We start from the raw sequence: 57,671 nt of genomic DNA on the forward strand, positions 1-57,671 counted from the left end.
TCAACCCTGAATTGAGAATTTAGCTAAAGTTAAAACTTAGCTTACGCGGCATTGAAGAATATTTATTTGCACTCTATGTAATTGCTCTCTTAGCATACACTTAATATTGCCAAGTTGGCTACCCATAACATTAACTACAACAATAGCTTGCGATCAATAGGGAAAAATTCGCTCGCCGCATTAATTAATGACTGTGCGGTTAGTGCCTTGACGCCATAAACATGAGTTTTTATGCCGTCGCGTAACATGACTTTTTTCAGCAACAAATCAAAATCACCATCACCTGAAAGTAATATAACGATATCCACTTCGGCTGCTGCCTCCATAACATCAATGGCGATGCCGACATCCCAATCACCTTTTGCAGAGCCGTCGCGACGCTGAATAAAAGGTTTGAGTTTTACATCAAAGCCGATATGTTTTAAGGCTTTTTGAAATTTATGCTGTTGGTCGTCACTGCGTTGTATCGCATAAGCATTTGCCAAGACAATATCACCTTGTTGGCTAATTTCTTGCCAAAACGCGCGATAATTAAATTGCTGTTGAAAGGTATCTCGTGTGGTGTAATAAATATTTTGTACATCAACAAATATGGCAATTTTCGGTAATTGATCGCTATTTTGCATAAAAAATCCTCTTTGCTAAATGAAGCTATATTTTGACTTCATTTCAATAAATTCGTTATATTTCATTATGGTACTTGGTTTGAGCACTTTTAGCAGTTAATTGTTAGCTGCTAAGAACGAGCATCGCAAGCCAAAATTTAGTCTTAGTTTTAGTATAAGAGATAACTTTTAAGCTAAGTGTTATAATAAATGATCAAATAAAGTTGAGTAAACAAGATGTTAGCCATTCGTAAATTATTTTATTTATTACTACGTTTACCGATAAAGTTATTCGTGCATTGCAAAGTGGTTGCCGATGAAATAATTAATCTAGGTCAATTAACCACTGAGCAACCGGTATTTTATGTACTACGTCATCAATCGGCCAGCGATGTTTTATCGTTACGTACCGCTTGTAAAAAAGCCAATCTGCCTGACCCATTAGAACCAGTGCATGTTGATGGTCAAATCTTGTCACGTGTGCTGTTTTTGGAAAAACCTACAGCATTATTTTATTGGCGCACATCAACAAAAACTACGGCAATAGCGCAAGGGTTTGAATTGCTTAATGCTCATGCTAATAATGAAAAACTAGACGCGTTACTTATTCCAGCCAATGTAATTTGGGGACGTACTCCGACAAAAGAAAAAAACAATACTAATGTAGGTGCACTGTTAGCCGATCAAGAATCTCCCAACTGGTTACGCAAATTTTTCATTGTTTTATTTTTAGGCCGCCATACCTTGGTGCGCTTTAGTGCCGCTATTTCATTTCGCCATATGGCCGATAAGCACGGTAGTGATGAAGTCAGTGCGCGAAAATTAATGCGTATTGCACGTTTTCATTTTCATCGACAAATTATTGCGGCCACAGGGCCCAGACTGATGCATCGTCAACAAATGTTCGCTAACTTAATCGTCAATCCCGCGATAAAACGCGTGATCAGTGAAGAAGCAAAAAATAAAAATATCACTGAAGCACAAGCTAAAAAGCAAGCATTAGCAATAATGGATGAAATTGCTGGTGATTATCGCGATGTGACGGTACGTTTTGGCGAGCGCATGCTGGGTTGGTTATGGAATCGCCTTTATAGCGGTATCGAGGTTAATAAAGCTGAGCGCTTGCGCAATTTAGCGCAAGAAGGGCATGAAATTATCTACGTACCCTGTCATCGCAGCCATATGGATTATTTGCTACTTACTTATGTGATTTTTCAACAAGGCTTAGTCACGCCACGCATCGCTGCTGGCATTAATTTAAATTTTTGGCCAGCGGGGCCTATTTTTAGAAAAGCCGGCGCTTTTTTTATTCGTCGTAGCTTTAAGGGTAATCGTCTTTATTCCACTATTTTTCGTGAATATTTAGGTTTACTTTTTGAACGCGGCTATCCGGTTAAATATTATTCTGAAGGTGGACGTAGCCGAACAGGTCGATTACTGTCACCAAAAACCGGTATGCTCGCCATGACCATTCAAAGTATGCTACGTGGTATTGACCGACCATTAACCTTAGTGCCGGTTTATCTTGGTTATGAACACGTGATGGAAGTGGGCACTTATCATAAAGAATTGAGTGGTAGCCAAAAGAAGGGTGAGTCGATATTTGGCGTGATTAAAGCGATACGAAATTTGCGTAACTATGGTAAAGGTTACGTTAACTTTGGTGAGCCGATTAATGTGAATCAGTTTCTAAATAATCAGGTACCTGATTGGAAACAAGCCATTGACCCCATTGACCCACAAAAACCTAAATGGCTAAACCCCAGTGTTAACTTGTTAGCACAGCAAGTTATGACTTCAATCAATAAATGCGCGGCGTTAAATGGGGTTGCTTTAGTATCACTGATTTTACATGCAACAGAAAATAAAGCCTTATCTAAAGCTGAGTTAATCAGCCAACTTGATTTTTTCATGGCCATGCAACGTTTTGCGCCATACCATGTTGAATTAACCATACCAGATGACAGCGGTGCAGCATTGTTAGAGCACGTAATTTTGCTCAATAAAGTGACGGTAAACCAAGACAGCTTTGGTGAAATTATTTCTTTAACTGACAGTGCAATCTTGGAGCTACGTTACTATCGCAACAATATTTTGCACACCTTTATATTGCCATCACTGGTTTGTCGTTTACTAGAGCGCAACACAAAAATTAGTCAAGACAGTTTACTTGACCAAGTTCAGCGTTTAATAGAATTATTAAAAACAGATTTATTTTTATGGCAATCAGCCGATGACGTTGCGCAACAAGTTGAAGCTGTTTGTCAGTTTCTGGCACAAGAGGGCATTGCAAAACAAAGCAAAGCCGGTGCTTGGTCATTAAGCCGTGGCGATGAAACTCGGGCTAAAATACGTTTAATAGCAGAATGTGTTAATGAAACTATGCAACGCGTTGCCATTATTACCTCACTCCTTAGTCAATTAGCACCCATTAAAAAGCTTGAGTTAAATGAAAAAGTGGTGGCTATTGCTCAACGTTTATCAGTATTAAACAATATCAATGCGCCTGAATTTATTGATAAAAAAGCGCAAGCAACATTAATTACCGCGATGAAAAATCAAGGCTATATCGTGTTAGATAACGACGATAAGTTAGTTGATAGCAGTACGCTAGGCTTGTTAAAAAGCTCAGTGAGTAATTTAGTTGATATCGAGGTGCTACAAAGTATCGTCCGCTAGTACTATTTGCTAGTACGAGCGGCTGTATTGCTTTTTACGACCGTTCGTTGTGTTAACAGCAAGCTGATAGGCATCATTAATCGGGAAAGGTGACAGTGGCGCTGCTGTTGCTGTTTTAGGCTAACGGTTAAAGACGCTAATACAACCGATGCTCTAGTTGATGGCATATCCTAATAGGCGGTGTGCTGTCGCTTGTAATCGTTTTAAGGGCCTTGACTGTGAAGAAGCATCTTGTGTCTGCTTTTTTTGGCTGTGGATTTTCCATGCGCGGAACATAAGCACCTAAAGCGACTATTTCACTCTGGCATGGATTGTTAGCCTGCTTAGTTTTATTTAAACACCTTTCTTGATTATTTTTCACCCTAGTAGCCAAAGCTGGCCATCTACCATCTACCATTAGCTGTTGCTACTTTATATAAGCGGGCTATTAGCATTAAGCTGATTGAGTTTTAGCCCTTGCTTGTAATCATTTATTGGGCTTTTTGCACTGAGCAAGGAAAAGTTTATATTGAACTTTCTCGCTATTACCTTTGCCTTACTGAGATAAGGTTGGCTATTAATATCGACCTTAGCTTCATTTTGGCTAATGTAGCCAGGATAAATTTTCTCCTGCAGTTGATTTTTTGTGCAGAACTGTCATATGTTTATTTTGAACAGCTAATTGTTTAGTGATTATAGCCGATCAAAATGAAGCTATATATTGGGGTGGTGAGTAAAAAAAACACTCAAAAAGGCTAAAGTCAGCCTCATGACCACAACTTGAATAGACGAAAATGTAGCCAAAATATGACTTGGCTGGCTGAGCATTACTTTTATTACCCCTAAATTATATTAGTAGAAAATGACTTAAAATGAGACGATTTATAGTGAATGAAATCCTTGTGGAAATATAATGGTTTTCTTTGCAGTAAAGCTAACTTTTAACTATATATTCAGCATAAAGAGTATCTTATAAAAAAATAAAATAGCTAACGTGCTGTGGTAAAATTAAATTTAAAGACTTTGGAGGGCAAATGTAAATAGTTTTTAATATCAATTTAGCACTATTTATATGCAAATAATTAGAATATAAATTCATATTAGAGTTGACTCAGAGCCATTTTACATATAATTTTCCCGGCCGCTTTAAATAATGATTTTCATTAATGACATATCGTCTCATAAAGACTCAGTAGAAGTTTTGCGATAGATGTTCAAGAAATTCAAAGTAATATTCTGAAGGACCAGTAGCGCACACTTTGAGCATTAAAAATAGATGACTTAATTAGCAAAGATAATTTCGCTAATAGCAATCGCTTGATGAAATAGGAATGAGCAATGAATGATATGAGTAAAAAACCCCAAGGCCTTTATCGTGCCGAGTTTGAACATGACAGTTGTGGCATTGGCTTTGTTGCCAACCTAAAGGGTAAAAAATCTCACGATATTATTGACAATGCACTCACTATGTTGAGCTGCATGGAACATCGTGGTGGTACAGGTTTTGACGTGAAAAGCGGTGACGGTGCCGGTATTCTTATTCAAATACCTCATGATTTTTTAAGCGCAGAAGTTGCAAGCTTAGGTTTTACCTTACCCGATGCTGGAGATTACGGCGTCGGCATGATTTTCTTTCCGCGCTCAAAAGCGCAAAGTGACGCGTGTAAAAGCATATTAAACCAAAATATTACTGACTTGGGCTTAACCTTGATAGGTTATCGTGATGTCCCAGGTGACAACTCTATGTTAGGCGCTGCGGCACTTGACAGCGAGCCGAACATAGAACAAGTGTTTATTGCCAAGCCAGAAAAACTAACAGCACAAGAATTTGAGCGTAAGTTGTTTGTTTTGCGCAAATACACCTCACATAAAATTAATGCCACTATTGCCGAAGAACGTGACGAGTTTTATGTTACGTCAATGTCGTCAACTAAAATTGTCTATAAAGGCCAGTTTACCACGCAGCAAGTTCGCCAATATTATCTTGATCTGCAAGACGAGCGAACTATCTCTGGTATGGCGATGTTCCACTCACGTTTCTCAACCAACACTTTTCCTGCTTGGCGTCGTGCGCAACCGTTTCGTTATATCGCCCATAATGGTGAAATTAATACCGTACGCGGTAACATTAACTGGATGAATGCCCGTGAAGCATTGTTTAGTTCAGTTAATTTTAGCCCTGCTGAATTGAAAATGTTAACGCCGATTTGTAATAACGATAACTCTGACTCTGCCAATCTTGATATGGCCATTGAGTTATTGGTGCTAAGTGGACGTTCGCTAGCGCAAGTCATGATGATGATGGTGCCAGAAGCATGGCAAACTCAAACAGATATGGATGCGACCAAACGCGCATTTTATGAGTATTATGCTTGTATTATGGAGCCGTGGGATGGCCCAGCGTCGTTATCGTTTACCGATGGCAATGTTATTGGCGCCACGCTAGATCGTAACGGTTTACGTCCTTCGCGTTACTTGTTAACTGACGATGGCACTTTAATTATGGGTTCTGAAACCGGTACCTTGTGTGTTGATCAATCCACCGTGGTTGAAAAAGGTCGTTTGCAACCGGGTAAAATATTCATTGCTGACTTAAAGCAAGGTCGCATCATCAGTGATGACGAAGTAAAGCAAGAAGTCAGCTCAGCACAGCCTTATGGTCAGTGGATAGCAGAAAATAAAATTGAGTTAGATCAATTGCCGGTATCAGCGGCTTCTATTGCCCAGCCGCCATTAGCAGAATTGCGTAAAATCCAAAAAGCCTTTGGTTATACCAGTGAAGATCTTAATTTAATACTGGCCGGCATGGTGGGTACGTCGAAAGAGCCATTAGGCGCGATGGGCACAGATACGCCATTAGCCGTACTGTCACATCGTCCACAGCAATTATCACATTATTTTAAGCAGTTGTTTGCTCAGGTGACTAACCCACCTATAGATCCGATTCGTGAAGAGTTAGTGATGTCATTGCGTGGTTATATCGGTAAGTCACTTAACTTACTAGAAGAAACCGCCGCGCATTGTCATAAAGTTGAAATTGAGCAACCGGTACTGACCAACGAGCAATTACGAAAGTTACAGCATATTGATAATGATCATCTGCAATCAAAAACTATTAGTATTACTTTTAAAGCGAGTGGTAAAGCTGGCGCACTTAAAAAGGCACTGGATCGGATTTGTTTATACGCCAAAAATGCGGTTGAAGACGGCTATGCCATCTTAATATTAAGTGACCGTGAAGTTGACAGTGATCATGTCGCTATTCCATCGGTATTAGCAACCGCGGCTGTGCATCATTATTTAATTCGTGAAGATTTACGCTCTTACGCTGACATTATTCTTGAATCTGCTGATATTCGCGAGACGCACCATTTTGCCACTGTTATTGGTTATGGCGCCGCAGCGGTAAACCCCTATTTAGCACTAGAAAGTATGTATGGTTTACGTGATGAAGGCGTACTTGATAGTCAATTATCAAATGCGCAAATCACCGACAAATATACTAAAGCCGTTGGTAGTGGTTTATTGAAAACCTTCTCTAAGATGGGTATTTCAACATTACAGTCGTATTTAGGCGCGCAAGTTTTTGAAGCCTTGGGTATTAACGCTGAAGTTGTTGATAAGTATTTTACGGGTACTGTCAGTCGAATCGAAGGCTTAAGCCTAGATCAAATTGCTCAAGAAGCGCTATTACGCCATCGTGAAGGTTTCCCTGAAGCGAGTCGTATTGCCATTGAAAACTTATTGCCAACCGGTGGTGAATACTCGTGGCGTCATGATGGCGAACGTCATCTATTTAGCCCAACGGTTATTCGTTTACTGCAGCATTCAACCGCCAGTAACGATACTAATCAATTTAAGCAATACACCAAAACAGTTGATGATCAGAGTAAAGAAGCTTTTACCTTACGTGGTTTACTTGAATTTAGTAGTGATCGCGCTTCAATTCCATTAAGTGAAGTTGAACCGATTGGCAACATTTTCAAACGTTTTGCCTCTGGCGCTATGTCATTTGGTTCAATCTCGTGGGAAGCACACACCACATTAGCCATTGCGATGAACCGTATTGGTGGTAAGAGCAACAGCGGTGAAGGTGGTGAAGACCCCATTCGTTTTACGCCGTTAGAAAATGGCGACTCGATGAATTCGCGCATCAAGCAAGTTGCTTCGGGTCGTTTTGGCGTGACCAGTCATTATTTGGCTAACGCTGACGAGTTACAAATTAAAATGGCGCAGGGCGCTAAACCGGGTGAGGGTGGTCAGTTACCTGGTGATAAAGTTGATGCTTGGATTGGTAAAACACGTGGTTCAACACCCGGTGTTGGCTTGATTTCACCGCCACCACATCACGATATTTATTCTATTGAAGATTTATCGCAGCTTATATTCGATCTTAAAAATGCTAACCGCGATGCCCGTGTTAACGTTAAATTAGTCTCTGAAGCCGGTGTGGGTACGGTCGCATCAGGTGTGGCCAAAGCTTATGCTGATGTGGTACTGATTGCCGGTCACGATGGCGGCACCGGTGCTTCACCATTGAGTTCAATTAAACATACCGGTTTGCCGTGGGAACTTGGTTTGGCTGAAACCCATCAAACCTTGGTACGTAATAAACTGCGTAGCCGAATTACCGTACAAACAGATGGTCAACTTAAAACACCGCGCGATTTAGCGATTGCAACCTTGCTTGGTGCAGAAGAGTACGGCATGGCAACTACTGCGTTAGTGGTTGAAGGTTGTATCATGATGCGCAAGTGTCATTTAAATACTTGTCCTGTTGGCGTAGCAACACAAGATCCAGGCTTGCGAGAGCGCTTTACCGGTCGTGCTGACATTTTAGTGAATTTCTTTACCATGATGGCGGAAGGCTTACGTGAAATCATGGCTGAGTTAGGTTTTAGAAGTATTGAGGAAATGGTTGGTCAGACTCAGTGTCTTAAGCAACTTGAAAACGTTGACCATTGGAAATACAAAGGTGTTGATTTAACGCCGTTATTGCACAAAGTAGAGTGCGATAAGAACGAAACACTTTATCAATCAATTAATCAGAAACATCTGATTGACGATATTATTGATCGCAAGATGATAAAAGATGCGCAAGCCGCGCTTGATTCATCGCAAAGCGTTTCTCTTGAATATGATGTTATCAATACCGATAGAACGATTGGCGCGATGATTTCTAATGAAATCTCTAAAAAATATCATGCTGAAGGTTTACCAGAAAACACCATTAAGGTGAAGTTCAACGGTTCAGCGGGTCAAAGTTTTGGTTGTTTCTCAGCTAAAGGCCTGCATTTTGAACTGGAAGGCGATGCCAATGATTACTTTGGTAAAGGTCTGTCGGGTGCAAACCTGGTGGTATACCCAAGCAAACAAGCCAAATTTTTAGCCAGTGAAAACATCCTAATTGGTAACGTTGCCTTCTTTGGTGCAACCTCAGGTACTGCTTTTATACGTGGTATTGCGGGCGAACGTTTCTGTGTGCGTAACTCAGGCGCTACCGCGGTTGTTGAAGGTGTTGGTGATCACGGTTGTGAATACATGACGGGCGGTAAAGCCGTCATCCTAGGCACAACGGGTCGTAACTTTGCCGCGGGTATGTCGGGCGGTATCGCTTATGTACTTGATAAGAACAATGACTTTGCCCCTAAATGCAACATGGAAATGGTGGCATTAGAAACGGTTGATACCGAGGCTGAAAGTCTCGAATTAAAAGCCTTAATTACTCAGCATTTTGACGCTACTGGCTCAGATGTTGCCAGTGACTTATTGAGCGATTGGAACAACAACGTTAAGCGTTTCGTGAAAGTTATGCCAGTTGATTACAAGCGTATGCAAGGCTACATGAATGACGTACGTGAAAGCGGTAAGTTCGAGTCAGAATATGACGTAGCCGTTCAAGCATTCGATATCCATTTAAACAACATAGCTAGCGCAAAAGCTTAAGCTGCCAAGGAGAATATATTATGGGAAATCCAACAGGATTTATCAACGTAGGTCGTGCCTTGCCAACTGAACGCGATCCAAGCGAGCGTTTAATTGATTGGCTTGAAGTCTATGAAGAAATACCACTGGCTGATGTTGAGCAGCAAGCTTCTCGTTGTATGGATTGTGGTGTGCCATTTTGTCAGTCAGCGAAATCAGAGTTTGCTCCGGTAGTGGCCGGCTGTCCGGTAAACAACATTATTCCTGAATGGAATGACTTAATTTACCGAGGACGTTGGAAAGACGCCATCGATTTATTGCATAAAACCAATAACTTCCCTGAGTTTACTGGCCGAGTATGTCCTGCACCTTGTGAGGGTGCTTGTGTACTGGGTATCAATGCTGACCCAGTAGCCATTAAGCTGCATGAAAAAGAAATTATTGATCATGCCTTTAAAGAAGGTTGGGTCGTTGCCCAGCCGCCATCAGCGCGTACTGGTAAAAATGTCGCTGTTATTGGCTCAGGCCCTGCTGGGCTTGCTGCTGCGGCGCAGCTCAATAAAGCGGGTCATATGGTTACTGTCTATGAGCGCGCTGATCGTATTGGTGGTTTGCTGATGTACGGCATCCCCAATATGAAGTTGCAAAAAGAACTCGTGCAACGTCGTGTTGATATTTTAGCTGAAGAAGGCATAGTGTTTGTCACTAATACCGAAGTGGGTACAGACATTAGTGCAGAACAACTTGAAAGCGATTTTGACTCTGTTGTGCTATGTGTTGGTGCAACTGTACCGCGTGATTTACCGGTTGAAGGTCGTGAACTTAAGGGTGTTCATTTTGCCATGGACTTCTTGAAAGCTAATACTAAAAGTTTACTCGACAGCGAACATAAAGATGGCCAGTACATTAATGCTCAAGGCAAAAATGTGGTGGTTATTGGTGGTGGTGATACAGGTACTGATTGTATTGGCACCTCATTACGTCATCAATGCCAAAACGCTATTCAACTAGAAATTATGCCATGTCCTCCAGGGCAACGTAGTGCAGAAAATCCTTGGCCAGAATGGCCAAAACGTTTGTTGGTTGATTATGGTCAAAAAGAAGCGATTGCCGTTCAAGGTCAAGACCCTCGTCAATATTTAGTGATGACTAAAAAAATTGAAAGTGACGACCAAGGTCATGTTAAAGCGGTTCATACGGTTCATATCACTTGGCAGCGCAATGACAAAGGCCAAATGTTTCCACAAGAAGTGGCGGGCAGTGAAAAAGTTATTCCAGCTGACATCGTACTCATCGCCATGGGCTTCATGGGCCCTGAAGGTGGCTTAATTGAGCAGTTCGGCCTTGAGCAAGACAATCGCTCTAACATAGCGGCAGAATACGATAAATTTGCTACTAGCAAGCCAGGCGTGTTTGCTGCCGGTGATGGTCGCCGTGGTCAAAGTTTAATTGTTTGGGCTATTGATGAAGGTCGTCGTTGCGCTCGTGAAGTAGACACTTACTTAATGGGCAGTAGCTACTTACCTTAAGGTAACACTGACAAACGCTTTGAGGGTAAAGCGATTAATGATTAAAAAAGTCCTAGCGTTTTTATAACGCTAGGACTTTTTTATGTGCAGGAGCGGCGCATAACAGGATGTAGGGTATAGCGAGCATAGGCAAAGCTACTTAACAATCTTATAAATACTCCACCATCACACCAATAAAGACAATTAAACCGACATAATGATTATTTAAAAAGGCTTGAAAGCAACGGTCGCGGTCACGGCCAGCAATTAAAATTTGTTGATAGCAGAAAAAGCCTGCAGAAATCACTAACGACAACTGAAAAGGCCAACCAAAGGCTAAAATATCACCAACGGTAAATAATAAGCCTAAGGTCATTAATTGTAAAAATAAGATAATACGTTTATCACGTTCAGCAAAGACGATCGCTGTCGATTTTACGCCAATTCTTAAATCATCATCACGATCGACCATGGCGTACATAGTGTCGTATGCGGTAGTCCATAAAACGTTGGCGGTAAATAAAAGCCAAGCGGTAACCGGTATTTGACCTTGCTCTTGGGCAAAAGCCATAATTATGCCCCAACTAAAGGCTGCGCCTAACACTAGTTGTGGAAAATGAGTTATACGTTTCATAAACGGATAACTGGCCGCTAATATAACCGCTACAACAGAGAGCATAATGGTGTAGTTACTTAAAGTTAATACCAAGGCAAAAGCCAGTAGAATGAAGGTGGCAAACAACTGTAAGGCTTCATTACTCGACAAAGCGCCAGTGACTAACGGCCGATTTTGCGTACGTTTAACGGCACCATCAATTTTTTGGTCGGCATAATCATTAATAATACAACCAGCGCTGCGCATAAAAAAAACACCTAGGCTAAACACTACTAGCATATGCAATGACGGCCAACCATCAGAAGCAATCCATAAGGCCCAGTAAGTTGGCCAAAGCAACAAGTAAGTGCCAATGGGCTTATCTATACGGGTAATTTGTGTGATAGCACTTAGTTTTTTCTTCAAGTTACTCAAAGCAATACTCTTTTATTTTTGATAGGCAATGGCATTAGGTAAAAATATTTCTGCCACCATTAAGGGTTTATCATCAAGTACAAAAACTGAACGACGGCCCCAAAGGGTTTGTGGCGTGTTTTTTAAGGCTAAATAATTGGCAAGATTAGCGACACTAGAGTCTTGGTCAAACACCGCCACTTGAATTTTTTTGCGCCGTAAATCGGGATGGTTAAATAATACCTGCCCTAAAGACTGCGTACCCAAATGCGCTAATTCTTGTTGAGCACCAGTTAAAGAGCTTAAAGGCAATAAACTTCGGGCGAATACTTGGGGAATATCGTCACAATACAATAATACTTCGCGAACCAGCACCTGCTCGCCCGCGGTAATATCATCATTGGCTTCAACCGCATCACAGGCTTGTATGCATTGGCCTAACACTTCGACACGAAATGGTTGACCATGGCATTTTAGTCGTGCGGTTAATGAACTAGGATCGAGTAACCAATCGCGTAAGCTAATGGGCAGGGTAAAGTTTTCTGGTGGCTGCCAGTTTGCGACCATTTGCACAGGAAATAATGAATGCTCTGTTGTCATACTTGAAAACTATTTAACGAAAAACGACGTATGATAGCGTTTAGCATGACAAAAATATAGTGTACTCCCCGTATTGCATAACGCTTACTTACCATACTGACTTACGCCCGTAGATATTAGCGACTTTAGGCCAGTACTATTAATTAGGTATTAATTAGGTATCAGTTTGATATCAGTCAGATAAGCGTCAGATCAAAAAATCGCTAAATAACTCAACGCATGATCAAAATTCAGGTTATCATTTAGTCGCAATCAACCTATTTACTGTTTGCTATAAATAGTTAATTTATTAATCAATTTGAGTTTTAGTGTATGAAAATATCCATTTTTTTAATCTTAGTACTGCTCAGTTCGTCTTTTGCCAAAGCTACTGACTATGCTTACTTTGGCTTCGAACCTTCGATAGTGACTAATTACGTGGCCGTTAAGAAAAAAATGGGCTATGTTCGCCTAACGGTAGAGTTGATGATTGAAGACTCGGTAAATTATACGATTGTTGAGCATCATGCACCCTTGCTACGTGATGCCATTATTAATATTCTTGGTCAACAACCCGAGTCAAAAATAAAATCAATCAATGGTCGCCATGAAATACAGCGTTTGTGTGAAGAGAAAGTTAAACAATTATTAGCAGAAGAAACAGGTAAGCCATTAATTAAAAAATTGTTATTCACTCAATGGTTAGATAACTAAAGGCTACTCAATCAACTAGCCATCATGAATGCTCAGAGTGTCTGATGAAAACACATGCACAGCTATTTCACTCACTGTGTGAGCTATGGCTTAAAATAAGTGACAACTTCGATATTTATTTAATCATTACTCACACGAGTGATTAAATAAATACCTACCTTTCGCGATGTCCCTACATATAAAGCCAATCAACTAATGAATGCAGCAGGTATTACTCATATCAGCTAGTGTGTTTTTTATCTTGTAAAACGTGAATATAAGCCAGTAGACAACCACTGAGCAAACCTAATAAATGTGCGGTGTTCGCGACATTAATCGGCATTAAGCTGGTATAACCTAATAATAACCAAAACAGCATAAAGCCAATAATGGCTTTAGGCAGTGATAGCCCTTTTTCTGGCTGCAACCAACCCAGCCACCATACATAGCCAACCAATGCATATACTACGCCCGATAAACCACCAAAGTTAGGTCCATCAACAAAAAATTGCCCAACATTAGACACCAGTGCAGAAATAATCAGTAACTTGACTAAGCTAGCTTTTCCCATCACTTGTTCAACCGAACCACCCAATTGCCACCACCACATAGTATTAAAAATAAGATGTAACCATGAGAAGTGAAAGAAAGCGGGCCCAATTAACCGATGAGGTGCTTGTAATACCGCATCAAAGCTTAGTTGTGGGTAGAATTGTAAATAATGAAATATTGTATTGCCCCAGCCAAAATTACTGGCAAGAAAAACCAACCAACATAAGATGAAAACCACTGAGGTTACCATACCAGCATGAGCAAAAAACTGAGTTTTAAAACTGCTCAATAAAGCTGGAGAACTTGAGTTAACCTCTGTCACATGACTATTTTGCCAAGCGGCTTGCTGATATTTAGCTTGGTAAGGCTCAGCGATAAATTGCTCAAACTCTTGTTGAGCAAAATCATATTTATCAGCTTGGCAATAGATAACAAAACCTGCCTCTTCATTTTGCACCTGCGCCTGAACATCAACTGTGTTCAGGTAGTTGCAAAACAGTAAGGCAATATTGTGTTGGGTGACTTTTACCAGGGGCCTTAGCGCTTGTGGCAACATTAGCGAGCAACAGCATCCGGATGTTGCAACTGCCAATCAGTAAAACCGCCATCCAAAGAATAAACCTCGGTAAAGTCTTGGCTGATCAGAAACTGCGCCGCTTGTTGACTTGAAATACCGTGATAACAACACACCACTACAGGGGCGTCAAAATCAGCAGTACGCAAAAATTCAGCTAAACTGTCATTACTTAAATGTATCGCGTTAGGGATATGGCCCGATTGAAACGAAGCTGGATCACGAATATCCACCACCACATGTGTATCACTTGCTAACGTTTGATGCAGTTCACTGATTTGCATATGTTTAAAAACTTCTTCGCTACTTGCCATTATTTTTCCCAGTTTAAAATTACTTTTCCTGATTGCCCTGAACGCATGATATCAAAACCTTGCTGAAAATCATCAATATTAAAGTGATGAGTGATCATTGGTGATAAATCTAGGCCTGATTGAATTAAAGTGGCCATTTTATACCAAGTTTCAAACATCTCACGACCATAAATGCCTTTGATGGTTAAGCCTTTAAAAATAACCTGACTCCAGTCAATTGCCATATCCTGTCCAGGAATACCTAACATAGCAATTTTACCACCATTATTCATGTTGTCTAACATATCGATGAACGCCATCGGTACCCCTGACATTTCCATACCCACATCAAAGCCTTCAGTCATACCTAAATCGTTCATCACATCAGTCAGTTTTTCTTTAGTGACATTAACCGCACGAGAAGCACCCATTTTACGCGCTAAGTCTAAACGGTATTCATTAACGTCTGTGATCACTACATGACGCGCACCAACATGCTTTGCCACCGCTGCTGCCATAATACCAATAGGGCCAGCACCGGTGATTAACACATCTTCGCCCACTAAATCAAACGACAGTGCGGTATGAACCGCATTACCAAAGGGGTCAAAAATAGCCGCTAAGTCATCTGAAATTTCATCAGGTAATTTAAAGGCGTTAAAGGCGGGCAGTACTAAATATTCGGCAAAAGAACCTGAACGATTTACGCCAACACCAACCGTATTGCGACATAAGTGTGTGCGACCTGCGCGGCAGTTGCGACAATGCCCACAAGTGATATGGCCTTCACCAGAAACGCGGTCACCTACGGCAAAACCACGTACTTCTTGACCCATGCCAACCACTTCACCGGCATATTCGTGGCCAACAACCATAGGGACAGGAATAGTTTTTTGTGCCCATTCATCCCAGTTATAAATATGAATGTCGGTACCGCAAATAGCGGTTTTTTTAATTTTGATCAGCAGATCGTTATGACCCACTTCCGGTATAGGTGAGTCTGTCATCCAAATACCAGGTTCAGACTTTAATTTCGCTAATGACTTCATGTTTAACCCTCAATCACTTTCATTTCTTTACCAATGCGCACAAAGGCTTCAATGGCTTTATCTAATTCAGCTCTGGTATGAGCAGCAGAAATTTGTGTACGAATACGCGCTTGGCCTTTAGGGACGACAGGAAAAGAGAAGCCAATAACATAAATGCCTTCAGCTAATAATCGATCAGCCATAGCGCTAGCTACTTTGGCATCACCTAGCATAACCGGAATAATAGCGTGATCAGCACCGGCACAGGTAAAACCGGCGGCTTCCATTTGGCTTCTAAAGTAGGCAGCGTTGTCTTTTAATGTTTTGCGTAATTCGCCACCTTCGGCTAATAAATCAATGACAGTAATTGAGGCATTAACAATCGCAGGGGCTAATGAGTTAGAAAATAAGTAGGGGCGTGAACGTTGACGTAACCATTCAACCACTTCTTTTTTCGCCGCAGTGTAGCCACCTGATGCGCCACCCATGGCTTTACCTAAAGTACCGGTAATAATATCAACACGACCCATAACATCGCAGTATTCATGGCTGCCACGGCCTTGTTCACCAACAAAACCTACTGCATGTGAGTCATCAACCATGACCATGGCGTTGTATTTGTCAGCTAAATCACAAACCGCTTTAAGATTGGCAATAACGCCGTCCATCGAAAATACCCCGTCGGTAGCAATTAACTTAAAACGGGCGCCGGCGGCATCAGCCTCAATTAAACGCGCTTCAAGTTCAGCGACGTCATTATTGGCATAACGAAAGCGTTTTGCTTTACATAAACGTACACCGTCAATGATCGAGGCATGGTTAAGTGAATCACTAATAATAGCGTCTTCAGGCCCTAACAAGGTTTCAAACAAACCGGCGTTAGCGTCAAAACATGAAGAATACAAAATAGTATCTTCCATACCTAAAAAGGTACTTAATTTTTGCTCTAAGGTTTTATGAATGTCTTGTGTGCCACAAATAAAACGCACTGAAGCCATACCAAAACCGTGCTCATCTAAACCTTGTTTAGCGGCGGCAATTAATGCGGGATGATTTGCTAAGCCTAAATAGTTGTTAGCACAAAAATTCACGACAGCTTCGCCGGTGTTAACCGCCATTTGTGGTTGTTGCGCCGTCGTTATTACTCGTTCAGCTTTATATAAACCGTCTTCTTTTACTTGGTTTATTTGCGCGGTTAAATGGGCATAAAAATTATGGGTGCTAGCAGAATCGGTCACATTAATTCCTTAAAAAATAAAAGTCTTTCAATGGTGGTATTATCCGCCCTGACCATGACATAAAAAAGTGACAATACTTAATAATTTGCCTTTTTTTATAGTCAAATTGACATATAACTATGTCAAAGTGTAATATTATGGCTGTTTTCTTGCTTTCTGCCATTTTAGGAATGCCCATTGTTAACTGAAAAAGATGAAGAATTACTGTCAATATTACGGCTCAATGCTCGGGCCAGTGTGTCTGACATAGCCAGAGCAACCGGTGTTTCAAGAACGGCGATACAAAACCGACTGAATAAGCTTGAAAATAATCATGTTATTGAAGCCTATAGTGTCGTTTTAGGCCGTGAATATACCAGCCAATTAATTACTTCTAATGTGTCATTAAAAGTAAACCCCAATTTGCGAAAAACTATCTGCTTAGCCTTGCGAAAAGTTCACCAAATCAGTCATATATACTCCATTAGTGGTGAATACGATTTATTAGTGTCAATACAAGCGAGTACCTTAGAGAAGCTAAATGAAGTACTCAACATGGTTTGTTCACTTGAAGGCGTAGCCAGAACTAATTCATCCATTATTCTTGATACTATTTTTAAACGTTAATATCTGCTTATACACGAGATTAATATCAGCCCATACCCGAGATTAAAGTGAAAGTTCAGCAGTCGCTAGGTATACTGTGCAACATTGATTTTCAGATTTTTGAGCTAGTTAAGTGCGTTTTACTCTCGCTTTAGTTTTATACCGATTATTATTTCTTATCTTAACACCGCTACTTTTGCTGGTATTATTGTTGCGCTCGCTAAGTCATCAAGCTTATCGACAACGCTTACCTGAACGTTTGGGTATGCTGGCAAAAAAATTTCAGCCCAACGGCATTATTGTTCATGCTGCCAGTGTGGGTGAGGTTATCGCCTTACAACCTTTTATCTCCCAACTGCTGAGCAACTACCCTCAAGTGCCCATCACAGTCACTACTTTTACCCCCACAGGCTCAGCACAAGTGCAAAAATTATTTGCTGATAAAGTGCAACATTGTTATTTGCCGCTAGACAATATTTTTTCTACCGCTTTATTTTTAAAACGCTTAAAGCCCAAAGCGATGATTTTTATGGAAACTGAATTATGGCCAAATTTAATCACTCAGTGCGCAAATCATGATATCAAACTGATGTTAGTCAACGGCCGATTATCCGACAAATCCATGCGCAGCTATAAAAAAATTGCTTGGTTGATCACCCCAACTATTCGCTGTTTTGACAAAATATTAACTCAAAGCCAAGTCAACCAAGATAACTATTTGGCGATGGGGGCAAACAGGGCAAGGTGCGCGTTATCAGGTAACTTAAAATTTGATATCTCGTTAAATCATGATGTAGCGACCAAACAACAAGCGTTAAGCACCTTATTGGTAGACCCGCGTAAAATTTGGTTAATAGCCAGCACACATCCCGGTGACGAAATACTGGTATTAAAGGCCTTTGAGCAAGTAAAGCAGCAAGACAGTAACGCCTTACTGATTATTGTGCCACGACACCCTGAGCGCTTTGAACAAGTCGTTAAACTCGCAGCAGACGCTGGTAATCAAGTGCTCAGACGCAGCGAAAAACAGCCGGTAACACTCAATACTAATGTGTGGGTTATTGATACCTTAGGTGAACTACTCGCCGCATGCGCACTAGCTAACGTAGTGACCATGGGGGGCAGCTTTAGTGATATAGGCGGTCATAACCCATTAGAGCCGGCATTATTTCAAAAGCCAGTCATTGTTGGCCCAAATATGAGTAACTTTAAAGAGATTTTAGCGCAACTGATTTCAGCACAAGGCATAGTGCAACTTAATGAAAACAAAGCTATGGCGCAAGCGTTAGCGCAAGAAGTCATACGCTTGCTGGTTGACGAAACTAGCGCACAAACACTGGGCCGAAATAGCTATAAAGTCGTGCAGGCAAATCAAGGCGCAACGGCGCAGTCTTTAAGTGCACTGCAAACCTTACTAACATCATAAATGCTTGGGTCAATCTTAGTCTTAACTTCAGTAGCTTCAGCGTTAAGGCTAAGAGCGTGGCTTAATATAAAGCCTAACCCCTAAAACAGTGAGCGAAATCAACAAGAGTAGGCCGAATATACCTAACACTTGATTTATGCCTTTGAACGGTGTCCATTGCAAATAATGTACTTGGTACAGTAAGTTAATTAATTCGGTGTCTTGCCCCGTTTGGTTTAATTTCAGGGTCTGCCAATCAAGCGTTACCTTCACGCCTGTGCTGGTTTGTGCCGATAAACCATCAACACGTACAATGTCGCCATAGCGCGCCTTATTGTCGCTAAAGGCATCATTTAACAGGGCTTTAAATTGTAAGTTTGTTGGCGCTGGTTTATCGAGTAGTGATACTGGGTCCAAATGCTCAACTTTATGGCTAGATTTCACCAACAGATGAGCCCCTAAAATAGTGTTAACTAACCTCACTTCCTGCCAGTTTTTCTTTGGAGTAACGCTCAACACTTCACTCAAAGGGTGACGTTTTACTGATAATTGTTCATAAGCCCCCTGATAGCCGGGTTTAATGAAAAATACTAATCCGGTTAGTGTCCAACCCAACATAGGTAATACTAAAGTCAGGCCAATGATCTTGTGTAGCTTTCTACTTTTCATCTCTATATTCTTGTTTTTATTGGTGCTTGGTTATTAGTTTTTGGTTATTAGTTTTTGGTTATTAGTTATAGGTTTAGCAGGGTGACTAACAGGCTAGCCGGACTGATTAATCATTATGCTTTAGTCCGCGCTTGTGCTACTTCCTGTAATAACACAGGTATTGAAAAATCTGCTTGTTTATCTAAAGCTAACGGAATTAACCACTGTAAATTTGGAATAATATTGCTTGGCAATTCAGTGAGTTTAATAATATGTACGGGCTCTTGCTCAATGGTTTTAGCACTAAAAGCCAGATCAGAATGTGCAAAATAAACATCGACATCATAGCAATGGGGCCGGTATATTTTTGCATAACAGGTCCAATCGGCTTTGTGGGTTGTAACGCCAGTTTCCTCAATAAATTCTCTGACCATGGCATCAACTGATAACTCATTAGCTTCAATTTTCCCGCCAACACCATTAAATAAACCACACTGCCATGGCGGATTTTTTTTCTGGATTAACACCAGATGACTCGCGTCTTGAGAGAACAAAAAGCCGGTAACATATTTTTTCATAGCTAGACCTAAATGCTGGCTTAGAGCAACTCTGGATAGTTATCATGCATAAGGCGATCAATGGTTTTCTTTACTTGAGTAATGCTGATTTGCATCATTAAATCTTTACCTTTAGCACGGGTACCCCAAGGTATTTCTTCAACGCTTTGTTTATATTGTAACTTTATTGCTGCAGCATAAGCACTGACAACATACTGTGGATATAAGTAAGGACCTGTGCGTTTGGGATTACTGTGAGCATATAAACCTACCACCGGTGTTTCAACCGTCACCGCCATATGAGCTGGGCCAGTATCGGGTGCCACCACAAGGTGAGCAATTTTTAATACCGCTAACAACTGTTTTAGGCTAGTTTGACCGACCAAATTCTGTATTTCATTTTCACCCTGGCTAAAGTTACTGCGACTAATGATTGCCTCGGCCAGTAACTTCTCCATTGTGGTTGGGCCGCCACATATCACCACTTTAAAACCACAAAGGCTTAAGTGCTCGGCTATTTGCGAGTAGCCTTCAGTATGCCAATTACGTTCGGCTTTACTGGCGGCAGGGCAAATCACGGCAATGGGTTTGCCGGCAGTATTCGCGGCACTGAGCTTTTCACTGGCCCATAACTGAATGTCATCTGTTAACGGCATTTGCCATAAGGGGGCAGTAACTTCCAAACCTAGGGCTTTGGCAAAGCCCATAAAACCGTCTAGCACATGAGGCTGATTTTGCGGCGCTATTTTTTTATTGGTGAATAGCCATTGACCTTCTTTTGCGCGTTGGCGATCAAAGCCAATTTTAACCTTGGCTGAAATACATAGGCTGGCAATACTAGCGCGCAGTGCTACTTGCATATGCAACAAAACATCAAATTTATGGCCTTTAAGGGTTTGCCTTAAGTCGCGATAGCCTTTTAGGCCGGCACGTTTATCAAAAATAACAAACTCAACGCCAACCATATCCTGTAATAAGCTCGCTTCAATTTTGCCTATGACCCAAGTGATTTGGGTTTCTGGCCATTGTCGCTGAATATTTTGTACCATAGCCACCGCATGACATACGTCACCAATGGCAGATAATCGCAATAAACATAAATTTTTCGGAGCAGATAATTGACCCAGCATAAAGGATTCACCACAATAGGAGCATAAATATAATATAGGCCTATTATCTTGAACCAGCCCGCAATTGTAAAACCTTGTCTTGAAAAATTTTTTCAGCAAGGCCATGTTTATTGTCGATACGACAGTGATGAAGTTAGCACTTTTATACCTGAAATGCTTAATAGTGATTATTGGCAAGCAAAAAATAGTGTCGTGGGCAGTGCTCAAGGTCGAGGCACTACTTGGTTTATTGCCACTGAAAACGCTATGGGTACGGTGCAAAACTGGGTGTTGCGTCATTACTATCGTGGCGGTTTAATTGGCAAAGTCATTAAGGATCAATATTTATATACCGGCATGGAAAATACGCGTGCGGCTCGCGAGTTTGCCTTGCTCAAATCCATGCGGGCATTAGGCTTACCTGCGCCAAAACCTATTGCTTTTCGGGTGATTAAAAATGGCTTGTTTTATCGCGCTGATTTATTGTCATCACGGATTGAAAATGCCAGTGATTTGGTCGGCTTGCTCAGTAAGCATGCAATCAATGACTTGCTTTGGCAACAAATAGGCAAGGTAATAAAGGCTTTTCATCAGCAAGGTATTTATCATCATGACTTAAATGCTCATAACATTTTAGTTGATGACAATAATCAGGTTTGGTTAATCGATTTTGACCAAGGTGAACAGCGCAAGCAGCAGACTAAATGGCCAGCAGAAAATATGGCTAGACTACTGAGATCTTTTCGCAAAGAAAATAACAAGATAACGAATTTTCAATGGTGTGAAAAAAATTGGCAAGCGTTATTAAACGGCTACCAGTCTTAAGATTTAACCTATGGCTATAACCGGGGTGTGCTGGTAGTTTGAGTTATTACTAACTGAAAGTATTTTGAGTAAGTACTTTCAATGTCATTCAATGCTTAGGTATTACTTATACAGTAGTTAAGTGAGCTCTAGCAGTAGTTAAGCGACCTTTAAGCTATCTTGGCAACGTTGACGGTACATAGCACGAGCTTCTAAAAATTCATCTTTAGCTTCATCGCTAATGTAAGGCTGAATTATGACTAATATTTTCAATACCCCTTGATAGAATACCGCGTCGTTCATTTCATTATCATTATTTTGTGTTTGATAAAAACTGAGCCAAAAAGTGTTCACTAAACGTAAAATACTGACAATGTCAGGCAGGTCTTCATCTAAAAAATCCATCATGTTTGCGTTACGCAGCGACAGTAACAATTCACTTACGCGTTGTGCAATAAAGCCTTGTACTTCAACATATTTATCGTGCAATAAAGGATTTTTTGCTAGTAGTACCGGTAAATTACTATAAAAGAAACGAAACTTCATCATCGCCAGAAACACCACATCCATATACAAAATAATGGCATCAAGTGGTTTTACATCAGGGTTTACTTCCGGCATGGTTTCTATTAAAAGGTTGCGCGCATACTCTTCATAGATCGAAAGTATAATGTCTTCTTTATTGCGAAAGTGGTAATACAGATTACCAGGGCTAATACCAAGATCAGCGGCAATGTGATTGGTGGTAACATTACGCTCACCTTGTTCATTAAATAAGACAATGCTGGCTTGAATTATTTTATCCCGAGTTTTCATGGACACTACTTCTTGTATTGGTTGTCAAATATTTTTCCATCATACTATCAAAATCAGCGAAAATTAAAGCATTTCGAGTAAATACTTTAAGTAAGCTTAATGTTGACACCTGTTAGATTTGGCTGCATCTTAGCTTACAGTGAAAAAAACCTAAACAAAAGGAAAAATAAAAATGCTTAATAATTGGCACACTCTAATAAAAAATAAAGCAATTGATCAGGTTTCTACTTTGCTTGCTGACGACGTCACCCTGTTTTCACCTGTTATCCATACACCTATCCAAGAAAAAAAAATGGTCAGCATGTACTTAACGGCGGCCTTTCATACATTTCTAAATGGTACATTCAATTACGATCGAGAGTTTTCAGGCGATAATTCAGCGGTATTAGAGTTTTCGTTAAACATCAATGGTATCGACATCAATGGTATCGACATCAATGGTATTGATATGATCACATGGAATGAACAAGGAAAAATTACTGAATTCAAAGTAATGATCCGCCCTTACAAAGCGTTAAATATGATTAATGATCAAATGACGGCCATGTTAGCTAAGCTGAAACAATAGGGCGGTGTTTAAATTATTTGATTGCTTTGAAATTAGTGGCTTCAACAATTACAATAGATTTTTACTCATTTGAAAATAGCTAAAATTATGTCAGTTAAAGCGATTTATCCAGGTACCTTTGATCCTGTCACCAACGGTCACACCGATTTAATAGAACGAGCAAGCCGCTTATTCAGTGAGGTTGTTGTTGGTATTGCCGCTAGCCCGAGTAAACAGCCACATTTTGATTTAGCCGAACGGGTTGCTTTACTTGAAGCCGTCACCAAACATTTACCGAACGTTACTATCGCAGGCTTTAGTGGTTTATTGATAAATTTTGCTAAAGAGCATCAAGCAAAGGTGCTAATTCGTGGTTTACGTGCGGTTTCTGATTTTGACTACGAATTTCAGTTAGCCAATATGAATCGACGTTTAGCCCCGGACTTAGAGTCGGTATTCTTAACGCCAGCGGAAAGAAATTCTTTTATATCTTCAACGTTAGTTAAGGAAGTGGCGTTGCACAATGGTGATGTCAGCGAGTTTGTTCATCCGATTGTAAAACAAGCACTTGATAGCAGTATGCGAAAAAAGACAAAAAAATAAGCACAATATGGCGCTCTGTTGTTTATTGTCATGGTGGCAAATGAACAACAGTCGCTTATTTACCACTTTTGAGCTTAATATACTGAGTAATAGCTTAAAGTCACAAGTAGCAGATTAAAAAGGCATTATGCTTATCTTGTCAGTAACGGGCGCAGGTAACAGGGGAAGTACAAGTAAAAGTGGAAATGAAAGGGTAATAAAAGCCAGATTTTCTCTTAATAAATATAAATAAGCGAGTACGTATTACGCACTCGCTTATTTAACCTTACGCTGGATAAGTGTTTCATATATTTAAAATTTAAATATATGAATTAACTTTATACTCAATAACGACGTTATATCGAAATTAGGTCATTGGCTTATCCTTAGCTCAGGTTGCTTATGTGCTAGCGCTTAAACAGCAACTACTTTATTAGCACATGGACCTTTTTGACCTTGGCCAACTTCAAACTCAACAGCTTGGCCGTCGGCCAATGTTGCGTATTCACCACCAGATTGGATCTCTGAATGATGAACAAATAAATCTTTGCTGCCATCTTCTGGAGTAATAAAGCCGAAACCTTTATCTGCATTAAACCACTTAACTATACCTTTGCTCATATTATTCTCTTTGTCTTCGGTGAAAAATATAATTCTGACTTGCTATCACCATTACAAATCAGAACTTAAAATTATTTGCGCTATTTTAGCAAAAAACAGTTTACGTTTTAACGTAGCTTACCATTTTTATTTTTAGTGTTAGCGACCTTTCGCGCTATAGCAAGTAACTCAGATGAAATATCATCGCTACCCGCTTTTATTAACTTGCTGACATCACCCGAAGAAAATAGCGAACCACGCTCAGACTTTACGCCTAACGAACGCACAAAATCTTTTGTTTTACCGGTACTACATGTCGCAATATATTGAAAAATAATTTGCTCATTAAAGCTTTGAGGCTCTGCTTGTAAGGTAGCAATTTCATCGTTAATTGCTTTAACTTCTAACGTTAAGTTTTCAATTAATTCGGCAATATTTTCATAAGATTTCATTAAGTTATTTAACCTGATATTTGAATAAGAGTTCTGTAAACAACTAAAAACCTGTCATATGTATTGATTTATAATCCCAATAATGAAATTTTAGCGCTTTTCAGGCATTTTATAAAGTAATAGGCTTTAATACTAATAAAACAACACCGATAGGCGTTAAAAGTGCCTTAATAGGCAATTCATTTATCGACAGCTCAAGTGATTTATCTCTTACCGGATTATCTGAATTTATTCATGGCGTTCACTTTACAAGCGATAAAATACTTTTGTTAACAGTATAAGTGCCAAAATCAGTATAACCATACTGTGCAAAACACTATTGTACAGTGAATGAAAGTGAGTAAATAGCTTTTGAATGCCAATACTTTATGAAACAGTTCATTTTTTGTAAAGTATTGCTAGCCACACACGCTTTTATCATGAGTGAATTCAATCACGTTGGTATTAATTTTCTTTTAAATCCAAACGATTAGCTCGGTTTATTGGCTCAAGATTACAGAAATCTGCTCTGGGCAGCATTATACGTGTTTATTTACTTGGCAATGTTATTTAACATTATCGCAATGATTACCCTAGTAAAAGCAGCAAAAGGCATTGCATAAGCAAAAAATCATGGTTAACGTATGGTTAAAAATGGTGATACCTGACCGTCGTGGAATTAACCCTTGATAATATTTGATGTTTTACTGTTAATCGCTATGGCGTTTATTGCCATATCGTTGATATACAGCACTATAAAAGTGGGTATATCCCCGATGCCAAGCTCAAAAAAGGCCTATAAGGCCATGCTAGCATTAGCGGATGAAACGGGTACTGGCCCTATTGTGGATTTTGGTAGTGGCTGGGGCAACTTTGTGATACCTATGGCCAAGCATAATCCCCAAAGGCAAGTTATTGGCTATGAATTGTCTTTACTGCCGTGGCTTAGCTCAACATTACTTAAAAAAATAGGGCGTTTAAATAATCTCACCTTGTATCGGCAAAATTTTTATCAGGTAAACTTACCCGCCTCAGCAGTTATTGTTTGTTATTTATATCCGCAGGCTATGCACAAAATCAAGCATGTAATACTGGCCAAACAACCCAATGTTGACTTTTTGATCAGCAATAATTTTGCTTTGCCATCATGCCAGCCTGAAAAAATAATACGGCTTGATGATTTCTATAAATCACCGGTTTACTTGTATAAAATTGCTAAATAAAAGCTTAATTTACCGCCTTTAATTTACCGCCTTTAATTTACAGACTTTAGTTCATGGCTCTAGCTCAATAATAAAGATGAGGCCGCCACTACCATTGTCATGCTGTCTTAAGATTAGTGAGTCCTGAACTTTTTGTAATCCGTTACGGGTTAGCGCTTTTGCTTTTAACCACTTTTTTCTTAACGGCAAGCTGCTTTGTGGTAGTTTTTGCTTTTGCTTTCAGTTTTTTATTCTGTACATTTTTAGGGGTGTTTTCTGGTAAAACTTGGCATTGTGGGCAAAACACTGAGCTGCGATTAGATTGACGAATTTCTTCTAATACGGTTTGGCAGCCATCACATTGCTGACCGGCACGGCCATAAACAAAAAGTTTTTGGGCAAAATAACCTGGTTTACCGTCTGCCTGTGTAAAGTCTTTTAAAGTGGTGCCACCGAGTGCAATTGCCGCAGCGAGTACCCGCTTAATAATATCGGTTAATTCATTAAACTTCGCTTCACTGATGCTATTCACTAGCGTAGCAGGATGAATACTGGCGATAAATAGTGCTTCATTGGCATAAATATTACCAACGCCTACCACAACATGATTATCCATTAAGAAGGTTTTAACCGGCACTTTTCGGTTACCGGCTTTGGCAAATAAATGCCCATAAGCAAAGTCATCTGTTAGTGGCTCTGGCCCTAATTTGGTCAATAAGCCTTGCAAGTCATGATGTTCAGGAAACCATAATACAGCACCAAAACGGCGCGGATCATTTAATCTCAACATTTTGTCGTTCGCAAATAATAGCTCAAAATGGTCATGCTTTATCGCAGGCGTGTCGTGCTCAAGAATGCGTACTGACCCCGACATGCCTAAATGTAATAACAAAGTGCCGCTAGAAAACCTCAGCAATAAATATTTAGATCGACGCTCTATTTTTTCTAAGGTTTGCCCAACAACACTATGCACTTCATCAGGAATAGGCCAGCGTAATTTGGCATTGCGAACCACCACGTGGGCCACTTCCTGCCCTGAAATATGGGGCGTAATACCTAAACGACAAACTTCAACTTCTGGTAACTCTGGCATAATACTTTTATATCTCTGAATTTTAGCTATTTAATAATAAATCGGGAGGGGGGAGGAAATTTTAAATACAAGTTATAGTATTCAGCGGTATCAACCCCAGAACACCTTGCGACAAGTATTATAGCATGGCTTAAAGCGGGCCTTTTTAATTTAAAAAGGGAATTTAGTTTTAGCATTGCGCTATTGTTAATCGCTCTTTATCTTTGTTTGGCCCATGATATTAATTAGTCCGCTAAACGGTTGACGGACTGAAGTCCGACCTACAAAATAACGCTCCAAGCAGTAGACTTAATAACGAGTATTTTCGTTGATAGAAAACCTTGAAATAGTTGGTAGTGTCATTATTTCAAGGTTACTGACTATCACTGATTAAACACTTCCTTCCAAGAGATGATTCTGTCATTACCTCGAAACAGGCCAAACGAGGCAACTGCTGAAGGGTTATCATCATAGACACCATTAACGTTCCAATCATATTTCAACCAATCATAAGCTTCATACAACACACCAATTTTTCCTTGATTGCCAGCACCAGGCGCTGCCAATTTAATTGTCCGTGTTTTACCCGCAAGGAAATTCCCCGTTGCTGCCGGCGATTCTGGTTCTGGCAATGCACCGGTTAATGCAGGGTCTAAACTAATATTGCTAAGTGTAATCTTGTCGCTATCATAACTGACGCAATTATTATCTGAGCTGACAATAAAACCATTGGCAGTAAAATGTTCAATTTGCATCGGTTGGGGCAAATCTGACGTTTCAGGCCCAAAGCTGTTTTGTAATACTAAGCGGCCAAATCGAATTTCAACACCGCTTGGTGAGGCTTCAACTGTACTTGTTGCCTTGACGGTATCTGTGTCTATGATAGTCGCAATAGAAAAGTTAATATCTGAGTTAAAGGGCACCACTCGTGTTTTCGCAGAGCGGTTATAAAAAAAGTTATCATCCTCTGACAATTGGTAGTGTAATACTCCTTTTGGTAATGCATCAATAGTAGGCAGTGCGGTTAAATCATTTTGACTCAAGATACCCGCAGTCATATTGGCTGTTAAGGGCAGCTTGTTACTATCAACGCCGGTTGCTACTTGGTCTAATGTTGGCGCAGTAATACTTATCTTCGCCGTGCTGAGCTTCATGTAGTCATTCGCGCTATCTTGATTGTCTTCATCATAATTTTGGGTAATAGCACCTTGTTTGTTACGGGCGGTAATGGCGAATATCGGATTGATGGCGTATGAAATTGTCCCCATACTATCGTTAGCTGCATTTTTTTGGCCGCTATAAGCAAAGGTTGTTGTTGTATTACAAGCCGCCATAAAAGCGCCATGTTCTGCTACGGTTTGTGTAAAATGATCAGGAATAAAGCGGCCAATATTGATATCAGTAGCATCAATCACAATACCAGCATTGCCATAATTACTGTCTTGAAGGTCTACATTAAGCAAGCCCACTTCTGAATATTGCGCGGCTGTATAAACCGACTGCCCTAAAGAAAAGTTATTGAGCGTCACACTTTCGAATACAGGACTAATGCTAGCTGTCAGCGAACTCGTTTCGGCATAAGTTAGGTTACCATCGACACTATCAGTTAAGGTAGGACCTGTGCGTCCAAGTTTAAGCTGCATTGCGCCAGGTGAATAGTTTGGCGTGATAACGCCAAGGCTATTGAATGCACTTACGGTTAGCGTAAAACTCTCGCCTGCAGCATGCGTTGGGGTAGCTGTCGCCGTAGCACCATTTAAGTTGTTTGCTGCTAATTTAGCACTTACCACAAGCTCGGCTGGGCTGACCCAGAACGGATTGCTACTGCCGAATAGCGTTACGCCGTCTAGGTCATAATTGGCATGCAAACGAATTTGTCCAGCATCGTGATATCGTGGTGTCGGTATTGTCGCAATACTGTCGGTGCCAAAGATTAATTCGGTAGGGGTGACATCTGGGTGTTTTGCAATATCATTACCATCAATACTAAAACTGAGACTACTAGTACCATTTGGTGCAAGGTTTTCCTGCGATAAATTGACATTGGTATTACCGGTAAATAAACCAGTACATACACCATTACTGTTTTGCACTGCTTGCAGCTTTAAAGTTTCGCCAAATACTGAACCTGCAGTTTGATTGGGCAAGGTTGTGCTATTACTTGCACCATAGAGAAACCTAAAACCCGCGTCGGTAAATATCATGTCACAACTAGTGCCGTTGCTATCGTCACATACTAAAGGGTTGACCGCTGCAATGGTGGTATTGGCGAGCGAAAAAGTTAGGGTCTCAACAACGCTATGATTAAAAAGTACGTCAGTACTGCCGACAAAGCTGGGGGAGCTAATAACAGCACCGTCAGCAAGAAGCTCAAGTTCTACTGCTTCAGTACTTAACTCTGAGCAGCTTTCATCGAGACAGGCTTTAATTAATACAGACTCAGCATCACAGGTTAGCCCTTGGCCATCATGAGCAATTTCATAATGGTGAATAGCAGGGATATCAGCAGGAGTTGCAATACAACCAATCGTGCCAATTAAGTTACTGGCGCCTAAGGTGACAGCGCCAGTCGTGGTGAAAAACCCACCGCAACTATCACTGACGCCTTTTAGCGTAGTAAATTCGCCAGTGAGGATGTAAGAGCCCGCAAAAAAAGACCCTATTAGATTGACACTGGCGCCTGCAGATATGTAGCTTCCTGCATTCCAGGTGATGGTGCTGTCGGGGGTGACATTGAGTAATTTAATTACCGTACTGGCACCAAAGGCAACGAAGGAGTCGCTATTGATAAGCCAATGGCCATCTACACCTTCGCCATCAAAAGTAATGGTTATACCAGCAGTGGTTGTTAGTGCTGTTGTATAATAAACGCCTTTTTTAAGTGTTTTACTTACGGTCATCGACGTAGGTAGTTCATTTGCTGTCGGAGCTTGCATTGCGGCTAGATCTGCTTGTATAGCAGCAACTTGCGGACTCTGATCATCTATCGGCTCTTTGGGGGCATCGGTAAATTGCTCAATACTCCCTTCTGTAATTGTACCCGCAACAGTTGCACCTGCGGCTCGCGTAACATTGGTTCCGGCTCTAGCATTACCTGCTACTGCTGCATTTACACCAAGCGCTACAGCGCCACTCCCAGCCTGAGCATGGCCTTGAATGACGACATCGGCCCCCAGTGTTAAGGCGGTTCCGGCCGTCGCATTGCCGTTAACTATGGTATCCGCGCCAAAGTCTGTGGATGTGGCAGCTCCGGACCTAACATTACCATCGATCACTGCCTTGGTGCCGGTAATTATCGCGGCGCCAGCCGTAAGGTCGCCACCAACAATAATATTGCCATCAATAGTCGTGGCGCCAAGTGTTGCTGCGTCTCCGGTGGTAAAGTGGCCACCAACCGTTGAGTCTGCGCCGATCATACCCGCGTCACGGGCCTCAACAAAGCCACCAATTGTTACAGTGGCGCCAAGTGTGGCAGCGGCTCCGGCGATAAGGTGGCCACTGACGGTTGAGCTTGCACCTATCGTTGCAGCCGCCTCTACTTGAATATTGCCACCGACGATTGAACTCGCACCCATGGTGATGGCCGCGCTAGAATAAATCGTCAGGTTATCTAGGGGGGGGGATAATTTTGGCGGCAGTTCTGCTTGTGCGCTAGACACAACAAAAAGTAGCAGAATAAACAGGTATTGCTTGGTATACGTCATAAAATTTGTTTCTTATAATTATGAGTTGTATAGATAGTAATGTGTATAAAAGTGGCTTTGTCACTTTCGTTGGTCATTAAACTTTGGATTTGCCTAGTAGCTTAGCTAATTGTCGCTCCAATATTGTAATGCTATTGTTGGCTTTGAACTTAGCCAGTCGACAAACGGATAACAAACCTTGTAAAATTAATACGGGTATTGAGTATCTGTACACGCTATGCAGGTGTATCTCATCTAATGATTAGCGCTAACACTTTCGTATGCACTGGCAAAATCAATATTGTGTTACTACTATTAAAAAGTATCGACAAATACTTTTCCTTGTTTTTACTGCTTGTTTTTACTGTTTGAAGAATGGCCTTGATAGCCTGGAATTAAATGGGTGAGACGATAAATTCAACAGTACAATGTCAGTTTATTATGCTCAGTATAATAATGCAATAACCCTAAACAATGTTCCCTGCTGAACTAAACTGAAATCAAAGTATAAGTAAAACTGAAGCGCCAGTTTGATAATCTTAAACAAACTTAGCGGCATAAAAATGATGGCAAAGTATTGTGCTTAACTGAGTATAGTTACATTTTTTATCATCAAATCAGCTGTGGAATACTTAATGAAAACGCTCAGAAATAACAGCATATTGAGTCACTTGTGGCGTTTTTCAGACTTTAGCTGAATCTACTAAGTTAATCTACGCACTCAATTTACCAAATTAATTAGCTCAAAGTTAACTTGTGTCGAGTTTTTTGATACAAGTAACTACTTAGTAGTAGGGCAATGACCAATAAGACAATGCTGATAATCAGTTGCTGTTGTCCATTAACTTGTAAGCCAGCGCCCATTAATGAAAATATAGTCATTTGCGGCATAAAACCGAGTGCTGAGCCTAAGACATAAGGCTTTATTGGGGAACCTGCGGTACCTGCCAGAACGTTAGTGAGAAAGTTTGACCCAGCCGGTAAAAGGCGGATAATCAGGGCTTTTAAAAAAGTGTTCTGACTAAAAAATTGGCTAACTTTCGCTAATTGTCCAGGGTAATAATCTTGCACCTTATTAGCAAATAGTTTGCGCGCCAGTATCAGGGTTATTAAGCAGCCCAAAACGGCCGCTAGTGTTGCTAAGACCATGCCATAGCCGGCACTGAATAAAAAGCCGGCACTTAAGGCAGCAACTTGTCGAGGCAAGCCAAGCGCCATTGCGGGGGTAAAAAGCAAGATAAATATTAAGCCCCCCAATAAGGTGGATGGAATTAAAGTATGCAAATAATTTTGCATACTCATGCCATAGTCACCGAGTAATAGCATCGCTAAGGTAAGCGCCAAAAGTAAGGATATTATGCTGGCGAAAAGGCTTAACCTTAGTGCTGACTTTGTTTTAAACAATTGATTGCCTTGCCTTAGTTAAATATTAAACCCATAGTAGTAAAAGTTTGCCCTAAAGATCAGCGGCGGTAACTTTGTGTTTATTTTTACCCATAAGTAGCGGCTATTGATCGATATCAACACGCAAGCTAGCGCCATTATAAATATTAGTGACGCGACTGATGATAATACTGCCGTAGTCGCGGGCACTCATTTTCAAAAAGTATGAATACTAACAGGAAAAATTGTTGCGACAAGGTTGGCATAAAGCAAGCCAATACGAAAAATTGGCCGCATTTTGCGCTGCTTTCTTAGTAAATACAAGCGCTGTTAACGAGTTAACCTATGGTTGAAATCACTGGTATTGTATTAAATATTCGGTATTCGGTATTCGGTATTAGTTGTTGGTTAAATTTTTTAAAATTTTTGTTTTGGCGATAGTAAACTCACGCTCATTTAAATAGCCTTGTTTTTTCATCATCACTAGTTTGTCTAAAGCAAACACTAGCTTAGTGTCAATATTGCTTGCCTCAGCTTCGCTATTTTGCGAGTTTGTATTCACTACAAGGTCATCTTCAGCTGAGCTATCGAGGGAAATATCCACACTGTGCTTTGCTTGTGTTGAATCATCTTCAAATATTTCGGCACGTAACTTTTGTGCAGGATTTGACTGTATTACCACACTATTAGTGGGATTTTCACGGGGAGTCTTAACTTTAATAGTTCGTTTAGTGGTTTTATCTGGGTTGATATGTCGGGCAAATAACCACTGCCAATCGATAACATTGTCGATAACTTTATTGTATTTAAGTTTGGTATGGCGCGTATCATCAACCCGAAAATACAGGCAGATTAGGTAGCGGTTTTGCTGATCGTCCGATAAGCATAATTGAATGCTTCTCTGTTTTTCATTAACCATTTTGAATCTATGCTCTTTCGCAAAAGCAGTCAGTACTTGATCTTCCAGATCATTTGAGAAGGTGGGTGTTGAATTGGCACTGATGGTTGAAATAACCTCATCGTTCAATAATACTTCACTGCGAGTTATTGTTGATAGGTTAAGGGTTAGTTCAGCCGTTTTGGCGTGACGTTTATACAGAGATAGTGATTTTTTTGTCTTATCAAACTCAAATTTGGCCCATTGTTCATGCAAAGATCTTTGTTTTTTAACGGTATTTTTTTTAGAATACCAAAAGTAGCCAGCGACAATAAAGCTCAATAAAGACATCAAAGCAAAAGCACTGCTGTTATTCGAAGTACTTAATGCATTATCCGTAATAGCCGTTTTATTGCTGACAGTTTCAGGCGCTTTAATGCTGTATAAGCGCTGTTGGTTATGTTCAAGCAACAACAGCTCGCCATTGTGGCTTTGATGTAAACTAAATTTAGCTGGTTCGTTTGCATTTGGTTTGATGAGCTTATGGCGGACATCTTGACTTTTATCTTCGCTACTTAAAACTGAAGGTAATGCTATGGTTTGCAATTGCCAATTGTTTTCTATTTCGCGTAAGTGCAAGGCTTTTCCTCGAAAATTTTCTTGTTCTCTTCCATGATAAAGTAAGGTTTTACGTTGAGTGCTTACTGCGGGTAAGTGTTTTTTTATCTGTGCTTGTGGGATAGCTTTTCGCCAGTCATCACCAATGTTCGCTGTGATGAGTACATTAGCATCGGGTTGGTTAAATTGTACCAGTAAGCTAGGTGCACTATTTTTTATCCAGTCAAAATGTTCAGTTTTTTGTCCCGTGATAAAAACAATTTCATTGTGAATATCGGCCGTGTTTGTAAAAGGGTTATCGGTAGGAATGATATAGCTATTTAACCCCTGTGTTCCTGGTTTGATACGCAGTATTGCCCCATCGTAAAGTGCTTCATTTTTCAAAGTATCACTACGCGCAAGGGCAATAAAAAGTAAACCAAAATCATTGTGCCAAGGGGCAAGATAAGGGTTAAAACTTAATTGCTGAATATTTTCTTGCTGCTGAGCAATGGCAATACGCATAACTTCATGTTGTTGAATCAGTTTAGGACTAGAGTTTCGTACACTCGATATTTGCCAGCGCATGATAACTGCGTCGAAAGGGAGGTTGATTTTTGTGTTTTGGGGGCTCAACTTTGACCTGGTTTTTTGGCTAGCTTCGGTATGGGCAGTGTAAAAAGTGTGGTAGCCATCACGGTCACGATAGGAGAAACTTGGATCTAAAGTAATCGCAGTTAGTGCGATAATGTTGGGATTTTCTAAGGCTAATTTTAAATCAAAAAAAGCGGATTGAGCTATTTCGTTATTATTTAATTGATAAATTTTCCCCGCTTTAGTGGCTATAAAATATTGACTTTTATCCCCTATAACAGGTAATACACTCAGCCATTGGTCATTTTTTAATGCCACTTTACTCAGGTTAGCGATCGCCGATAACTCTACATCATTGGAGATTGGCGCTATGGCGTGTACCACTTGACTGAAAACGGCGACCAAGGTGCAAATAAAATACAGCTTAAGATGATTAAGCCGGTTATTTTTGTCCATAAAATATTGAATTCCATATAAATTAATAATAAGCAGTCCATGCGTTTAGTGCTTAGCAAGTAAAACTGCTTGCTGTGCATCTATAAATTGATTTTTATCCTTATTATTCAGATAGCTTAATTTTCCGTCAACTATTATTTGATCATTTTTTTTGCCATGTTCAGCAAGATAAAGTGCCTGCTTACCCCAAACATGGACTGGGCGTTGTATTGTCACCACGTGGCTCTGCTGAGTAACAGTAGAAAATATATGTTGTTTTGATTCCACAATGACTTCGGTTAAGGTTTTATTGTGCTCTGTGGTCAGGACTTTAATATCAGAAATAATATTGCCACTGCAATGAATTTGATTGATAGATTGTGCGTAACCTTTAGGGAAAGTTTGTGCATAACTCGCGTGGATAATTTCACGGTTATTTTTTTTACTATTAATTAAGTAGCCTTGCACTAATATAATGTCACCTTTATCGGCGTGAATAAGTGAACGTTCAACAATTTCACCGATAACTTTTACCGTATGATAGCTGGTCCATTCTTTAAATTTATTACTGGTTTTATCAAACCAACGACTGTGCGTCGCCAAGGTAAATTCAGCAAAAGCAATAACTGGATTGGCTTGATAACGTATATCAGGTTTATTTACCAAGTTACCCAAGAGGGTTACGCGACATAAATGGTTTTGTGGTAATTCAGCTAACATAGGTCTACTTGTGATTATGGGTATAAGTGATTAACAGGTTAATAACGGCTGATTACTGAGCCCCATAGTTAAAAAAGCGCTACGGTAACATGGCTATTTTTCATAAAGCTCAACCGCACGGCAAAGGTATAAGCTAACTGTGAATTTCAGTATCAAATAAATTTTTAATTAACATCGTAAACTCTTTAATAAATACTAACTGCTCGTTTGTCACAGAGTTGTTAACTATACCGGACAATATTTCTTGTAAGTCATAAACAATGGCATCAGCTTCTCGAATAATAGTATTTCGTTGATTAAAGCCTAAAGTCTGGTTTTGATTACATAAGGTAATAATTTGTTCACTCATTTCTTGTTCTATTACCTCTAACACCGAGCTTTTGGCCTGTGCGTTATGGGTGCTATTTTCAAATAAGCTTAAATTAGCAGTTAAATATTCAATTATATGAATATAACCGTCAGTATTGGTAACCATTTTATATATATCTCACTTTATCGTAACCCTACTTTACTCGTAAATTGAGGTGATGATCAAGCGATCAGTTAAATCTACAGCTAGGTTCTGCGACTATAACCGATTTATTTATCTATCGAAATTCTCAGGTATATCAGTAAATGTGGTTTGACGAAATCATCATATTTTTCGACACAAAATGATACGTATAAAGCAGATGAAAATATTTTGGCATACTTGCTCTTTTTGAATATGATTACAAAAATGTAGTGATTTTTATCGATCTTATAATAATAATTTGTTTTTACTATGCTTTTTATTTGTACACTGCATACAATATACAAATAAAAGGGTTGTATCTGTCTTCAATTCAAGTAAAGATGTGGTAAATGTTACATCTTTTAACATAGATTGTAACATATGAAATATTTGAAACAGCATAAGAGCAATATAAAAACAATGCTGAAACAACATAAAAACAATATAAATCTTGGAGAGAAACATAATCATGAGAAATAATTTTTCTAAAATATTTAAACGTTCGGTAACAGCAGTAGCCGTATCGTCAATTTTATGGGGGAGCGCAGCTTTAGCTGACGACTTAATCGGTAAAATTGTGGGCTCTGATCTTGATGTCTACACAGTTACTGCGGTTAATGTCGACACAGGCACTCAACGTACAGTCTCTCTAAATGCTGATGGTAGCTATCGTTTAGCTAAGATGCCATCAGGTAATTACAAAATCACTGTAATGAAAGGTGGGGTTGTTGTTGCTGAAGACAGCGCAAAAGCTTCGTTAGGTCGTAATACGGTAACAAATTTTGAAATAGCAGCTACAGATGATACTGAAGTAATTCAAGTTGTTGGCTCGTCTATATCTACAATAGATTTAGCGTCTTCAGATTCAGGGTTAATTATTGGTGATGTAGAAATATCTCGTATGCCAATTGCTCAAAATATTACTTCAGTTGCTCTACTTGCTCCTGGTACCGTAAAAGGTGATTCTGCTTTTGGTAATACAGCCTCATTTGGCGGTTCATCAGTTGCTGAGAATGCCTGTTATATTAACGGTTTGGAAGTAACTAATACTCGCCAGGGCTTAGGTTGTGGTGAAGTTCCATTTGAATTCTATAAAGAATTTCAAATTAAAACAGGTGGTTATTCTGCTAAATATGGTCGTGCAACTGGCGGTACCATGAACTCTGTAACTAAAAGCGGAACGAACAACTGGGAATTTGCCGCAATTGCTCAATTTCAGCCTGATTCATTACAAGAAGATGGTAGTATCTCTCGCGGTAAACAAGGCTCAGGTGCTATTTTCCGTGATGAAAGTATGGATTCAGAGAGTCAAACAGATTTTACGTTCTCTGCTGGTGGTCCGATTATTGAAGATACTTTATTTTTCTATGGCTTAATAAATCCTAGAGATACAGAGAAATCTTATACAACGGGTGGTAGCGAATTCTCTGCAAATGATCAATATCGAGTAGAAGCGGCCTCTAGTGGAGATAACCTTTTCTGGGGAGCAAAAATCGATTGGGATATTAACGAAGATCACCGTCTTAGCCTTTTTGGCTATTCAAACCGTCGTGATATTGAACGCACGGTATTTGATTACGATAATGGTGTAGTTGGTGCAGAAAAAGATGGTGCAATTTTAAAACGTGGTGGCGAAGCGAAGAGTTTAAGCTACACAGGCTATATAACCGATGACTTAATTGTAACTGCGATGGCTGGTACAATTGAAACAGAGTATGAAACAGCTAATGCTAACTTAACTTGCCCAACTGTAACTGATTCTCGTACTACAGATAATCCTGTTACTGGCTGTGGTGCTGGTGGTAGTTTTGGTGATAATAACGATGAAAATACTCAATATCGTTTGGATGTTGAGTATGACTTTGGTGATCATACGTTTGCTGCAGGCTATGATTATCAAAAGCGTAAATCTGCACGTGTAAGTACACCTATTGGTGGACACAGCTACGATTATAGAACACTTGCTGTCGGTGGTGACTTCCAAGCAGATAACGGTGCTTTAGAAAATACTAGTAGTGCAGGATTTGATTATGTTGAAGACCGTATTTTCGATGGTGGTGGTAGTTTTGAGTCAGAATTAGCGGCATACTATATTGAAGATAAATGGCAAGCTACTGATAATGTTGTACTTGATGTAGGTCTTCGTATTGATGAGTTTGACAGCTGGGGTACTACGGGCAAGTTGTTAACAAGCTTTAAAACGGATATCGCTCCACGTTTAGGGGTAACTTGGGACCCAACTGGTTCAGGTGAGTCTAAAGTATATGCTACTTATGGCCGTTACTATTTACCAGTAGCTAATAATACGGTTTTTCGTGCAGCTTCTGGTGTTGCTGATGCAACTACTGCTTACACCTTTTCAGGCGTAGATGGTACTACAGGTGCACCAACAGGCTTAGCACCTTTAGCTGACTCAGCAGATATCAATAATGGTGCTTCCAATGGCGTAGCTAATTCAAGACAAATAAGTGGCACACCTGTTGTTCCAGAACAAGATATTTTTCAAGCTAAAGAGGCTGACCCATTCTCAAAAGATGAGTATATTATTGGTTATGAGCAAATTTTAAATGACGAATATACTATTGGCTTTAAAGGTACATACCGTGAAGTAGCATCAGCACTTGATGATTACTGTGGTCGTTATGCATACCCTTACTGTGTAATGGTTAATCCAGGTTCAGACTCTAGCTGGTATAGCGACGGTTATTACTGGAATGGTACTGATTGGGGTGATTCATCATTTGACAGTGACGGTGCTCCTGATGCAGGTTCTCTTACAACTTATAGCGCTGAAACTATGGGATTACCAGAAGCTAAGAATGAATATACGGCATTAGAGTCTATGGTTAAATATCAATCAGACGCTTTCCGTTATACTTTTACCTATACATGGTCACGTAGTCTTGGTAATTTCGAAGGTGCTGTTAAATCTGATATCGGGCAAGCGGATGCCGGTATTACTCAAGATTTTGATTTTCCAGCGTTAATGGATGGTGCTGATGGTTATCAACCTAACGATCGTCGCCACGTATTGAAATTTTTCGGTACTTGGGAACCAACGCAAGACTTGCTATTAGGTTGGAACTCTACTTTATCTAGTGGACGTCCAGTAAGCTTATTTGGTCAAGGCTACCCGTCTGATGATCCAAACTTAAATGGTGGTTGGGGTGATTTATTCTATCTAGCTGATACTAATGCAGATGGAGACTTAACAGGTGAATATACACGTCATTCACGTGGTTCAGCTGGTCGTACACCTTGGACATTTAATATCGATGTATCAGCAGCATATAGTTTCACGGTATCAGATGTTGATATGAGAGCTTCTCTAAACATATTTAACGTGCTAAATACACAAGAGGCTGTAGCTTCAAATGAGCACTATGAATCGGCTGAAGGTGTTGTTAACCAATGGCACGGTACTGCATATGGTTTCCAAACGCCACGCTATGTACGTATTTCTTTAGAAGCTCGTTTCTAAATTGAAATAAATACTGAACGTAAATCTTAAATGCAAAAGCCAGCTAATTTTAGCTGGCTTTTTTATGCCCGTACTTTACAAGTATCTATGGTGTTATTGCATTTTAATTTTCACATTGAGATGGATGAAATTATGGCTGCCTTAAGATCATTAAACTTAAATAACCTGAATTCTTGATAATGAGCGATTGATGTTTAAATAAAACTGCAGATTTAGCAAGTACTGCTTATCTATAGTTCAGACTACATAGCACAAATGCCAAAAAAGCTGATATTGCACATAATAGGCATAGGGAATATGAATATACTTAGCATGAGTTAAAAGCGAGTTATTTTTATATTACTCGCTTTTATTCAACGCAAGGCTTTAAGCAGCATTAGTGCTTTCAAAAATTTTATCGGCAGATGCAGCAACAAAACCTGTGTAAAGTTCACCGTTTTCCATCGGGTAGCGTTTGGCAAATTCATAAAAACAGCTTGGAATGGCAAGGGTTTTATCTGAGAACTCAACTAAGGCATGATCAGCCATGGTTGAAGATTGCTCTAGTTTAACGGCTTCATCACCTTTGATTTCTCCACCGGCACTATTGAGCGTAAAACCGTTGGCTTTAACTTCGGCATTCACGGCTTCAATTGAGTCATAGTTTTCTAAGTGGTTAATGCTGACAGTGAAATGGTTGGCGCGGTAGCCCCAGGCAGCAACCCATGCTGCGTATTCACTTTCGGCCAACAAGTCTACATATTCTTGGTGGCTAACTTGCCAATGAGTGCCTGAGTATAAAAAGCTTTCAAGATTAATATCCGCTTCATTAATGCCAGCAACCATTTTTTCAATAATAGCTTGTACGGGCAACGAAAACTCTTCTACTAATAGCTCACTGATAAATACTTTTGGTAAATTAGTGTCTGAGTGCTCAAAGTGTTTTGCGTATAGCTTTTTTGCCACAAAGTGGTATTCACCGCATTCTTTGTAACCTAAGTTCAGTAAATGTGTTGAAATTTTTGTGATATTTACCTTAGCAATATTAAAAGTGCGGTAAGCAACATGGTCATTGATTAAATCGTCACCGGTACTTAAAAGCTGGTGTAATTTATGAGCTGAAGGCGTGACTTCTAAGTAGTTTTGCCAAATGTTATTAAATAAATTTTTAACGGGTGTCATGTGAAAATCCTAAATGCATTAAGTAAATTAGTGTCAGTAGTGTAAGTTGGCTGAGTGGTATGTAAGGCTATTTATTATTTAAACCATTAGTTAAACCATTAGTTAAACCATTATTTAAACAAGTAGTTAACTCAGTTTTTAACTAAGCACTTAACTCGGTAGGTAAACAATGTTTAGGACAGCACACTAGGTAACCACTCAGAACAGGTGGCTATATTTGATCGATACTTTTGAAAAAGCTGGGACGGATCCCAGCTTTTTTTAATGGACAGTGCAGTTTCATTTCAATTAAAATTGTGCAGATTACTTAATTGATAAACCAGGGCTTAATGTTGCTGGTAGTGATACTTTTTCAGCTTCAACCGAAGCTACAGGGTAGGCACAGTAATCAGCAGCATAAAATGCGCTGGCTCTGTGATTACCACTGGCGCCAATGCCACCAAAAGGTGCGGCACTACTGGCGCCAGTGATTGGCTTGTTCCAGTTGACGATACCGGCACGAATACGGCGGAAGAAGTGATGATACAAGTCTTCGCTGTCACTTAATAAGCCGGCAGATAAACCAAATGACGTATTGTTAGCTTCGTCAATAGCAGCATCAAAGTCAGTGTAGCGATACACTTTCAGTAATGGGCCAAAATGCTCATCATCTGGCATACCTGAGATGTTTGTTACATCAACAATACCGGGTGAGATAAAACCAGTACCTACTTCAAGCTGCTTCATCATCACAAGAGATGTTGCGCCAAGGTCAAGCAGTTGTTGTTGTGCGGCAACTAAACTTAGCGCGGCTTTCTCAGAAATCATAGAACCGATAAAAGGTTGTTCTTCATCGTCAAAATAACCAATTTTAATCGCTGCTGTACTCGCCACTAATTTAGCTAAAATAGCATCGCCTTGTTCACCCGCTTCAATAAATAAACGACGAGCACAAGTACAACGTTGACCTGTAGTAATGAAGGCTGATTGCAAAATGTCGTGTACTACGGCATCGACATCACTGACATCCTTAACGACTAATGGGTTATTACCGCCCATTTCTAGCGCTAAAATTTTACCGGGTTGGCCACCAAATTGTTCATGTAAAAAGTGACCTGTAGTCGAACTACCGGTAAAAAATAAGCCATCAATTTGTGGGTGATTGGCGAGTGCTTTACCCGTTTCAACTTCACCTTGAACCATATTGATTACGCCAGCAGGAAGACCTGCTTGTAACCATAGTTTTAAGGTTTCTTCAGCAACCATAGGCGTTAATTCGCTTGGTTTGAATACTACTGTGTTACCGGCAATAAGTGCAGGAACGATATGACCGTTGGGCAAGTGACCTGGGAAGTTATAAGGACCGTAAACGGCGACAACACCATGAGGCTTATGACGAATAAAGGCTTTTGCGCCTGGCATCGGGTTTTCAACTGTGCCAGTACGTTCTTCATTGGCGCGTACTGAAATCGCTATTTTACCTACCATAGCGCCCACTTCTGTGCGGGTTTCCCACAGTGGTTTGCCAGTTTCAAGCGCAATAGTGGTGGCGAACGCTTCTTTGTTTTCAGTCAGTAATTCAGCAAACTTCACGGCAATAGCAATACGTGCGTCAATGGTCATATTAGACCAAGTGTCGAACGCTGCACGCGCAGACAGAACCGCTTCGTCAACTTGCGCTACAGAAGCGGTATTTCCTTGCCAAATAATTTGATTTTTAGCCGGATTTTTTGAAAAAATTTCATGGCCTAAGCCTGCTGTCCAGTGACCATTAATAAGTTGTATATTGTGTGACATAGTTGATTCCTCTGTGCGTGTATCGCTCATGAGTGTATTAATTAGATGGTTAATTTGAAATTAGGCGCACCCAATCTCCTTCATTAACCATTAGCGCATCAGCAACCGCTTGCGATACCACGACTTGATTCGCTGTTTCACGTAATAACACGGCGGCTTGTGTTGCTCTAAAATCTGCTACTTTGCGATTACAAATAATATAATTATTGTCGGTTGCTACTTCGCCAATCAATACTTGGCATTGTTGACTTTGACAGACAGTTTTCACTAAGGCTGTTTGTGTTTCAACCGTTGGGCCGCCATCAAAAATATCGACATAACCACGACGGGAGAAGCCTTCAGCTTCAAGTAGTCTTAACGCTGGCACTGTTTTTGGATGTACCTTGTTAATCACCCGTTGCGCTTCTGGGCTCAACAAGTTGACATAAATCGGGTATTTCGGCATCAGCTCAGCAATAAAGACTTTTTTACCTATACCGGTAAGGTAATCTGCCGTCGGGAAATCTAGCGAGAAGAAGTGCTCTTCTAGCCACTTCCAAAAGGGTGATGAACCGTCTTTGTCTGAAACACCACGCATTTCTGCGATAACGGTTTCAGCGAAACGTTCTGTGTGTTCTGCCATAAAAAGAAAACGAACACGTGATAAGAAGCGTCCGTTGCTATTTTTGCGATGACTTTCACTCAAAAATAAAGTACAAATTTCAGAGGCACCCGTATAGTCATTGCATAATGACAATGTTTCAACGGTATTATATATATTAAGCTCACGAGAGCTGTGTACAACCTTACCTAAATGGTAATGATAAAATGCATCATCCAAACCCACCGCCGCTTCAATGCCACTGGTGCCAACAACAGTGCCTGTTTCGGTATCCTCCATAACAAAGAGGTAACCTTCATTGCCAGGCTCAGTAACCGAGCTTTTGAAAGAAACTTCAGCGTGAGAAATGCGATTTTTTAGCAGTTCTTCGTTGACCGGTAGTGATGTAAAACCGTGTCCTGACTCCACAGCAATGCGATGCAGTGCATCATAATCACTGTTTTGAATAGGGCGTATAATAATCATAGAAAACTCTCAATGATACGTTCAAATGCCTAAGTATCTTAAGGTATTTGAACGCTATAATAATGAATGACTTATTTAGCTAATGTAGCCACGGCTTTTTCAAAACGCGCTAAACCTTCTACGATATCTTCATCAGGAATAACTAATGAAGGAGCAAAACGCATAATGTTAGCGCCGGCAATAAGGGTCATTAGACCTTCTTCCAGTGCCGCATTTAACAATTCTTTTGCTCGGCCTTGGTATGCTTCAGTTAATACCGCACCAATTAATAAGCCTTTACCACGAATTTCGCTAAACATATGATATTTAGCATTAATCGCATTTAAACCGGCGACATAAAGTTTTGCTTTTGCTTTAACACCGTCTAGCACTTCAACCGTATTAACGGTATCAAATGCTGCTTCGGCGACAGCGCAGGCTAATGGATTACCACCGTATGTACTACCGTGCGTACCTACTTTAAGGTGTTGAGCAATGTCATTTGTTGTGAGCATAGCGCCAATAGGGAAACCACCACCTAGTGCTTTAGCTGAGGTTAAAATGTCAGGTGTAACGCCTAAGCCCATATAGGCATATAGCTCGCCTAAACGGCCAACACCGGTTTGAACTTCATCAAAAATTAATAAAGCGTTATGTTGGTTACAAAGTTCGCGAACACCTTTAGCAAACTCATCTGTTGGTGAAACAACACCGCCTTCACCTTGTAATGGTTCCATGACTACGGCACAAGTTTTGTCAGACATAAGGGCTTTTAAACTGTCTAAGTTGTTATATTCAGCATGGTCGATGTCACCAGGTTTAGGGCCAAAACCATCAGAGTAAGCTGCTTGACCACCAACCGTAACGGTAAAGAAGGTGCGACCATGAAAGCCTTGTTTAAACGCAATAATTTGTGATTTTTCTGCGCCAAAGTTTTCAAGGGCAAAACGACGGGCTAATTTTAAAGCCGCTTCGTTAGCTTCTGCACCTGAGTTAGCAAAGTAAACTTTATCTGCAAAGGTGCTATCGGTTAATTTTTTCGCTAAACGTAATGCTGGCTCGTTAGTCATCACATTAGATAAATGCCAAATTTTATTAGCTTGTTCGGTTAACGCGGAAACTAATGCAGGATGACAATGTCCTAAACAGTTAACGGCAATGCCGCCAGCAAAATCGATAAATTCACGATCTTGTTGATCCCAAACACTTGAACCTAGACCGCGAACAGGGATAACAGCAGACGGTGCATAGTTAGGTACCATAACATCATCAAATAACTCACGATTTACTGGGAAGTGGTTAGACATTGTAAATTCCTCTTATATTTAGGATAGTGTAATCAATAGTTGTTTATTAGCTTTGAGCGTCAACGCTAGCAAAACTAAATGAATTAACTAGTATGCATTATTTAACGGCAGGACTAATTAAAATAGGCGCGAATTATGACAGAAAAAACAGACATTGTCTTGTCAAAATGCGCTGAAGCCCTTGTAAAATAAAGGCTTAGCCGTTTTTATTCATTATTACTGCATAACTATGTTTGCTGTTTTTTTGCACGAAAATGGCCGAGTTCATTAATTCAATGGCTGTGGCTAACGCCTTATGTCACTTATGGTGAACTGCAATTACTGGCAAGGTTTCATAATTAATCAAAAATAAATTAGCGCAATTTAGCTTTTAGCTGCCTTTATAGCTATTTATTTGAACGTAAGCGTAAGGAACTCAGCTGTTGCTAGTGACTGGAAGGGTAGGGGAAATTTACACAAACACTGCATTGAAAGATCAATAGGCGCTAATTAAAGGTTAATTTTATATGCTTGATATCGCTTTTCTTGAGCAAGGTAATGTCATTTTTTGTTAGTTTACCCGCTGCGAGCAGTATTTTTGCTTCATCTGTGTTGATGAGATCTTCTTTTGCCAAGCTTCTAAAAGTAACATAAGCTTTGGCCTTGGTGACTAGCTTAGCAATTGGGCACATGTGATCGATATTAACCGCGTAGGCTAGATCGAATAAGGGTTCAGTAATTTGTAAACGATCAAAACGCATGAGTTCAACCATATCTGCCGCCACTTTACTGCTGCGTTGAAGTAACTGCTCAAGCAATAATTCTGGTGCCACGTCGAGTGTCATTAAAGCATCATGGAGTTTTTTATCTTTACTTTCATAAGCGCTTCGTAGCTCTTTATTATAAAGCTCACTATAGGTATTTAAAAACCCACGAGTAACCGCTAATAAGCCTAAATTACTTAACATGCCAGCGGTGAAGGCGGTGAATTCATCTAAGCCTTGCTCCTTCGCTAATACTTGTGACGCTAGCGCGACTGATAAACTATCGTTCCATAGTTTTCTTTTCATTAAAGGGTAAGGCGTTGTCTGGGTGGGTAACCAATGCTTGAGCATAAATATTGGCATGACCAATTTAAGATTGTCTAAACCAACATAACTTAACGCTAAATGGGGTTCTGTTACTTGTATGTCTGAGCGTTTACGGTACTGAGGCTTGTTGACCAAATTGATTAATTCACTACATAACCAAGGTAATGTTTTCGCCAGTGGTGTGATGCGATTGATGCTTGCGGCTTTTACTGCCAATATTTCCATAATAGAAGGTGCAGCATCTTCTATTTTTAACACATTCATGTAGAGGTTTTCTTTATTATCAAACTCTTTATCAACTTGGTCATTAACCCGCTTAAAAAACTGAGTCTTTACTTGTGCTTTAAAGTGTTCTTGGCCATGTGCTTGAATGATTTTTTTTTTGTTAGCTTGTTCTTCTACCGCCAGTAGCTCACGTCGACGATTAAACTGCTCACTGTTTTGTTGATTAGTTATATTTATTTTGCCACTTTTTAGGTTGGCAAAGTCTTTACTAATCGTCAGACTCAGTGCTCGACTATAGATAGCGTAAATTAATTTATTATTTTTAAATATTTGCATCAGGACTTCATTATCAGTATTCGTTATCAATTTATAATATTTTGTGCTCGCTAGGTTATCGGCCTATTAAGCTATTTCATTAGAAGCTAATGATTTTTCGAGGTTTATATTTTAAGCAGAACTAGGCTCAGCATTATCATCTATTTTATTTGAATATTGATCAATAAAATTTTGCAATAATTGGTGACCCTGTTCAGTCAACACAGATTCAGGATGAAATTGTACACTGGCAATGGCCAAATATTTATGTTGTAAAGCCATGATATCTTGTTGTCCATTTTCAGTGATCCAAGCGGTTATTTCTAGCTCATCAGGTAAAGATTGTTTATCAACAATCAAGGAATGATAGCGTGTGACGGTTAATGGCTGTTTTAATGTGCTAAATAATCCTTGCTCATTATGGCTAATAACACTAGTTTTACCGTGCATAACTTTGCTCGCTTTAATGACTTTAGCGCCAAAGTGCTGGGCAATGCATTGATGTCCTAAGCATACGCCTAATATGGCAATTTGGCCTTTAAACCTCTCGATTATCGCTAGCGATAAACCCGCCGCGTCAGGGTCACAAGGTCCAGGGGAAATGACAATATATTGCGGTGCTAATGCGGCGATTTCCGTTAAGCTGATTTCATCGTTTCTACAGACTTTAACTTCTTGTCCCAGCGCTTGAAAATAATGCACTAGGTTAAAAGTAAAAGAGTCATAATTGTCGATCATTAATAACAAAGCAGTACCTGCGTAAGACCAAATCGTAAAGCGGGCGCTATTCTAAGCTTTTATCGATCGCCATTCTACCTTTAGGTTATCTTTAGCGCTTGTTAAAAAATGTATCAGTATAGTTTTTGGTAAAATGTGCGTAATTGCTGCTGGGCTTGTGGGTGAGTAATTAAGGTAAATGCCACTTCCCCCCCAGGACGCATTTGGCTTAAACGAAATAAGTCGGTTTGCATTACGGTGCCAAGCACGGGATAACCGCCCATGGTTTGTCGCTCTTTCATTAATATAATCGGTTGTTCGTTATCAGGAAACTGCACCATGCCGTAAGTCACTGGCATGGATAATAAACACTGTCTGCGTAACTGCTGAGTCAGTATTTTTTTGTCTGGCGATGGCGATGAGGTTTGTGGGGGCTTAACCTGTAGGCGATAACCCATGCGATTGCTATCAGGTGAAATAACATATTCAGTGGCTAGAAATTGTTGCTGTTGTACGCTACTCATTTGTAAAAATAAGCGACTGGGCATAACACGTAAGGTCAGTTTGTGCTTTGGGTAAAATAAGGCTGGCGCCGTTGTTGGTCTATTTGCTTTTAGTGACGCTAGCTGTGTTTTCTGTGCTGACGTGGCTTCAGCTAAAGGCTGATTTTGTGTTGAAAAATAAAGTTTACTCCCGACCCTTAATGCTTCGCCAGTGAAGCCTAAGGCCATTTCATTAACGGTTTGAGATAAGCTGCCTAGCCAAGGTTGTTGTGCTGTTTGGCAAGTAAAACCACCCAGTATGGTCAGATAACTATGTAACTGGTTTTTTGGCATAGCAAAAGCAATAATATCGCCGGCGTGTAGTTGATGGCATTGCCAGTTATTAATAGTCAGATTATTGATTTTAGCTTGGCAGTCAGCGCCTGTTATAGCTATGGTGCAAGCGGCATTGGCTTTGAAACTGATTTGCCCTAAGGTGATTTCTATTGCCGCATCATTGGCTGGTTTATTATTTGTCTTGGTAATATTATGCACAGGTTTAATGCTAAGTTTATTAGTGATAAGTTGATTAGCGCTAAGGAAAGCAAATTCGTCGGCGGCGCCACTGGCACTAAAACCAAGATGCTGAGCATTAAGGCGGCCAAGATCTTGAATACTTGCTTGACCATTCATGGTGATAACTTCAAGAAAATTTTGCTTCATTCTGCTAAACCCTGTTCTAGTGCAAGAAATTCAGCTTTTGAAATAGCATAAAACTGCACATTTTGCCCAACCTGAATACTGGCATTGAACTGACCATGGTGACTTTCATACATAGGTAAGGGGGTTTGGCCGATAATATGCCAACCACCGGGACTTTCAATCGGATAAATAGCACTTTGCTGCTCAGCAATAGCCACAGCGCCTTTAGGTACTTTTATGCGCGGCGAAGACTTGCGAGGTAGCTGTAAACTTTCAGGTAAACTGGCCAAGTAACAAAATCCTGGCGTAAAACCTAAAGCATAGCCGTGGTAAGTGTGAGCACTGTGCTGTTTAATCACCTCATCCATTGACATATTACAGCGCTTTGCAACGTCGGCTAAATCCCACTCTTGCTCATGGTCGTAGTAAACCGGTATTTTAATGCAATGCTCATGGGCAGCTTGATGGGCTAATTTATCGTCTGGATTATTATCTTGCTCATCGCCATTGCTGTGTTTATGGCTAGCGTTTTTGGCAACGCGGTTAATTTTGTCAATCACTTGTAGGCTAGAGCTAAGTTGCGGGCAATAATAAACCATTAAACAATGATAGCTTGCCACTGTTTCTATAATTAACTCACCAAGCTGTTGGGTAATCATAGCTTGTAAGGCAATAATTTCATTATGTTGTGTGAGCGATATTTTGGCTTGCCAGCTTAGTAATAAAGCGTTTTCTGCGACTAGGTCAAGGGTAAAATTAACACCATCTTCAGTGCTATTGCTAACCTTGGTGTTAATACGCTCTCGATTATTACTCATCAGATTAACGCGACCTTTGCTGATTAATGGTTTGGCGCAACGCTTTAATCATTGCCAAGGCGTTTGGCGTGTCACCATGAACGCATAAAGTATCAATGTGAAATTGCAAGGCTTGTTGATTGATGCTGAGTAAGGGTTGTTGATTCAGTATATCTTGGCAACGACTGACAACATCAATATTGTTGGTTAACACCGCACCGGCTGAACTTCGTGGCACTAAAAAACCGTTATCCAAATAAGCTCGGTCAGCAAAGGCTTCAAAATAAAGTGAAAGATGATGTTTTTTCGCTATTTGCTGAAATTTATCACTGTTGTCTATAGCTTGTATCATCAAAGATAGTGGCTTGTTATGACTAGGATTAAGTTGTGAAATAGCCAAACAGATATCATCAAATAGGCTTAAGTTGGTCATCATATCGTTGTATAACGCGCCATGCGGCTTTACGTAGACAAGCTGAGCATTTTCAACTGCGCACAGTGCCTGCAACGCGCCAATTTGATATTGCACATTCGCGATTAATTCATCTTGCGATAGCTGGAGAGACCGACGACCAAAATTTTCACTATCGGGGTAGCTTGGATGCGCCCCGATAATCACTTGATGTTGCTGGGCAAGTTTAATGGTTTTTTTAATGGTGAGGGGATCTGAACCATGAAAGCCACAGGCAATATTCGCCATATCAATCAATGGCATAATATCGGCATCGTTATTATGTTTAAACTCACCTAAATCACAGTTCAACTTCATGTTTTATACTCTATTTATTCATCACTGATGTTACGTCGTTTACGTACGGGATGACTAATAACCACATCGGTAAGCGGCGTACAACTACAACTTAATATATAGCCTTGTTGCTGCTCTTCGTCGGATAAACCATCTTGGCAAAGTTGTTCTACTTCACCCTGTTCTAATTTTACTTTGCAACTACCACACATGCCACCGCGGCATGAACAAGGCAATACTAAGCCGGCATCTTCGCCTTGTTCCAGTAGGGTTTGCTTGTTATTACCGGTAATGGTTTTATTAAAGCTAGTAAAGGTGAGTGCGGGTTTGTTTGTTTTAACGGTCAATGTTGAATCCTTTTTTACTTGGGTGATTTGTGTGGCACGAATAACGGACTTACTTTTAACGGACTCACTTTTAACAGTAAATACCGGTGCTGCTTGGCGCTTTAATACTTCAAGGCTATCGCCACGTTTAATTTGGCCTTGATTAAGTGCTACTAAGTTTTGGCCAAATAAAATGTCACCATTAGTTAATTGGCGATAGTTTTTCAAAGTATTTAAAGGCTCTTGCTGGTGATGTTTTTCACTAGTCTTGGGATCAATAGTGGTGAAAATACAGCGCGTGCAAGGTGTGGTTATTTCAAACTCTACTTCACCAATGCGAATGTGCTGCCAATTATCTTCTGCAAAAGCATCACAGTTATTCACGACGATATTCGGCCGAAATTGTGTCATGGAAATGGTGGTGGTGTCAGCTTTATATTGCTTATTTAAGTGATCAAGTGATGCTTGCGAAATAAGGAGTAAAGGGTAGGCGTCAGCAAAGCCAACTTGGCTATTTTTGTTTTTAACAAAACGTTGAGAATCTGCGCCAAAAAAGAGTAACTGGCAAGGTTCTTCAAGATAGTGACTAAACCATTGATTAATGTTTTCTCGACATTGTTGGGCATTAATAGTGTCATTCCACAAGTTAACAGCAATGTACCCTTGGCAAAGGTGATGATATTCAATCACTAAAGCTGGCATGTTAGGCGCGATAATGGTTAGGCCTGTTGCGGTTAAACTCGCTTGAATTAAGCATAAAGTGGGCTGCGTACGCGCGGTGATAAACTGCCCATCAGGGCTGGCAACAACAAAACGACGATCAAAGGCTAAGCCAAGTTCTTCAACCCAGCTATTTGATAGCTCAATGCTGGCGCTAGACTTTATCGGATAAACATAGATATTTTGTAGCATAGGCTTACTCATGAACGCTCTCAAATGTAACTAATGGTGATGCCAAGGGTTAAATTATTTACAGTGGCTAATTAATTATTTCAGTTAGGGTTAATTGTTTTGATAGTGGGGAAAATGCATCGACTTTGCAATATGTATTTTCGGTGGATTAAGGTATATTGCCCCCATTGTGATTTAAATTTTAGCTCGAACTAGCCTACGCGCGTCAGAGTTATCTAAATAGGTTTTTATGCATATTCATATATTAGGCATTTGTGGCACGTTTATGGGCGGTATTGCCGCTATTGCTAAGCAAATGGGCTTTCGAGTTTCTGGTTGCGACGCCAATGTTTACCCACCCATGAGCACCCAGCTAGCACAACTGGGTGTCGAATTAAAATCAGGTTACTTAATTGAACATTTAGACGATGAGCCTGATTTAGTGATTGTTGGCAATGCCATGGCGCGTGGTAATGTGATGGTGGAGTACATACTGGATAGAAAAATTGCTTATACCTCAGGCCCACAGTGGTTATTAGAACATGTTTTAAAAGATCGTTGGGTGCTAGCGGTTTCTGGTACCCACGGCAAAACCACTACCAGCTCCATGTTAACCTGGATATTGCAATACGCTGGAATGGAGCCGGGCTTTTTGATTGGTGGTGTGCCACAAAATTTTGACTGTTCTGCACGCTTAGGTAATGCGCCATTTTTTGTTATCGAAGCAGATGAATACGATACGGCATTTTTTGATAAGCGTTCTAAATTTGTCCATTATCGCCCGAATACACTCGTCATCAATAATATGGAATTTGATCATGCTGATATTTTTCATGATATCAGTGATATTCAACGTCAATTTCACCACCTTATTCGTATGGTGCCGAGCAATGGTCTTATTTTATCACCAAAAAATGAAGCTGCCATTACAGAAACACTGGCGATGGGCTGCTGGACACCCACTGAATATAGCGTTGTTGAAGCAGATAAACTCTTGGGTTGGCATGCCGAAAAATGTATGGCGGATGGCAGTGAATTTATCGTCAGCTTTAAAGGGGTAATACAAGGGCGAGTAAATTGGGCGTTAATAGGCGACTTTAATATCGACAACGGTTTAATGGCGATTGCCGCGGCTCGTCATGCTGGGGTGCCAAGTAAGGTCGCTATCGAAGCGTTAACAAGTTTTATTAATACTAAACGCCGACTCGAGCTCAAAGGTGAGGTGAATCAGGTTAGAGTGTTTGATGACTTCGCCCATCACCCAACCGCTATTGCCAAAACATTAGCCGGTGTGCGGGCAAATGTTGGCAGCAGGCGGGTGATAGCGATATTAGAGCCACGCTCAAATACCATGAAATCAGGTGTGCATAAAGACACTTTGGCAAAATCGTTATCCGATGCGGATATAGTGTTTGTTTATCAAGGTGAGCAAGTTAAGTGGTCTGTAGAGGCATTAATTGCTGACTGCGTTCAGCCATGCTTTGTCAGTCAAGATATTAGGCAGTTGGTGGCCAATATTGTGGCGAATGCCCAAGCAGGTGATACGCTGGTCGTCATGAGCAATGGTGGATTTGGTGGTATTCATGAAAAACTATTGTTAGCGCTTGCTGAGCTATAATTGTCATTTACATATGGCACAAAATATTATGCCACGCTGGGGTGATTAAGCAATGCTGATAGCAACGCCGATACTAGCGCCGATAGCAATACCGATAGCAATACCGATAGTAATACAAGAACAAATTTTTCCTAATAATTTTACTTTAGCAAGCGCCATCAGTGCTTGCACAGTTAGACTTACTAACAGAAAGCATGCCACGGGTTACTCGATGCAATTCACTTCAATTCACTTAAGTTAGTTAGTGGCTAAAGACACTAACTAATTAATATTAATCATGCAGATTTATTAACCTAAGTAGGGATTAATAAATCTGCATAACATAGCGCTAAATTAATTCCAGAAAATAAACTAATCAGCATTCGCTGCAATTTTGCTTTTTGCTTTTAGGGCTTTAATATCAACACCATCAAGCAGCAGCATAACATCAGCAAGTAATCTTTTTAGTTCAGTGACTTCAGTAGGAATACTCTTTTTTATTTTTTGTACGTAAGCAATCGCTTCACGTTTTTGAATAACGTCTAATAGCGCTTTTAGGGTATGAGTATCATTAGCATCAATGGGGGGTAACTTTTGTTCACTGGCGACATTGTAAAGTGAATAGGTGGTCACTAAGCTCGCCTGTGCTTGTTTTAATCTTTCCATAAAAATCAGTCCTTGTTTTTGTTGTTTTATTGTTATCGTTATGTTGCAATTTGTTTAAATATAATACTGAAAAGTAAAAAAATGTCTATTTTTTATTCATGTTAATTATCATAAATATTTATATTCACCACGCGCTTGTAATGGGTGTTGAACGGTAAATAGCGACTATTTATCGCATTCGACTTAAATTTTCAATGCTGATGTGTTCTAGTAGGTAAATAACAATAATTAGGTGTAATTTAATGTCTAAATTTACTACTCGAATTTCTTCACTAGCACTCAGCGTTACCTTGGTTTTAGGCGCTAGCCAACAGGCGTTTGCTGACAATGATGTGGCTAAAACGCCCGAAAAATCCCCAGCTGAAAAGTGGTCGGTCAACAGCCCCCAAGGTGAATTTACTAGCGCCAAAATTGACGTTCGCCAAGGTACTTGGATGAATGTTGATATTAGCCCAGATGGTAAAACCTTAGTCTTTGATCTATTGGGTGATATTTATACTTTACCGATTGAAGGTGGTGAAGCAAGCGCTTTGATGACAGATATTGCTTGGCAAATGCAGCCACGCTTTAGTCCGGACGGAAAGCACATTGCTTTTACCTCTGATGAAGACGGTGGCGATAATTTATGGATCATGAAAGCCGATGGCAGTGCGGGCAAAGCGATCAGTAGTGAAACTTTTCGTTTATTAAATAGCCCTGCATGGTCGCCTGATGGTAACTATATTGTTGGCCGTAAACACTTTACTGGCTCTCGTTCTCTGGGTGCTGGCGAAGTATGGATGTATCACAAAACGGGTGGCAACGGTGTGATGTTAACCAAGCGACCTAATGAGCAAAAAGATTTAGGTGAACCGGCATTTTCAGCTGACGGTAAATACGTTTACTTCTCACAAGACGCGACACCGGGTAAAACTTTTCATTACAGTAAAGACTCTGAGAAGGGCATTTATAAGATTAAACGCTTAGAGCTTGAAAGCGGTGAAATTAAAGTGATTATTTCAGGTAAAGGCGGAGCGATACGGCCAGTGCCGTCACCCGATGGTCAATATTTAGCTTATATTAGCCGAGACGATTTTCAATCTAATTTATACTTGTATGACTTAAAAAGTGGCGAAGAAAAGCTGATTTTTGAAAATTTAGATCGCGATATGCAAGAAACGTGGGCGATTCACGGTGTTTACCCTAATATGGCGTGGCTACCTAATAGCACTGGCATGGTGTTTTGGTCAGGTGGTGTAATTAATAAACTCGATCTTGAAAGTAACACCAGCACGATTATTCCTTTTCATGTGAAAACCGAGAAAAAAATCCAAACAGCGTTACGTTTTCAACAAGATATTGATCAAGACAACTTTGACGTAAAAATGTTGCGTGATGTTGAAATATCGCCGGATGGCCGAAAAGTCGTTTACGAGTCAATGGGCCACATTTATATTCGCCCTATTGCTAATGGCCAAGTCAAAGGTCAAGCCAAGCGTTTAACCAAACAAACATCACACTTTGAATTGAACCCTAGTTTTTCGCGTGATGGCAGAACAGTGGTTTATAGTACTTGGGATGATAAAAAACTAGGTGAAATTCGCTCAGTATCATCACATGGTGGTAGAAGCAGTGTACTAACCCAAGAGCCGGGCAAGTACATAGAGCCAAGTTTTTCTCCTAATGGTAAAACCGTGGTATTTCGTAAAGTGGCTGGTGGTTATATTACCGATCCAACTTGGGGCTTAAACCCAGGCGTTTATACGGTAAGTGCCAAGGGTGGTACGCCAAAACTGATAACAGAATCAGGTTTACTACCGCATTTTGGGGCTAAAAATGATCGTATTTATGTTTTACGCAAGGGTGAAATACCGCAACTGGTGAAAATTAATTTAGATAATTCATCAAGCGCTAACAAAGAACAAGCGCTTTACCAGGGTAAGTTTGCTACCGAATATAAGGTGTCACCTGATGGTAAATATTTAGCTTTTGCTGAACGCTTTAAGGTTTTTGTAACGCCATTTGTTGAACGTGGCCAAGTGATAGATATTGGTCCAAAAGCGAAAAACTTACCAGTGAAAAAATTGTCGTTACGTGCTGGCGAAGGTATCAACTGGAATGGCGAATCTAATGAGCTTTATTGGAGCTTAGGACCAGATTTATACCAAGCAAGTGTCGCGGGTTTATTTGATATAAGCGATAAAGAAATGCTTGCTAAAGACGAGGCTCATAGCAACGAAGAAGAGGCGACAGCGTCAACAACACCCGCGCCGCTGAAAACCTATTTAGGCTTTAAAGAAAAAGCAGATAAACCTTCTGGTCGTGTCGCTTTTGTTGGCGGTAAAGTGATCACTATGGAAGGTGAGCAAGTGATAGAAAACGGTGTAGTGCTTGTTGAAGGCAATAAAATTATTGCGGTAGGCAAAAATGGCCAAGTAGATATTCCGTCAAATGCTAAAGTGATTGATATTAGGGGTAAGTCGATTATGCCGGGCTTGATTGATGCGCATGCGCATGGGCCACAAGGCAGTAATGAAATTATTCCACAGCAAAACTGGAAAAACTACGCAGGGTTAGCGTTAGGTGTAACTACGATTCACGATCCGTCAAACGACACCACTGAGTTTTTTGCGGCGAGTGAAATGCAAAAGGCCGGTGATATTGTTGGCCCACGTTTATTCTCTACCGGTAGTATTTTATACGGAGCCACGGTTGCAGGTTATACCTCGCATGTTGATAGCTTAGCCGATGCTAAATTTCATATTGAACGCTTGAAAAAAGCCGGTGTGTTTAGTGTTAAAAGCTACAACCAACCGCGTCGTAATCAACGTCAACAAATGATCCAAGCCGCGCGTGAAGCAGAAATATTAGTGGTACCAGAAGGAGGGTCACTGCTACAGCATAACTTATCTATGATTATTGATGGCCATACGACGTTAGAGCATTCAATTTCGACGGCGAAAATTTATGACGACATCAAGCAGTTATGGTCACAATCTGAAATGGCTTACACACCCACTATGGGTGTGGCTTACGGTGGTATTTCAGGTGAGCATTATTGGTATGACACGACAGACGTATGGCAGCATCCACGTTTGAGCCAGTATGTACCGAGCGAGTTTTTAGACCCGCGTTCAATGCGCCGTACTAAAGCGCCGCTGCATCATTACAACCATATTAATGTTGCCAAAGTAGCAAAAGAGCTGCAAGACTTAGGCGTTGTAGTTAATGCCGGTGGTCATGGTCAGCGTGAAGGTTTAGCCATGCACTGGGAAATGTGGATGATGGCACAAGGTGGCATGTCGCCATTAAATGCTATTCGCACTGCAACCATTGCACCGGCACATACCTTAGGTTTAGACAGCCAATTAGGCTCACTTAAAGTTGGCAAACTTGCGGATATTTTAGTCATTGATGGCGATGTCAGTAAAGATATTCGTTTATCTGACAAAGTGATTTACACCATGATTAATGGCCGTTTGTATAATGCCGATACCATGAATGAAGTGGGTAATTACGATAATAAACGCGATAAATTCTATTTTGAAAAATAGCGTGTTAGTTTTATTTTATTAGTACCTGTTGATAAAGCCCGGAAATTTCCGGGTTTTTTATCTTCAGGATGAAGGGTATATCACGATCATATGGCCGTGCTTAGCCATCTCGGTCATTGCTTGTTTAGCGGTTGATGGATTAAAGTTCGACCAAGAGAAAAATGGTAAAGCAATCGCCGAATGCGACATGATCATCCGTAAGCTCTATCTAGGTTGGACTTTAGTCCATCAAGTTAAATGAAATTTAACCGCTATAAGCACAAATTCCTAGCGAAAAAGTAGCTGGCTACAGATGTTTGTTAACTTTTTAGGCATCAGACTTCATCACCTAAGAATAGTGTTGTCGAGCACAGCCGACTATAGACCTAAAATACTATTTAAATGATTATCTTAATTAGGCTTTTAGTTATACTGAAATTCAGCAAAAGCTAAAAACTTTCAGTCATAGGAAACCAGCATGGATAATAAACTATCAATCGGCATTAGTAGCTGTTTATTAGGTCATAAAGTGCGATTTGACTCAGGTCATAAAAACAACGCATATATTAATAACACCTTAAGCGAGTACTTTGATTTTATCCCCTTCTGTCCAGAAGTGGATATTGGTTTAGGTATTCCGCGTGAAACCATTAGGTTAGTACTGATCGATGAAAAAGTGCATTGCGTTGGTTCAAAAACGCCAGATTTAGATGTCACTGAACGACTTAAAGATTGTGCTCAACAGCAGCAATCTTGGCAACAAAAGCTTAGCGGTTATATATTGAAAAAAGACTCACCCAGTTGTGGTATGGAGCGTGTGAGACTTTATAAAGGTGATATGCCAGATCGTATTGGCGTAGGTATTTACGCACAAAAATTGATGGAAAATTTTCCAGATTTACCCGTAGAAGAAGAAGGCAGGTTAGGTGATGCCATCTTGCGTGAAAACTTTATTCAACGGGTATTTATTTATGCTCGTTGGCAAAAACTATCGGCAGAAGTGTTTTCATTGCACAGCCTTAATTGTTTTCATGCTCAACATAAATATATT

General features: G+C 40.2%; 46 protein-coding genes (1 of these 46 cut by a window edge). 14 read left to right on the forward strand and 32 right to left on the reverse strand.

Annotation, left to right across the window (positions count from 1 at the left end):
• Positions 1–134 precede the first annotated feature (134 nt).
• Complete coding sequence (locus H4J59_RS18750; RefSeq protein ID WP_182241494.1) at positions 135–626, reverse strand: NYN domain-containing protein; 492 nt, start codon at positions 624–626, stop codon at positions 135–137.
• A gap of 216 nt (positions 627–842) precedes the next feature.
• Between H4J59_RS18750 and plsB the strand changes: the two genes are divergently transcribed.
• The 3 genes from plsB (at position 843) to H4J59_RS18765 (ending at position 10,717) form a co-directional block, all read left to right on the forward strand.
• Entirely contained in the window at positions 843–3,284 is a 2,442-nt protein-coding gene (plsB, locus tag H4J59_RS18755; protein ID WP_182241495.1) for a glycerol-3-phosphate 1-O-acyltransferase PlsB, read from the forward strand.
• Positions 3,285–4,601: 1,317 nt separating this feature from the next.
• A complete protein-coding gene (gene gltB, locus H4J59_RS18760) occupies positions 4,602–9,209 on the forward strand; it encodes a glutamate synthase large subunit (RefSeq protein ID WP_182241496.1) in 4,608 nt (1,535 codons plus the stop codon).
• A 20-nt stretch (positions 9,210–9,229) separates the two neighbouring features.
• Positions 9,230–10,717 (forward strand): glutamate synthase subunit beta, encoded by a 1,488-nt coding sequence (locus H4J59_RS18765; RefSeq protein ID WP_182241497.1) that lies wholly within the window; start codon positions 9,230–9,232, stop codon positions 10,715–10,717.
• Between the two features lie 148 nt (positions 10,718–10,865).
• On the opposite strand, the gene ubiA is transcribed toward H4J59_RS18765, so the two are convergent.
• A complete protein-coding gene (gene ubiA / locus H4J59_RS18770; RefSeq protein WP_220469888.1) occupies positions 10,866–11,726 on the reverse strand; it encodes a 4-hydroxybenzoate octaprenyltransferase in 861 nt (286 codons plus the stop codon).
• Between the two features lie 12 nt (positions 11,727–11,738).
• The gene (locus H4J59_RS18775; protein ID WP_182241498.1) at positions 11,739–12,305 is read right to left on the reverse strand and encodes a chorismate lyase; all 567 of its coding nucleotides are present in this window, start codon (positions 12,303–12,305) and stop codon (positions 11,739–11,741) included.
• 312 nt (positions 12,306–12,617) lie between these two features.
• Here H4J59_RS18775 and H4J59_RS18780 point away from each other — a divergent pair, with 312 nt between their 5' ends.
• Positions 12,618–12,998 carry a flagellar basal body-associated protein FliL gene (locus tag H4J59_RS18780; RefSeq protein WP_182241499.1) on the forward strand — a complete coding sequence of 127 codons (381 nt, stop codon included), beginning with the start codon at positions 12,618–12,620 and terminating at the stop codon, positions 12,996–12,998.
• A 220-nt stretch (positions 12,999–13,218) separates the two neighbouring features.
• Here the strand turns inward: H4J59_RS18780 and glpG are convergent, their stop codons facing one another.
• The 4 genes from glpG to H4J59_RS18800 are packed head-to-tail and all read right to left on the reverse strand — an operon-like array spanning position 13,219 to position 16,662.
• Entirely contained in the window at positions 13,219–14,121 is a 903-nt protein-coding gene (gene glpG / locus H4J59_RS18785; protein WP_259369600.1) for a rhomboid family intramembrane serine protease GlpG, read from the reverse strand.
• On the reverse strand, positions 14,085–14,417 hold the full coding sequence (gene glpE / locus H4J59_RS18790; protein ID WP_182197347.1) for a thiosulfate sulfurtransferase GlpE: 333 nt from the start codon (positions 14,415–14,417) through the stop codon (positions 14,085–14,087). Before glpE ends, glpG begins: the two co-directional genes overlap by 37 nt.
• On the reverse strand, positions 14,417–15,445 hold the full coding sequence (gene tdh / locus H4J59_RS18795; RefSeq protein WP_182241500.1) for an L-threonine 3-dehydrogenase: 1,029 nt from the start codon (positions 15,443–15,445) through the stop codon (positions 14,417–14,419). The genes glpE and tdh overlap by 1 nt, the downstream gene beginning before the upstream one ends.
• 2 nt (positions 15,446–15,447) lie before the next feature.
• On the reverse strand, positions 15,448–16,662 hold the full coding sequence (locus H4J59_RS18800) for a glycine C-acetyltransferase (protein WP_182241501.1): 1,215 nt from the start codon (positions 16,660–16,662) through the stop codon (positions 15,448–15,450).
• Between the two features lie 177 nt (positions 16,663–16,839).
• Between H4J59_RS18800 and H4J59_RS18805 the strand changes: the two genes are divergently transcribed.
• The gene (locus tag H4J59_RS18805) at positions 16,840–17,268 is read left to right on the forward strand and encodes an Lrp/AsnC family transcriptional regulator (RefSeq protein WP_182135777.1); all 429 of its coding nucleotides are present in this window, start codon (positions 16,840–16,842) and stop codon (positions 17,266–17,268) included.
• 112 nt (positions 17,269–17,380) lie between these two features.
• Entirely contained in the window at positions 17,381–18,673 is a 1,293-nt protein-coding gene (gene waaA / locus H4J59_RS18810) for a lipid IV(A) 3-deoxy-D-manno-octulosonic acid transferase (protein ID WP_182241502.1), read from the forward strand.
• Positions 18,674–18,721: 48 nt separating this feature from the next.
• Here the strand turns inward: waaA and H4J59_RS18815 are convergent, their stop codons facing one another.
• The 3 genes from H4J59_RS18815 to H4J59_RS18825 all read right to left on the reverse strand — a co-directional run bounded on the left by H4J59_RS18815 (position 18,722) and on the right by H4J59_RS18825 (position 20,987).
• Positions 18,722–19,327, reverse strand: a complete 606-nt coding sequence (locus H4J59_RS18815; RefSeq protein WP_310733224.1) for a PepSY domain-containing protein — start codon at positions 19,325–19,327, stop codon at positions 18,722–18,724.
• A 107-nt stretch (positions 19,328–19,434) separates the two neighbouring features.
• On the reverse strand, positions 19,435–19,878 hold the full coding sequence (locus tag H4J59_RS18820; RefSeq protein WP_182184335.1) for an NUDIX domain-containing protein: 444 nt from the start codon (positions 19,876–19,878) through the stop codon (positions 19,435–19,437).
• A gap of 20 nt (positions 19,879–19,898) precedes the next feature.
• On the reverse strand, positions 19,899–20,987 hold the full coding sequence (locus H4J59_RS18825; RefSeq protein ID WP_182241504.1) for a glycosyltransferase family 9 protein: 1,089 nt from the start codon (positions 20,985–20,987) through the stop codon (positions 19,899–19,901).
• Positions 20,988–21,035: 48 nt separating this feature from the next.
• Between H4J59_RS18825 and H4J59_RS18830 the strand changes: the two genes are divergently transcribed.
• Complete coding sequence (locus tag H4J59_RS18830; protein WP_220469889.1) at positions 21,036–21,791, forward strand: 3-deoxy-D-manno-octulosonic acid kinase; 756 nt, start codon at positions 21,036–21,038, stop codon at positions 21,789–21,791.
• A gap of 138 nt (positions 21,792–21,929) precedes the next feature.
• Here the strand turns inward: H4J59_RS18830 and H4J59_RS18835 are convergent, their stop codons facing one another.
• Positions 21,930–22,586: a TetR/AcrR family transcriptional regulator gene (locus H4J59_RS18835; RefSeq protein WP_182135772.1), complete on the reverse strand. Its 657-nt coding sequence runs from the start codon at positions 22,584–22,586 to the stop codon at positions 21,930–21,932.
• 172 nt (positions 22,587–22,758) lie between these two features.
• Here H4J59_RS18835 and H4J59_RS18840 point away from each other — a divergent pair, with 172 nt between their 5' ends.
• Together H4J59_RS18840 and coaD are read left to right on the forward strand one after the other, a co-directional pair.
• The gene (locus H4J59_RS18840) at positions 22,759–23,154 is read left to right on the forward strand and encodes a nuclear transport factor 2 family protein (RefSeq protein ID WP_182241505.1); all 396 of its coding nucleotides are present in this window, start codon (positions 22,759–22,761) and stop codon (positions 23,152–23,154) included.
• Between the two features lie 87 nt (positions 23,155–23,241).
• Entirely contained in the window at positions 23,242–23,736 is a 495-nt protein-coding gene (coaD, locus tag H4J59_RS18845) for a pantetheine-phosphate adenylyltransferase (RefSeq protein ID WP_182241506.1), read from the forward strand.
• A gap of 393 nt (positions 23,737–24,129) precedes the next feature.
• On the opposite strand, the gene H4J59_RS18850 is transcribed toward coaD, so the two are convergent.
• Both H4J59_RS18850 and H4J59_RS18855 read right to left on the reverse strand, forming a co-directional pair.
• Positions 24,130–24,336: a cold-shock protein gene (locus H4J59_RS18850; protein ID WP_081150364.1), complete on the reverse strand. Its 207-nt coding sequence runs from the start codon at positions 24,334–24,336 to the stop codon at positions 24,130–24,132.
• 107 nt (positions 24,337–24,443) lie between these two features.
• A complete protein-coding gene (locus tag H4J59_RS18855) occupies positions 24,444–24,767 on the reverse strand; it encodes a hypothetical protein (protein WP_182241507.1) in 324 nt (107 codons plus the stop codon).
• 665 nt (positions 24,768–25,432) lie between these two features.
• Here H4J59_RS18855 and H4J59_RS18860 point away from each other — a divergent pair.
• Positions 25,433–25,969, forward strand: coding sequence for a class I SAM-dependent methyltransferase (locus tag H4J59_RS18860; RefSeq protein WP_259369601.1), 537 nt, complete (start codon positions 25,433–25,435; stop codon positions 25,967–25,969).
• A gap of 142 nt (positions 25,970–26,111) precedes the next feature.
• Here H4J59_RS18860 and mutM read toward each other — a convergent pair whose 3' ends face one another.
• From mutM to H4J59_RS18890, 6 genes are all read right to left on the reverse strand, one after another.
• The gene (mutM, locus tag H4J59_RS18865) at positions 26,112–27,041 is read right to left on the reverse strand and encodes a bifunctional DNA-formamidopyrimidine glycosylase/DNA-(apurinic or apyrimidinic site) lyase (protein ID WP_182241508.1); all 930 of its coding nucleotides are present in this window, start codon (positions 27,039–27,041) and stop codon (positions 26,112–26,114) included.
• Positions 27,042–27,403: 362 nt separating this feature from the next.
• Positions 27,404–30,724: a DUF6701 domain-containing protein gene (locus H4J59_RS18870; protein ID WP_182241509.1), complete on the reverse strand. Its 3,321-nt coding sequence runs from the start codon at positions 30,722–30,724 to the stop codon at positions 27,404–27,406.
• A gap of 717 nt (positions 30,725–31,441) precedes the next feature.
• A complete protein-coding gene (locus H4J59_RS18875; RefSeq protein WP_182241510.1) occupies positions 31,442–32,107 on the reverse strand; it encodes a TVP38/TMEM64 family protein in 666 nt (221 codons plus the stop codon).
• A 376-nt stretch (positions 32,108–32,483) separates the two neighbouring features.
• The gene (locus tag H4J59_RS18880; protein ID WP_182241511.1) at positions 32,484–34,610 is read right to left on the reverse strand and encodes a hypothetical protein; all 2,127 of its coding nucleotides are present in this window, start codon (positions 34,608–34,610) and stop codon (positions 32,484–32,486) included.
• Between the two features lie 45 nt (positions 34,611–34,655).
• On the reverse strand, positions 34,656–35,309 hold the full coding sequence (locus H4J59_RS18885) for a single-stranded DNA-binding protein (RefSeq protein WP_182241512.1): 654 nt from the start codon (positions 35,307–35,309) through the stop codon (positions 34,656–34,658).
• A 133-nt stretch (positions 35,310–35,442) separates the two neighbouring features.
• On the reverse strand, positions 35,443–35,784 hold the full coding sequence (locus H4J59_RS18890) for a DUF3802 family protein (RefSeq protein ID WP_182241513.1): 342 nt from the start codon (positions 35,782–35,784) through the stop codon (positions 35,443–35,445).
• Between the two features lie 487 nt (positions 35,785–36,271).
• Between H4J59_RS18890 and H4J59_RS18895 the strand changes: the two genes are divergently transcribed.
• Positions 36,272–39,283, forward strand: coding sequence for a TonB-dependent receptor (locus tag H4J59_RS18895; RefSeq protein ID WP_182241514.1), 3,012 nt, complete (start codon positions 36,272–36,274; stop codon positions 39,281–39,283).
• 366 nt (positions 39,284–39,649) lie between these two features.
• Here the strand turns inward: H4J59_RS18895 and H4J59_RS18900 are convergent, their stop codons facing one another.
• The 10 genes from H4J59_RS18900 to H4J59_RS18945 all read right to left on the reverse strand — a co-directional run bounded on the left by H4J59_RS18900 (position 39,650) and on the right by H4J59_RS18945 (position 50,878).
• Positions 39,650–40,444 (reverse strand): DUF1338 domain-containing protein, encoded by a 795-nt coding sequence (locus H4J59_RS18900; protein ID WP_182241515.1) that lies wholly within the window; start codon positions 40,442–40,444, stop codon positions 39,650–39,652.
• Positions 40,445–40,747: 303 nt separating this feature from the next.
• Positions 40,748–42,220 carry a succinylglutamate-semialdehyde dehydrogenase gene (gene astD, locus H4J59_RS18905; RefSeq protein ID WP_182241516.1) on the reverse strand — a complete coding sequence of 491 codons (1,473 nt, stop codon included), beginning with the start codon at positions 42,218–42,220 and terminating at the stop codon, positions 40,748–40,750.
• 49 nt (positions 42,221–42,269) lie between these two features.
• A complete protein-coding gene (gene astA / locus H4J59_RS18910) occupies positions 42,270–43,286 on the reverse strand; it encodes an arginine N-succinyltransferase (RefSeq protein WP_182241517.1) in 1,017 nt (338 codons plus the stop codon).
• Between the two features lie 71 nt (positions 43,287–43,357).
• Entirely contained in the window at positions 43,358–44,572 is a 1,215-nt protein-coding gene (locus H4J59_RS18915; protein WP_182241518.1) for an aspartate aminotransferase family protein, read from the reverse strand.
• Positions 44,573–45,057: 485 nt separating this feature from the next.
• Positions 45,058–46,203 carry an HDOD domain-containing protein gene (locus H4J59_RS18920; protein ID WP_182241519.1) on the reverse strand — a complete coding sequence of 382 codons (1,146 nt, stop codon included), beginning with the start codon at positions 46,201–46,203 and terminating at the stop codon, positions 45,058–45,060.
• Positions 46,204–46,314: 111 nt separating this feature from the next.
• Complete coding sequence (locus tag H4J59_RS18925; RefSeq protein WP_182241520.1) at positions 46,315–46,929, reverse strand: aminodeoxychorismate/anthranilate synthase component II; 615 nt, start codon at positions 46,927–46,929, stop codon at positions 46,315–46,317.
• Positions 46,930–47,033: 104 nt separating this feature from the next.
• The gene (locus tag H4J59_RS18930) at positions 47,034–48,104 is read right to left on the reverse strand and encodes a biotin-dependent carboxyltransferase family protein (RefSeq protein ID WP_182241521.1); all 1,071 of its coding nucleotides are present in this window, start codon (positions 48,102–48,104) and stop codon (positions 47,034–47,036) included.
• A complete protein-coding gene (gene pxpB, locus H4J59_RS18935; RefSeq protein WP_182241522.1) occupies positions 48,101–48,901 on the reverse strand; it encodes a 5-oxoprolinase subunit PxpB in 801 nt (266 codons plus the stop codon). Before pxpB ends, H4J59_RS18930 begins: the two co-directional genes overlap by 4 nt.
• A 4-nt stretch (positions 48,902–48,905) precedes the next feature.
• Positions 48,906–49,649, reverse strand: coding sequence for a 5-oxoprolinase subunit PxpA (locus H4J59_RS18940; RefSeq protein WP_182241523.1), 744 nt, complete (start codon positions 49,647–49,649; stop codon positions 48,906–48,908).
• 14 nt (positions 49,650–49,663) lie between these two features.
• Entirely contained in the window at positions 49,664–50,878 is a 1,215-nt protein-coding gene (locus H4J59_RS18945; RefSeq protein WP_182241524.1) for a YcbX family protein, read from the reverse strand.
• A 217-nt stretch (positions 50,879–51,095) separates the two neighbouring features.
• On the opposite strand from H4J59_RS18945, the gene mpl reads away from it, so the two are divergent.
• Positions 51,096–52,463 (forward strand): UDP-N-acetylmuramate:L-alanyl-gamma-D-glutamyl-meso-diaminopimelate ligase, encoded by a 1,368-nt coding sequence (gene mpl / locus H4J59_RS18950; protein ID WP_182241525.1) that lies wholly within the window; start codon positions 51,096–51,098, stop codon positions 52,461–52,463.
• 45 nt (positions 52,464–52,508) lie between these two features.
• Here mpl and H4J59_RS19570 read toward each other — a convergent pair whose 3' ends face one another.
• Complete coding sequence (locus tag H4J59_RS19570) at positions 52,509–52,634, reverse strand: hypothetical protein (protein WP_259369602.1); 126 nt, start codon at positions 52,632–52,634, stop codon at positions 52,509–52,511.
• 180 nt (positions 52,635–52,814) lie between these two features.
• Positions 52,815–53,108 carry a hypothetical protein gene (locus H4J59_RS18955; protein WP_182241526.1) on the reverse strand — a complete coding sequence of 98 codons (294 nt, stop codon included), beginning with the start codon at positions 53,106–53,108 and terminating at the stop codon, positions 52,815–52,817.
• 242 nt (positions 53,109–53,350) lie between these two features.
• On the opposite strand from H4J59_RS18955, the gene H4J59_RS18960 reads away from it, so the two are divergent.
• Entirely contained in the window at positions 53,351–56,641 is a 3,291-nt protein-coding gene (locus tag H4J59_RS18960; RefSeq protein ID WP_182241527.1) for an amidohydrolase family protein, read from the forward strand.
• A gap of 63 nt (positions 56,642–56,704) precedes the next feature.
• On the opposite strand, the gene H4J59_RS19575 is transcribed toward H4J59_RS18960, so the two are convergent.
• Positions 56,705–56,830 carry a hypothetical protein gene (locus H4J59_RS19575; protein WP_259369603.1) on the reverse strand — a complete coding sequence of 42 codons (126 nt, stop codon included), beginning with the start codon at positions 56,828–56,830 and terminating at the stop codon, positions 56,705–56,707.
• A gap of 268 nt (positions 56,831–57,098) precedes the next feature.
• Here H4J59_RS19575 and H4J59_RS18965 point away from each other — a divergent pair, with 268 nt between their 5' ends.
• A protein-coding gene (locus H4J59_RS18965; RefSeq protein WP_182241528.1) for a DUF523 and DUF1722 domain-containing protein crosses the window boundary here: on the forward strand, positions 57,099–57,671 show its 5' portion. 372 nt of this gene lie beyond the right edge of the window; only the first 573 of its 945 coding nucleotides appear in the window; its start codon is at positions 57,099–57,101; the stop codon falls past the right edge of the window.

It is taken from the genome of Colwellia sp. MB02u-10 (assembly GCF_014077185.1).
In the GTDB taxonomy this organism is placed as follows: domain Bacteria; phylum Pseudomonadota; class Gammaproteobacteria; order Enterobacterales; family Alteromonadaceae; genus Cognaticolwellia.

Excerpts from the sequence above, each read along its gene's own strand:
- H4J59_RS18750 (WP_182241494.1), bottom strand. The coding sequence starts at position 626 with ATGCAAAATAGCGATCAATTACCGAAAATTGCCATATTTGTTGATGTA.
- plsB (WP_182241495.1), top strand. The coding sequence starts at position 843 with ATGTTAGCCATTCGTAAATTATTTTATTTATTACTACGTTTACCGATA.
- gltB (WP_182241496.1), top strand. The coding sequence starts at position 4,602 with ATGAATGATATGAGTAAAAAACCCCAAGGCCTTTATCGTGCCGAGTTT.
- H4J59_RS18765 (WP_182241497.1), top strand. The coding sequence starts at position 9,230 with ATGGGAAATCCAACAGGATTTATCAACGTAGGTCGTGCCTTGCCAACT.
- H4J59_RS18775 (WP_182241498.1), bottom strand. The coding sequence starts at position 12,305 with ATGACAACAGAGCATTCATTATTTCCTGTGCAAATGGTCGCAAACTGG.
- H4J59_RS18780 (WP_182241499.1), top strand. The coding sequence starts at position 12,618 with ATGAAAATATCCATTTTTTTAATCTTAGTACTGCTCAGTTCGTCTTTT.
- glpE (WP_182197347.1), bottom strand. The coding sequence starts at position 14,417 with ATGGCAAGTAGCGAAGAAGTTTTTAAACATATGCAAATCAGTGAACTG.
- tdh (WP_182241500.1), bottom strand. The coding sequence starts at position 15,445 with ATGAAGTCATTAGCGAAATTAAAGTCTGAACCTGGTATTTGGATGACA.
- H4J59_RS18820 (WP_182184335.1), bottom strand. The coding sequence starts at position 19,878 with ATGAAAAAATATGTTACCGGCTTTTTGTTCTCTCAAGACGCGAGTCAT.
- H4J59_RS18825 (WP_182241504.1), bottom strand. The coding sequence starts at position 20,987 with ATGCTGGGTCAATTATCTGCTCCGAAAAATTTATGTTTATTGCGATTA.
- H4J59_RS18835 (WP_182135772.1), bottom strand. The coding sequence starts at position 22,586 with ATGAAAACTCGGGATAAAATAATTCAAGCCAGCATTGTCTTATTTAAT.
- H4J59_RS18840 (WP_182241505.1), top strand. The coding sequence starts at position 22,759 with ATGCTTAATAATTGGCACACTCTAATAAAAAATAAAGCAATTGATCAG.
- coaD (WP_182241506.1), top strand. The coding sequence starts at position 23,242 with ATGTCAGTTAAAGCGATTTATCCAGGTACCTTTGATCCTGTCACCAAC.
- H4J59_RS18850 (WP_081150364.1), bottom strand. The coding sequence starts at position 24,336 with ATGAGCAAAGGTATAGTTAAGTGGTTTAATGCAGATAAAGGTTTCGGC.
- H4J59_RS18855 (WP_182241507.1), bottom strand. The coding sequence starts at position 24,767 with ATGAAATCTTATGAAAATATTGCCGAATTAATTGAAAACTTAACGTTA.
- mutM (WP_182241508.1), bottom strand. The coding sequence starts at position 27,041 with ATGCCAGAGTTACCAGAAGTTGAAGTTTGTCGTTTAGGTATTACGCCC.
- H4J59_RS18870 (WP_182241509.1), bottom strand. The coding sequence starts at position 30,724 with ATGACGTATACCAAGCAATACCTGTTTATTCTGCTACTTTTTGTTGTG.
- H4J59_RS18880 (WP_182241511.1), bottom strand. The coding sequence starts at position 34,610 with ATGGACAAAAATAACCGGCTTAATCATCTTAAGCTGTATTTTATTTGC.
- H4J59_RS18885 (WP_182241512.1), bottom strand. The coding sequence starts at position 35,309 with ATGTTAGCTGAATTACCACAAAACCATTTATGTCGCGTAACCCTCTTG.
- H4J59_RS18890 (WP_182241513.1), bottom strand. The coding sequence starts at position 35,784 with ATGGTTACCAATACTGACGGTTATATTCATATAATTGAATATTTAACT.
- H4J59_RS18895 (WP_182241514.1), top strand. The coding sequence starts at position 36,272 with ATGAGAAATAATTTTTCTAAAATATTTAAACGTTCGGTAACAGCAGTA.
- H4J59_RS18900 (WP_182241515.1), bottom strand. The coding sequence starts at position 40,444 with ATGACACCCGTTAAAAATTTATTTAATAACATTTGGCAAAACTACTTA.
- astD (WP_182241516.1), bottom strand. The coding sequence starts at position 42,220 with ATGTCACACAATATACAACTTATTAATGGTCACTGGACAGCAGGCTTA.
- astA (WP_182241517.1), bottom strand. The coding sequence starts at position 43,286 with ATGATTATTATACGCCCTATTCAAAACAGTGATTATGATGCACTGCAT.
- H4J59_RS18915 (WP_182241518.1), bottom strand. The coding sequence starts at position 44,572 with ATGTCTAACCACTTCCCAGTAAATCGTGAGTTATTTGATGATGTTATG.
- H4J59_RS18920 (WP_182241519.1), bottom strand. The coding sequence starts at position 46,203 with ATGCAAATATTTAAAAATAATAAATTAATTTACGCTATCTATAGTCGA.
- H4J59_RS18930 (WP_182241521.1), bottom strand. The coding sequence starts at position 48,104 with ATGAAGCAAAATTTTCTTGAAGTTATCACCATGAATGGTCAAGCAAGT.
- pxpB (WP_182241522.1), bottom strand. The coding sequence starts at position 48,901 with ATGAGTAATAATCGAGAGCGTATTAACACCAAGGTTAGCAATAGCACT.
- H4J59_RS18940 (WP_182241523.1), bottom strand. The coding sequence starts at position 49,649 with ATGAAGTTGAACTGTGATTTAGGTGAGTTTAAACATAATAACGATGCC.
- H4J59_RS18945 (WP_182241524.1), bottom strand. The coding sequence starts at position 50,878 with ATGAGTAAGCCTATGCTACAAAATATCTATGTTTATCCGATAAAGTCT.
- mpl (WP_182241525.1), top strand. The coding sequence starts at position 51,096 with ATGCATATTCATATATTAGGCATTTGTGGCACGTTTATGGGCGGTATT.
- H4J59_RS18955 (WP_182241526.1), bottom strand. The coding sequence starts at position 53,108 with ATGGAAAGATTAAAACAAGCACAGGCGAGCTTAGTGACCACCTATTCA.
- H4J59_RS18960 (WP_182241527.1), top strand. The coding sequence starts at position 53,351 with ATGTCTAAATTTACTACTCGAATTTCTTCACTAGCACTCAGCGTTACC.
- H4J59_RS19575 (WP_259369603.1), bottom strand. The coding sequence starts at position 56,830 with ATGTCGCATTCGGCGATTGCTTTACCATTTTTCTCTTGGTCGAACTTT.